The 56,581-nt window shown below is 61.4% G+C and carries 54 protein-coding genes (1 of these 54 cut by a window edge); 21 read left to right on the forward strand and 33 right to left on the reverse strand.

Features of this window, described 5'->3' with window-relative positions; all coding sequences use genetic code 11:
- Entirely contained in the window at positions 1-588 is a 588-nt protein-coding gene (locus H5P29_RS31825; RefSeq protein WP_154386592.1) for a hypothetical protein, read from the forward strand.
- Positions 589-665: 77 nt separating this feature from the next.
- Here H5P29_RS31825 and H5P29_RS31830 read toward each other — a convergent pair whose 3' ends face one another.
- On the reverse strand, positions 666-989 hold the full coding sequence (locus H5P29_RS31830) for a WGR domain-containing protein (RefSeq protein ID WP_154386591.1): 324 nt from the start codon (positions 987-989) through the stop codon (positions 666-668).
- Between the two features lie 387 nt (positions 990-1,376).
- Here H5P29_RS31830 and H5P29_RS31835 point away from each other — a divergent pair, with 387 nt between their 5' ends.
- From H5P29_RS31835 to H5P29_RS31860, 6 genes are all read left to right on the forward strand, one after another.
- Positions 1,377-2,300 carry an ArdC family protein gene (locus tag H5P29_RS31835; protein ID WP_154386610.1) on the forward strand — a complete coding sequence of 308 codons (924 nt, stop codon included), beginning with the start codon at positions 1,377-1,379 and terminating at the stop codon, positions 2,298-2,300.
- 419 nt (positions 2,301-2,719) lie between these two features.
- Complete coding sequence (locus tag H5P29_RS31840; RefSeq protein ID WP_154386590.1) at positions 2,720-3,031, forward strand: DUF736 domain-containing protein; 312 nt, start codon at positions 2,720-2,722, stop codon at positions 3,029-3,031.
- Positions 3,032-3,112: 81 nt separating this feature from the next.
- A complete protein-coding gene (locus H5P29_RS31845; protein WP_185910478.1) occupies positions 3,113-3,307 on the forward strand; it encodes a hypothetical protein in 195 nt (64 codons plus the stop codon).
- 158 nt (positions 3,308-3,465) lie between these two features.
- On the forward strand, positions 3,466-3,756 hold the full coding sequence (locus tag H5P29_RS31850; protein ID WP_154386589.1) for a hypothetical protein: 291 nt from the start codon (positions 3,466-3,468) through the stop codon (positions 3,754-3,756).
- The gene (locus H5P29_RS31855) at positions 3,756-5,141 is read left to right on the forward strand and encodes a Fic family protein (RefSeq protein ID WP_154386588.1); all 1,386 of its coding nucleotides are present in this window, start codon (positions 3,756-3,758) and stop codon (positions 5,139-5,141) included. Before H5P29_RS31850 ends, H5P29_RS31855 begins: the two co-directional genes overlap by 1 nt.
- 277 nt (positions 5,142-5,418) lie before the next feature.
- On the forward strand, positions 5,419-6,282 hold the full coding sequence (locus tag H5P29_RS31860; RefSeq protein WP_154386587.1) for an exonuclease domain-containing protein: 864 nt from the start codon (positions 5,419-5,421) through the stop codon (positions 6,280-6,282).
- A gap of 571 nt (positions 6,283-6,853) precedes the next feature.
- On the opposite strand, the gene H5P29_RS31865 is transcribed toward H5P29_RS31860, so the two are convergent.
- The 4 genes from H5P29_RS31865 to H5P29_RS31880 form a co-directional block, all read right to left on the reverse strand.
- On the reverse strand, positions 6,854-8,884 hold the full coding sequence (locus H5P29_RS31865; RefSeq protein WP_154386586.1) for a DEAD/DEAH box helicase: 2,031 nt from the start codon (positions 8,882-8,884) through the stop codon (positions 6,854-6,856).
- A 493-nt stretch (positions 8,885-9,377) separates the two neighbouring features.
- Positions 9,378-11,309 (reverse strand): Ti-type conjugative transfer system protein TraG, encoded by a 1,932-nt coding sequence (traG, locus tag H5P29_RS31870; RefSeq protein WP_154386585.1) that lies wholly within the window; start codon positions 11,307-11,309, stop codon positions 9,378-9,380.
- Positions 11,230-11,520, reverse strand: coding sequence for a conjugal transfer protein TraD (traD, locus tag H5P29_RS31875; RefSeq protein ID WP_154386584.1), 291 nt, complete (start codon positions 11,518-11,520; stop codon positions 11,230-11,232). Before traD ends, traG begins: the two co-directional genes overlap by 80 nt.
- Positions 11,513-11,761: a TraC family protein gene (locus tag H5P29_RS31880; RefSeq protein WP_154386583.1), complete on the reverse strand. Its 249-nt coding sequence runs from the start codon at positions 11,759-11,761 to the stop codon at positions 11,513-11,515. The genes traD and H5P29_RS31880 overlap by 8 nt, the downstream gene beginning before the upstream one ends.
- Before the next feature lie 247 nt (positions 11,762-12,008).
- On the opposite strand from H5P29_RS31880, the gene traA reads away from it, so the two are divergent.
- Genes traA through H5P29_RS31905 form a run of 5 tightly spaced genes read left to right on the forward strand, consistent with a single transcriptional unit; the run spans position 12,009 to position 17,982 of the window.
- A complete protein-coding gene (gene traA, locus H5P29_RS31885; RefSeq protein WP_185910479.1) occupies positions 12,009-15,311 on the forward strand; it encodes a Ti-type conjugative transfer relaxase TraA in 3,303 nt (1,100 codons plus the stop codon).
- Positions 15,308-15,841 carry a conjugative transfer signal peptidase TraF gene (gene traF, locus H5P29_RS31890; RefSeq protein WP_154386581.1) on the forward strand — a complete coding sequence of 178 codons (534 nt, stop codon included), beginning with the start codon at positions 15,308-15,310 and terminating at the stop codon, positions 15,839-15,841. Before traA ends, traF begins: the two co-directional genes overlap by 4 nt.
- Entirely contained in the window at positions 15,762-16,985 is a 1,224-nt protein-coding gene (locus tag H5P29_RS31895) for a conjugal transfer protein TraB (RefSeq protein WP_154386580.1), read from the forward strand. Before traF ends, H5P29_RS31895 begins: the two co-directional genes overlap by 80 nt.
- Before the next feature lie 11 nt (positions 16,986-16,996).
- Entirely contained in the window at positions 16,997-17,599 is a 603-nt protein-coding gene (locus tag H5P29_RS31900) for a TraH family protein (RefSeq protein ID WP_154386579.1), read from the forward strand.
- Positions 17,596-17,982, forward strand: a complete 387-nt coding sequence (locus H5P29_RS31905; RefSeq protein WP_154386578.1) for a thermonuclease family protein — start codon at positions 17,596-17,598, stop codon at positions 17,980-17,982. Before H5P29_RS31900 ends, H5P29_RS31905 begins: the two co-directional genes overlap by 4 nt.
- Before the next feature lie 84 nt (positions 17,983-18,066).
- Here H5P29_RS31905 and H5P29_RS31910 read toward each other — a convergent pair whose 3' ends face one another.
- From H5P29_RS31910 to H5P29_RS32020, 23 genes are all read right to left on the reverse strand, one after another.
- On the reverse strand, positions 18,067-21,225 hold the full coding sequence (locus H5P29_RS31910) for a DEAD/DEAH box helicase (protein ID WP_154386577.1): 3,159 nt from the start codon (positions 21,223-21,225) through the stop codon (positions 18,067-18,069).
- A complete protein-coding gene (locus H5P29_RS31915) occupies positions 21,222-24,167 on the reverse strand; it encodes a DUF1156 domain-containing protein (protein ID WP_246670855.1) in 2,946 nt (981 codons plus the stop codon). Before H5P29_RS31915 ends, H5P29_RS31910 begins: the two co-directional genes overlap by 4 nt.
- On the reverse strand, positions 24,164-24,643 hold the full coding sequence (locus H5P29_RS31920) for a hypothetical protein (protein ID WP_154386576.1): 480 nt from the start codon (positions 24,641-24,643) through the stop codon (positions 24,164-24,166). The genes H5P29_RS31915 and H5P29_RS31920 overlap by 4 nt, the downstream gene beginning before the upstream one ends.
- Positions 24,640-27,708, reverse strand: a complete 3,069-nt coding sequence (locus H5P29_RS31925; protein WP_154386575.1) for an ATP-binding protein — start codon at positions 27,706-27,708, stop codon at positions 24,640-24,642. Before H5P29_RS31925 ends, H5P29_RS31920 begins: the two co-directional genes overlap by 4 nt.
- Positions 27,709-27,751: 43 nt before the next feature.
- Positions 27,752-27,886, reverse strand: a complete 135-nt coding sequence (locus H5P29_RS32860; RefSeq protein ID WP_256438744.1) for a hypothetical protein — start codon at positions 27,884-27,886, stop codon at positions 27,752-27,754.
- Between the two features lie 205 nt (positions 27,887-28,091).
- Positions 28,092-28,916: a hypothetical protein gene (locus H5P29_RS31935; RefSeq protein WP_154386573.1), complete on the reverse strand. Its 825-nt coding sequence runs from the start codon at positions 28,914-28,916 to the stop codon at positions 28,092-28,094.
- Positions 28,913-30,085, reverse strand: coding sequence for a DUF4417 domain-containing protein (locus H5P29_RS31940; RefSeq protein ID WP_154386572.1), 1,173 nt, complete (start codon positions 30,083-30,085; stop codon positions 28,913-28,915). Before H5P29_RS31940 ends, H5P29_RS31935 begins: the two co-directional genes overlap by 4 nt.
- The gene (locus tag H5P29_RS31945) at positions 30,079-30,426 is read right to left on the reverse strand and encodes a hypothetical protein (RefSeq protein WP_154386571.1); all 348 of its coding nucleotides are present in this window, start codon (positions 30,424-30,426) and stop codon (positions 30,079-30,081) included. Before H5P29_RS31945 ends, H5P29_RS31940 begins: the two co-directional genes overlap by 7 nt.
- Positions 30,427-30,431: 5 nt before the next feature.
- On the reverse strand, positions 30,432-31,001 hold the full coding sequence (locus tag H5P29_RS31950; RefSeq protein WP_246670854.1) for an STAS-like domain-containing protein: 570 nt from the start codon (positions 30,999-31,001) through the stop codon (positions 30,432-30,434).
- 310 nt (positions 31,002-31,311) lie between these two features.
- Entirely contained in the window at positions 31,312-31,524 is a 213-nt protein-coding gene (locus H5P29_RS31955; protein WP_154386570.1) for a hypothetical protein, read from the reverse strand.
- 181 nt (positions 31,525-31,705) lie between these two features.
- On the reverse strand, positions 31,706-32,332 hold the full coding sequence (locus H5P29_RS31960; protein WP_154386569.1) for a hypothetical protein: 627 nt from the start codon (positions 32,330-32,332) through the stop codon (positions 31,706-31,708).
- Positions 32,332-33,639 carry an IncP-type conjugal transfer protein TrbI gene (trbI, locus tag H5P29_RS31965; RefSeq protein ID WP_154386568.1) on the reverse strand — a complete coding sequence of 436 codons (1,308 nt, stop codon included), beginning with the start codon at positions 33,637-33,639 and terminating at the stop codon, positions 32,332-32,334. Before trbI ends, H5P29_RS31960 begins: the two co-directional genes overlap by 1 nt.
- 10 nt (positions 33,640-33,649) lie before the next feature.
- Entirely contained in the window at positions 33,650-34,111 is a 462-nt protein-coding gene (gene trbH / locus H5P29_RS31970) for a conjugal transfer protein TrbH (protein ID WP_154386567.1), read from the reverse strand.
- A gap of 2 nt (positions 34,112-34,113) precedes the next feature.
- Complete coding sequence (gene trbG, locus H5P29_RS31975) at positions 34,114-34,935, reverse strand: P-type conjugative transfer protein TrbG (RefSeq protein ID WP_246188832.1); 822 nt, start codon at positions 34,933-34,935, stop codon at positions 34,114-34,116.
- A gap of 41 nt (positions 34,936-34,976) precedes the next feature.
- The gene (trbF, locus tag H5P29_RS31980) at positions 34,977-35,639 is read right to left on the reverse strand and encodes a conjugal transfer protein TrbF (protein WP_154386565.1); all 663 of its coding nucleotides are present in this window, start codon (positions 35,637-35,639) and stop codon (positions 34,977-34,979) included.
- A gap of 29 nt (positions 35,640-35,668) precedes the next feature.
- Complete coding sequence (gene trbL / locus H5P29_RS31985) at positions 35,669-36,844, reverse strand: P-type conjugative transfer protein TrbL (protein WP_154386564.1); 1,176 nt, start codon at positions 36,842-36,844, stop codon at positions 35,669-35,671.
- A gap of 3 nt (positions 36,845-36,847) precedes the next feature.
- Complete coding sequence (locus H5P29_RS31990; protein ID WP_154386563.1) at positions 36,848-37,108, reverse strand: DUF2749 domain-containing protein; 261 nt, start codon at positions 37,106-37,108, stop codon at positions 36,848-36,850.
- A gap of 4 nt (positions 37,109-37,112) precedes the next feature.
- Positions 37,113-37,901: a P-type conjugative transfer protein TrbJ gene (gene trbJ, locus H5P29_RS31995; protein ID WP_154386562.1), complete on the reverse strand. Its 789-nt coding sequence runs from the start codon at positions 37,899-37,901 to the stop codon at positions 37,113-37,115.
- The gene (locus H5P29_RS32000; protein ID WP_154386561.1) at positions 37,879-40,314 is read right to left on the reverse strand and encodes a conjugal transfer protein TrbE; all 2,436 of its coding nucleotides are present in this window, start codon (positions 40,312-40,314) and stop codon (positions 37,879-37,881) included. The genes trbJ and H5P29_RS32000 overlap by 23 nt, the downstream gene beginning before the upstream one ends.
- Positions 40,315-40,317: 3 nt before the next feature.
- Positions 40,318-40,617, reverse strand: a complete 300-nt coding sequence (locus H5P29_RS32005) for a conjugal transfer protein TrbD (protein ID WP_154386560.1) — start codon at positions 40,615-40,617, stop codon at positions 40,318-40,320.
- On the reverse strand, positions 40,610-40,981 hold the full coding sequence (locus H5P29_RS32010) for a TrbC/VirB2 family protein (RefSeq protein ID WP_154386559.1): 372 nt from the start codon (positions 40,979-40,981) through the stop codon (positions 40,610-40,612). Before H5P29_RS32010 ends, H5P29_RS32005 begins: the two co-directional genes overlap by 8 nt.
- Complete coding sequence (gene trbB, locus H5P29_RS32015; protein WP_154386558.1) at positions 40,971-41,954, reverse strand: P-type conjugative transfer ATPase TrbB; 984 nt, start codon at positions 41,952-41,954, stop codon at positions 40,971-40,973. The genes H5P29_RS32010 and trbB overlap by 11 nt, the downstream gene beginning before the upstream one ends.
- 28 nt (positions 41,955-41,982) lie before the next feature.
- Positions 41,983-42,612, reverse strand: a complete 630-nt coding sequence (locus H5P29_RS32020) for an acyl-homoserine-lactone synthase (protein ID WP_154386557.1) — start codon at positions 42,610-42,612, stop codon at positions 41,983-41,985.
- Positions 42,613-42,822: 210 nt separating this feature from the next.
- Here H5P29_RS32020 and H5P29_RS32025 point away from each other — a divergent pair, with 210 nt between their 5' ends.
- Together H5P29_RS32025 and H5P29_RS32030 are read left to right on the forward strand one after the other, a co-directional pair.
- A complete protein-coding gene (locus tag H5P29_RS32025; protein ID WP_185910480.1) occupies positions 42,823-43,527 on the forward strand; it encodes an autoinducer binding domain-containing protein in 705 nt (234 codons plus the stop codon).
- Positions 43,528-43,779: 252 nt separating this feature from the next.
- A complete protein-coding gene (locus tag H5P29_RS32030; protein ID WP_154386555.1) occupies positions 43,780-45,009 on the forward strand; it encodes a Fic family protein in 1,230 nt (409 codons plus the stop codon).
- Between the two features lie 160 nt (positions 45,010-45,169).
- Here the strand turns inward: H5P29_RS32030 and H5P29_RS32035 are convergent, their stop codons facing one another.
- Positions 45,170-45,430, reverse strand: coding sequence for a WGR domain-containing protein (locus H5P29_RS32035; RefSeq protein ID WP_154386554.1), 261 nt, complete (start codon positions 45,428-45,430; stop codon positions 45,170-45,172).
- Between the two features lie 615 nt (positions 45,431-46,045).
- Here H5P29_RS32035 and repA point away from each other — a divergent pair.
- The 3 genes from repA (at position 46,046) to repC (ending at position 49,802) form a co-directional block, all read left to right on the forward strand.
- Positions 46,046-47,233: a plasmid partitioning protein RepA gene (gene repA / locus H5P29_RS32040; protein ID WP_154386553.1), complete on the forward strand. Its 1,188-nt coding sequence runs from the start codon at positions 46,046-46,048 to the stop codon at positions 47,231-47,233.
- A gap of 75 nt (positions 47,234-47,308) precedes the next feature.
- Positions 47,309-48,319: a plasmid partitioning protein RepB gene (gene repB / locus H5P29_RS32045; RefSeq protein ID WP_154386552.1), complete on the forward strand. Its 1,011-nt coding sequence runs from the start codon at positions 47,309-47,311 to the stop codon at positions 48,317-48,319.
- A 166-nt stretch (positions 48,320-48,485) separates the two neighbouring features.
- Positions 48,486-49,802 (forward strand): plasmid replication protein RepC, encoded by a 1,317-nt coding sequence (gene repC, locus H5P29_RS32050; protein WP_154386551.1) that lies wholly within the window; start codon positions 48,486-48,488, stop codon positions 49,800-49,802.
- Between the two features lie 37 nt (positions 49,803-49,839).
- Here the strand turns inward: repC and H5P29_RS32055 are convergent, their stop codons facing one another.
- Positions 49,840-50,046, reverse strand: a complete 207-nt coding sequence (locus tag H5P29_RS32055) for a hypothetical protein (RefSeq protein WP_154386550.1) — start codon at positions 50,044-50,046, stop codon at positions 49,840-49,842.
- A gap of 115 nt (positions 50,047-50,161) precedes the next feature.
- Positions 50,162-51,085, reverse strand: a complete 924-nt coding sequence (locus H5P29_RS32060; RefSeq protein WP_154386549.1) for a recombinase family protein — start codon at positions 51,083-51,085, stop codon at positions 50,162-50,164.
- Positions 51,086-51,247: 162 nt separating this feature from the next.
- On the opposite strand from H5P29_RS32060, the gene H5P29_RS32065 reads away from it, so the two are divergent.
- Together H5P29_RS32065 and H5P29_RS32070 are read left to right on the forward strand one after the other, a co-directional pair.
- The gene (locus H5P29_RS32065) at positions 51,248-51,637 is read left to right on the forward strand and encodes an MbcA/ParS/Xre antitoxin family protein (RefSeq protein ID WP_154386548.1); all 390 of its coding nucleotides are present in this window, start codon (positions 51,248-51,250) and stop codon (positions 51,635-51,637) included.
- Positions 51,634-52,152, forward strand: coding sequence for an RES family NAD+ phosphorylase (locus H5P29_RS32070; protein WP_185910482.1), 519 nt, complete (start codon positions 51,634-51,636; stop codon positions 52,150-52,152). Before H5P29_RS32065 ends, H5P29_RS32070 begins: the two co-directional genes overlap by 4 nt.
- Positions 52,153-52,193: 41 nt before the next feature.
- On the opposite strand, the gene H5P29_RS32075 is transcribed toward H5P29_RS32070, so the two are convergent.
- Positions 52,194-53,213: an LLM class flavin-dependent oxidoreductase gene (locus H5P29_RS32075; protein WP_154386547.1), complete on the reverse strand. Its 1,020-nt coding sequence runs from the start codon at positions 53,211-53,213 to the stop codon at positions 52,194-52,196.
- Between the two features lie 118 nt (positions 53,214-53,331).
- On the reverse strand, positions 53,332-54,396 hold the full coding sequence (locus tag H5P29_RS32080; RefSeq protein WP_154386606.1) for a site-specific integrase: 1,065 nt from the start codon (positions 54,394-54,396) through the stop codon (positions 53,332-53,334).
- 362 nt (positions 54,397-54,758) lie between these two features.
- Here H5P29_RS32080 and H5P29_RS32085 point away from each other — a divergent pair, with 362 nt between their 5' ends.
- Complete coding sequence (locus H5P29_RS32085; RefSeq protein ID WP_246765472.1) at positions 54,759-56,342, forward strand: Mu transposase C-terminal domain-containing protein; 1,584 nt, start codon at positions 54,759-54,761, stop codon at positions 56,340-56,342.
- A protein-coding gene (locus tag H5P29_RS32090) for a TniB family NTP-binding protein (RefSeq protein WP_154386546.1) crosses the window boundary here: on the forward strand, positions 56,333-56,581 show its start. It continues 681 nt past the right edge of the window; 249 of the gene's 930 nt are visible here — the first part of the coding sequence; the start codon lies at positions 56,333-56,335; its stop codon lies off the right edge, out of view. The genes H5P29_RS32085 and H5P29_RS32090 overlap by 10 nt, the downstream gene beginning before the upstream one ends.

Here is a 56,581-nt window from a genome sequence, read left to right on the forward strand (position 1 = left end):
ATGTCCAGTTCAACCCGCTCCACCAAGACCAAGGCTCGCGTCGTCCAACTCCGCAAGGGCACCACCCTCGAAATGGTGCGCCTGTGCTGCCCGGATGCCAACCAGGCCGCACTCATCTCCGAGAGCTTCGGGCTCGCTGTCCTCGACAGCGACGGTATCCGGGACTTCCACGAGCGCACCCTGATCGAAAGCGCCGACACCCTCTCCGACGGCCTTTCCGAGAAGGCCATGCAGATCCATCTCCAGCGGATCGTCGGTTCCCATGTCGGGTCTGCCTACGGGGCGGGGCAGTTCTATTCCAAGGCTGTCACCGAGGCCAAGGACGCGACCGCCCGGCTCGCCAACGACATGCGCGATGAGGATCGCGACGGCCCGGTCGGGTTCGACAGCGCCGCCCAGCGCAAGCGTGAGTTCGCCGCCGACATGGGTATCCAGGCCCACGCTCTGCGCATGGCCGCCGAGGGCGTGGTCGCAGCCTACGAGCACATCGTCGGCGAGAGCTGGAAGCCCTACGAGCGTCAGGCCGAAAATCCCGGCCAGGCCGTCAGCCGGCAGGCCGCCGACCTGCAGATGGCCGCTCTCGGATAGGGGCCGCGGGCGGAGCTTCGGCTCCGCCCATCCTCGGGGGCTCCCACCCTTGGGATCGCCCGCCGTTCGAACGCCATCTATCCCGAGGAGTATCGTCTCGAGGTTGAGGGACTTATCGAGGCATGGCGGCCGGAAGTGTGGGCCCGTTCGACAGAATCCCGCCTCGGCTGATAGCCTCGCATCCTCTTAGCTCGCAACAGGTCGAGGAATAGGCTGACCGCATCTAGCTCGTTGTCGAACGAATGCTGGACCGTTCGGCCTCGTGTTCCGATCCGGCCCCACCGGCGAACGAGGCGGGTCTGGCCGAACAGGGTCTCCTCGATCGACAGCGCGTAGAACCGCGCCATCCTCCGGTCCGGGTCTGTGCGTTCGACATAGAGATGGTATGGCTGCGCGATCATGCTGAGCAGAATCGCGCAGCCGGAATCCGTCGTCCAATGACAGGTTTGAATCACTGGGAAGGGATCGATTTATTCCCGTGATAGGTGGCGGGAACTTCAGCAGGTATAGGGCGGCCTTACCCGCGTCCGGCTTGCGCGGGACCGGGAGACGGAGGGAAGCAGGAAGACGCATGGCGCGGCCGGCGCAATCGCGGCCGTCACGATTGGTGGTCCTGCTCCGGTCCTCGTTCCGCGAAACGGCGAAGCCGTCCTCCACTGCCGTTCCGGCCCGGCTGCGACCTCTCTCATTCTTCCGATTCATCCTCCGGGTTCGCGGACCTGCGGTCCTCTCGCGGGCGGACCTCGTGACGGCCGCGATCGGCGCGGCCTCGAATGGAGGTTCGAATGATGAACAGGAAAGACAGCAAACCCCGCGTCGACATCTACGCGAAGATCACCGACCGCATCGTCGCGGATCTCGAGAAAGGCGTCCGCCCATGGGTAAGACCCTGGAGCGAAGCCAACACCGCCGGCCGCATCACGCGACCGCTGCGGCATAATGGAACGCCCTACCAGGGCATCAACATCATCCTGCTCTGGTCGGAGGCGGTCGCACGCGGCTTCGCTTCGCCCATCTGGATGACGTTCAAGCAAGCGATCGAGCTTGGCGGGCATGTCCGCAAGGGCGAGAGCGGCTCGACCGTCGTCTATGCCAGCCAATTCACCAAGACCGAAACCGACGAGCGCGGCGATGAGGTCGAGCGCGGTATCCCGTTCCTTAAGGCCTATTCGGTCTTCAACGTCGACCAGATCGAGGGATTGCCGGACCACTATTACGGTGCGCCGCCGCCGGTGACCGATCCCGTCACGCGCATCGCCCACGCTGATGCGTTTTTTGACGCGACCGGCGCCAGGGTCGTCTATGGCGGCGCCAAGGCATTCTACGCGCCCTCGTCCGACCACATCCAGCTCCCAGTCTTCGAGAGCTTCCGCGACGCGGAATCCTTCGTTGCCGTCAGGGCGCACGAGACCATCCACTGGACAGCTCCGGCCCACCGGGTCAACCGCGATCTCAGCCGCTACCACAAGGATCGTAGCGAACGCAGTCGCGAGGAGCTGATCGCCGAACTGGGGGCGGTTTTCCTCTGCGCCGATCTCGGCATCGTACCGGAGCTCGAGCCGCGGCCTGACCACGCCAGTTACCTCGCGTCCTGGCTCGAGGTGCTCTCCAACGAGAAGCGCTTCATTTTCTCGGCCGCCGCGCACGCTCAACGCGCAGCGACCTACCTGCACGATCTTCAGCCGGCGGCCAGGATTGCGGAGGCGGCCTGATGCCAGGGCCCGACCGTTGCCGTGCGGGAACTCTGCCGCTGGCCGGTCAATGACGGGAGGTCGGGATGGGGATGGCACCTCTCGCCGCGCGGGGATCCGCAAGGTGATGCCGATGTAGGGACGTCCGTCTTCATTCCGGTTGTTTCTGCTACGGGCACGCCCAACTGCGTCCTCGATGTGGCTGGTCTGACCGAAGGCCGATCTCGCTGCGCTCGGTCTCGCTCTCATCCCCGCAACGGCTGGTCTCGACTTTCTTCCCCTGACGGCTTCGCCGCCATTCCGCGCGGATCAAGAAAGTCTCATCCTGCCGCCCTCCACTGACGTTCCGGCCCGTTGGGTGCCGGTCGATCGCCTCCGGTCTGTCGACCGCCATCGAGGTCGCGGCGGTCGCGGCCCGAGAAATCAAAGGAATGAGACAAATGGCTACCATCGGCACCTTCACCTCCACCGGCACCGGCTTCAACGGCGTCATCAAGACCCTCAACCTCAACGTCAAGGCCAAGCTGGTCCGCGTCGAGAACCCTTCCGACAAAGGTCCGCACTTTCGCATCTTCGCGGCAGCCAACGTCGAACTGGGCGCCGCCTGGCAGAAGACCTCCAACGAGGGCCGCGACTACCTTTCGGTCAAGCTGGACGATCCGAGCTTCCCCGCTCCGATCTATGCCACCCTGGTTGAGGTGGAAAGCGAGGAAGGCCTTCAGCTGATCTGGTCCCGACCGAACCGGGACTGAGGCTCCCGCCAGAGGGCTCCGCCGCAAGGCGGGGCCTTCAGCCTTCCACCGACGAGCAGCCACAACCGAAAGGAACCATACATGACGACTACCAACCGCGCCGAAGCGAAGGCCCTTCATCCTCAGGACATCGCCGTCTGGCCGGACGGAACATGGGCCGAACTCGGCGACGTCTGGAACGGCGAATACGGCTTCATGTCCGACGACTACGAGGTCGTGCCGCTCGAGGACCATGCCCGTCTGAAGGCCCTCGGCATCGACGGAGAGGTGCTGTGACCGGCGCCACTGCACGCCCTCGCCGCCCCGGAGCGGGGCCTTCTGCTTGACGCCACGGTCAAATGGAATGGCCAGCCTTAGCGGCGAAAGGACTGCCGAGACTGGCTTTCGAGCCGAATTTCGGCTATACAAAAGAGCAAGTTACAGGAGCCTGAAACATGACCGCAACGCTAATGGAAAGCCCCGTTGTCGCGGATCGAGCACACGCGTTGCGGCTTGCCAAACAGGTCATCAAGACCCTCGACCCGAAGCCGCTTGAGCCCATCGTCGCAGCGATGCTGACCGACGGCCACAAGGCCGCGCTTTCGGCAATGGCCGTGTCGCGAGATGAGCCGAACCTGTTCGAACAGTTCCTCGTCCTGTGTGAAGAGGCCGGGCGGTTGAGCGAAGCGGATTGCGATCAGCTGGGCGAAGCCTATGTCGAAGCGAGGCGTGCCCGTGCCGCTTGATGAGTGACCCCTATCTTTACCCGGGCACAACAGTCCTCATCAATCATTTCAACATCAGGGATCAGGCCAAACTCGACAGCAAGGAGCGTCGGGAGACCCTGAAGACGTTGAAGGGTCTCTACGACAATCCGGTCAAGGGCGAATTCGACCTCGCGCACCTGCTGGAAATACACCGGCGCGTCTTCGCGCCGGTGTATCCGTTCGCCGGCGAAATCCGCCGCATCGATATGGTCAAGGCCGAGGAGAAACTGGGCGGCGGCAGTGTCGAGTACGCGCCGTTCCATCTGGCGCGTCTCCAGGCCGAACACTGCCTGAAGCAACTCAATGCCCGCGACTGGTCGGGTCTCATGGACCTGTCGCGGCCGGAGGACATGGCCTCATTTGCAGGCATGGTTGTCGACCTCTGGAAGGTCCATCCGTTCCGGGAAGGCAATACGCGCACGACCATGACCTTCATGCACCAGTTTGCGGCGGCCAAGGGGTTCGCGCTCGACCGTGAGTTGATCCGTACCAATGCTGAATATGTCCGCCATGCGCTGGTGGTCGGCACCCATGGCGAAACTCATTATCTGACACGCATCCTGACCGACGCGCGCCAACGCGAACATGCGCGCGAGCAGAGCCAGGCGCGCATGGGGAACCAAAGCCGCACTGACATTGGACAGTCGGAGCGGGCTGTACTGCTTCCCGGCCGTACCCTTGCCCCGGAAGTTCTCAAGGCCGAGCTGCAAGAACGGATTGCCGCTTCCGAAAGCGCCACCGAGGCTATGAAACGCCTTATCACCACGGCAAAGGCGGTATTTGCCGACCACGGGCCGGTGGTGGAAATTATCCGGAATGCCGCTCTTGAGGGCGAGATCGGCAATCGGCAGGTGATTTCGGAGTTGCGGGATGCTCCGGAGCGTTTCGGGCCGCTTGCCGGAAGGGACGCTATTCTTGCGAGCCGGCAGGAGCGGGAGGCACACCGGCAAGCGATCGCTGCAAAGCGCACGCTTCGCGGGATCGCCGAGAGTTACCTCAAGATCGTGTACGGAATCCGGCAGACGATGCAGCAGCAGCGTCATGATGAGGTGCGGCGGGCCAGCGTGGAGGTCCGGCGGCCAAGCGGCGAGCTCCTGAGCGCGATTGATAGGGGTGATGCGCTGTCGCCCGAGCTCAAGGTCGAGCTGCGGCAGACCACGAGCGCATTCGAGCGCCGTTTCGGCGATGATCTGGCCGCATTGCGCTCGGGCAAGAATCTCGGTCCACTTGCCACCAGGCACGGCGTCGACGAGAAACGGCTCGAGGAAGCGACAGGCGTACTGAAGGCGCTCGACCGAGCCCAGGCTCAGGAGTGCACCAGGGCACAATTACGGTCTCTCGATAGGCACGGCCCCACCCGATAATCCCATGCCGTCTGGAACGTGGCATTCAGCTGTGCCGGCCGGCCCGCCGAGCGCGGTCGTTCAGCCCTCTTTGGACCTCCCCTTGTGGGGGACATCTGTCGTACGTTTTCTCGATCTGAACGAGCAGGCAGCGCCATGCGCCGTTTCTCCACAACCCAACCTTTGCGCTGCAGCTGAAGTCGACCGTTTGCGGACCAAGACAGCGGAGGATTACCGGAATTCCGTTCCATGACGCCGGACTCTAAGCTAAACCTCACCAGAGGGCGGGAGGACGAAGATGATGGTGGGGTTAGATTTTGTCGCACTAGACGTAGAAACAGCGGATAGCAGCTTTCCAGAAAGTATCTGCCAAATGGGCTTCGTGATTGTTCGCGAAGGGCGCATCGTCGAGACTTTTACGCAGACCGTAAATACACATCATCGGTTCGGGTGGTGGCAACAAGCCAATTTGTCGATCACCGAAGAGGACATTGATCGAGCTCCGCCGTTTTCTGAGATCGCTCGATCGATTGCGCATCTGATGTGTGGGGCGGTCTTTAGTCATACACCCTATGACCGTTTCGCGGTCGGTCGCGCTTGCGACGCGTGCGGGCACAGCTTCGCAGAGACTACTTGGCTTGATAGTGCGCAAGTCGTGCGACGAGCATGGCCGGAAAAGTACGGGAAGACGGGGTACGGATTGAAGAATGTCGCGGCCGATCTAGGCATTGAATTTCTGCACCATGACGCTGGCGAAGATGCGCGGGCTGTGGCGGAAATTGTCATTCGAGCGAGCCTAGAGTGCTCACTAGATGTAGCCGGATGGGCAGAACGGGTCCGAAGACCAATCTTAGGCAATTCAAGCGCAAAAACCGACCTACGTCGGGACGGCAACATTGATGGACCGCTGTATGGCGAGGTTGTCGTCCTCACAGGGGGCTTCGATTTGCGGCAGGAAGAACAGGCCAATTTGGCCGCCTATGCAGGCTGCGAGGTGGAAAATAGCGTTACCAAGAAAACGACGTTGGTCGTCGTGGGTGATGATCGTTTCGCGCGTGGGGAACGTTCCGGCAAGTGGAGAAGGGCCGAGGAATTGGCGGGCCAAGGCATTCCTATTCGGGCCATGTCTGAATCCGATTTCCGCGCGCTCATTGCAGATTGAACGGCACACGCCTTCCGCAAGTCTTGAATCGGCGTGGGCGAGGAAGAGGACGACGGGGTTCAATGACCGCACGCCACCCCGAGCGGCCGTGCAGCGTCACGCTGGTGCTAAAATTTAGCGTACGAGCTCGGCGGTTTAATGGCCCAGAAGCTGACCTTTGACCGGTTCGGTGTTGACCTTCAGGTTCCGACTGATATCCGCCCCCTTTGGTCGGCGCTTAGAATCTGCCGGCCTGTGCCTGCTTCACACGATTGATCATACGCAGCGTGTCAGTATGACCGGCGTCGGCGGGAATACCGCGGCAACGGTTGACTCCATTTAGCCCGAAGCGTCTACGGATGAGAGTTTCCTGATCTCGGCAAGGTCATCGTCTGTCTTGCGCAGAATGAGTTGGAAGCACGCATCGCACACACGCCGTTCAGTCGAATAGGCCTGCCCAAGCTTTGGAATCTCGATGCAGGTTGTTCCCATGACGAGGTCGTCGTGGCAGCGATAGCATTTGCTGAGGCGTTTGACGGGAGTCCGCTTGGGGCGGCCGTTCGTGCCTCCAATCAGCGAAGGCGTTGGCCCTCTAGGATTCGATTTTGTCATACTCCGCCTTCGCTTTGCGAACGCGCCTGACAAGCACTTGCAGCAGGTCGTCCAGGTTATCGAGGACAGAACGGAATTCTTCTGTTGTCGCCTGCTGCCTCTCTTTGCCCAGGCGTTTTTGCATTTCCTTGTTCACCATCATCAGCGCACAGATGTAGTTGTTCCTGCCGGTGAGCTTCAAGGATTTGTATTTGTAGACCATCTCATTGCCGGTCTGTTTAAGCTCAACATGATTCAGCAACACGTTTGCGAGGCGTTTAGCCTGCTCCTGCATGCGCTTCCTGGCCTCTTCCCACTCACGCTGTGGCTGGACCATGAAAGGTGCCGTGGCCGACCTCTTTCGCATTGGAGACTGCTGCGCGAGCCGAACCATTTCCTCAGCCTTGCTGTCGTCGAGGCCGAGGAGCTTCAAACGTTCCCGTAGGTCCGCGACGATCTGCGTGTCCTCGACCGACGTGAAATCTTCTTCCCACAAGGAATCGACGACCTCACCGTGGACGACGACCTGGTCGCCCGCACGAAGCCGCGCGCTACCGTCGAGCACCCCTTGCGGTACCTCCGGTTCGTCGCCGCCAATGACCTTGTCCCAGAACGCCTGGTCGTCGTTCTCGAACTCCTTGAATTCCTTCAGGCGTGCGTCGAGGTTCATGCCCAGATGGGTGACGATATGGCCGACATTGTCTGGATGACCCGGATCGTTCTGCACAACGACCCGCATTATGCGCCCGACAAACTGGATGTAGGGCGCCAATGACCGGAACGGGCGGAAGATCGCTGCAACGCTCAATTTGGGATGGTCGAACCCCTCGCCAAGCATCTGCACCTGGATGATACAATCGAGTGAGCCGTTGCGCAGTGCCGCAAGAATGGCCGCCTGCTCATCCTCCGTCTGCTTGCTATGGATAACGTCGGCGTTGAAGCCGCGCTCCTGATACAGCGAACGGATTTCCCGCGCATGATTGATGGAGCACGCGACTGCGATGAGCTGGTGCTGCGTCCCGCTTTGTCTAAGCTCATCGAGCTTCTGCAAACTGCTATCGACGATGTGCTTGTTGCACAGCCTAGCAAGCGCCACGCCGCGGCTGAACCATTCTTCCTCCTTGAGCTTCAGCACCTCGTCCAAGGTGTACGTTCGCCCGCCGGCGTCGGAAAATCCGAGCTCAATGGTCGACGGAGCGACGTAACTTGCCTTGAGGCGCTTGATATAGCCTTTCAGGGTGGCGTTGCGGAATGGATACCGGAACACCAATTCGCCATCGAGTTCCTGGCGATCGCCCCGGAATGGGGTCGCCGTAAGCAGGATGACCTTGGCGTTTGGAAAACGCTCGATGACTTTCTGCCAGCTAGCGGCCGCGCTGTGGTGCGCCTCATCAACTATGATCATGTCGAAAAAGTCATCGGGAAACTGGGTCAGCCACTTATCGACGTTGGTCGCGAGCTGATGGACGTTCGTGATGACGATATGGGACTTTGTTGCTATCGAGATGTTGCCGCTATCCAGCGTACATGCCAACGGACCAGACAACATCTGGTCAGCGCTGAGCACACCCGCTTTCCGCCAGAAGCATTTCTGCCGGTTTGTGATGTCCATCGCTTCGTAAAGCCCGTCCTTGATGGTGAGGTTGGGCGCGATAACAATGACCCTGCCCTCGGAGAGTCCAAACGGCAGGAGAGAAGCCAGGCCGGTCTTGCCGCATCCGACCGGAACCTGGAGGATCGCCTTATTCTTTCCCGCCCGGAAGAATTCATAAGTGCGCAGATAGCCTTCGCGCTGTGGGTCGCGGAGGTGGTCGTTCCCGTCGATGACGAATTCAGCGTCCAGGAAGAACGACTGCAGGGGGCGGGCGGTGCGTACCCACTGGTCGAGCCCGCTCTTTTCGAAGATCCATTTCTTGCCGATCTTCCGCGCCGGGATGCGGTTCTCGCGCGCCATCGCATACAGCGCGGTCTTGCCCATTCCTAAGTAGATCGCGGTCTCTTCAAGAGAGAGCCAACCGTCAGTATCCGTCATACATCCTCACAATCTGATATCTAGCGATAGCAAACGACAGATAGAATTGCAAAGGAAATCGGCGGTGGTAGTTGTCGCCCGCATTTGAAGGCGCCACAGTGGGTTTTAGCCTGGGCAGGAGCGCCACTTGTGCCCAACGCCTGGTTTCGAGCCCCCGGATGAGTGGCATTGGATCATGGGTCACGTTGCTGGCCGTTCGACAAAGGTCAGCAACTGTCCGAATGCCGAAATCCGAGTCCTTGCCGGGACCCAGCCACGTCGGTTTTTGTCGTGATGCTTGAATGATGATCCCCCTTCGTCAGCGAGAATAGTTGCGTGAACAGCCGCCCGTCATGCGGCCAAGGCACAGAGTCCCGTGCCGTCCCTGTTTTCCACCCCGCCCAAGGCGGGGCGAAGCGAAGCGGAGCAGGCGAGGGGGCTGAACGCGCTTCCCACATTGCGCCGAAGAGAAGCCCCCGAGCTTGTGGTAAACGGGGGCGGGACGGCTGCCGTTTCAGGATCCAGCTGCTCCCGTCTTCGGTTGGAAATTGCTCTTGCCGACGAGCGCCGCCATTTCCGGACGGCGGAAGTAGATGGCGCGACCGCAACGTAGCGGCGGATTACCGCCGGTGAGGATGATCTGCTCATCGGCGCGCATCTGGGTGACTTCATGCGGCAGGATCAGCGGGCGTTGCGAGAGCTGTTGGGAGCGGGTGCGGGACGAACCCATGTCGCGCGAGGTGCGGCTGACGTGGTTCACCTCTACCGTGGTCATCCCGCAGCGCTCGGAAATGTACTTCGCCGTTTCCGGATCATTGATCGCCGAGAACGACACCCAGGAAGCGGACTCGAACCATTTGCTGGTCGCGTCGCGCCCACCAAAGGCCTCCCGCATCTGCCCGAGCGACTGGAACAGCATCAGGAGTGTGATGCCATATTTGCGGCCGGCGTCGCGGGCGGTTTCGACGATGCGCATGTAGCCGAGGCGGGCGGCCTCATCGAGCAGGAACAGGGCGCGCTCTTCGAGATCGCCATTGCGATTGTAGATCGCCTTGAGGAACGCTCCGATGACGACGCGAGCCATACCGGGGTGATTTTCCAAGGTAGACAGATCGACATTGATGAACACCGTCGTGCGCCCATTGGCGATGTCGTCCGTCCTGAAAGTGTTGCCCGACACGATGGCCGCGTAGCTGTCGTAGGAGAGCCAGTGCGTCTCCTTGGCGGCGGTCGCATAGACGCCGGAGAAGGTTTGCGGCGTCATGTTGATGAAGGGGGCGATGACCTCTTTGACGAACCGGGAGGTCGAGCTTTGATAAAGATCGGCGAGCTTTTCCTTGAGCGTTTCTTCCGGCTCGGCCAGTCGCGCGCGGACGATGCGCAGCGATCGTTCGCGCTTGGTATCGTCCGGATCGGACAGCATCACGTCGGCGATGACGCCGGTGATGAGCTGTTCGGCCGAGACGCGGAAGAAATCGTCGGCGCCGGAGGTGACGCGTGGTTTTTCCGACATCAGCCACGCCGCCACGGAGGCAATGTCTTCCTCCGGCGCATTGCCGAAGCGGCCGATCCAGTCGAGCACGTTGAACCCGATGTCGGGTCGTTTCGGATCGAGAATGAGCACGTCCTGACCATGCGCTTCGCGATGGGCGGCGACCATCGGCGCAATCTCGGTCGAGGGATCGAGGATGATCATCGAGCCCTTGAACTTGAGCGCCGTCGGCACGACCACGGAGGTGGTCTTGTAACCGCCGGAACCAGCAAAGACGATGCCGTGCGTCGAGCCAAATCCGCAGTCGAAGCAGACGAGCGGTGATTTTCCGCCCTTGCCCCACGTCTCCTTGCGGCGCGGATCGAAGTTGACGCCGGCGACGGAATCCTCGTCGACGCGATAGCGCTCACCGATGACGATGCCACCGCTTTCGGGAAAGAGTCCTGCGATTGTGGCGCTGTCCATCCAATGGCTATCGCCATGGATGGCGCGACGGCCGGAGAGCCGTTTCGGACCCGTCGCGCCAAAGACGGCATTGCCGCGCAGCGCAACCCGCAATCCGAACATGCCGGCGACGAAGGCCGTCGCCGCGCCGCCGATAGTGTAAAGGTCAAGTAAGGAAAACAGCGTTCCTTGCGGCACCTGGCTGGCGAAATCGGACAGGCGTAGCGTCTCCGAAATGGCGGCGAACGCGGCGGCGGCAACCCCGCCGATCAGGACGCCGAGGCCGGCCGACTGAATGGCAAGTGAGCCCTTGGCGGCAAAGAGGAAAATGACGCCGATCGCGGCCGCGGCGGCGTAGGGGACGACAAGGCCGCCGCGCCCGAGGGTCTGGTAGCTTTCCGGCGAAGTGCCGAAAGCGGCGAGCCAGGACTCAATCCCCTGGAGCCCCAGAACGGCTCCCAACATCATCATCGCCGGTGCGGTCAGCAGCATCAGTTTCTTCGCTGTCATTATCGAATATCGCCTTTCCGATTGCGGCCAATCGAGCGCGCTCGGTTGCGTCGCTGAGCCGCGCAGCCGCATCGATGAGGGCGCCGAGAATGACGGCGCGATCCGCACTGCGAAGTCCCGCCTTCACGACGAGACCGCCGAGCTGGATCTTCTCGCGCGCATCCTTCTTCCGGGCTTCCGTTTGTGACGCCCGGTAGCGGCGCTCATGCATCAGGAGCGCCCGTTTGAGAGCGAGCAGCCGGCCCGGAGGTCTTCTGTTTCGTCCCCGCTTGAAATCGCTTTGCCATCTCTTCGAAGCCTGTGACCAGCTCTGTGTCGGATGCGTTCACTTCGCCTAATCCGGCCTTCAGCGCGAGCCGGCCGATGCGTTCGGCCTCCTTGGTTTCGGCAAGCTTCAGCTGCTCCTGTAGGCGTTCGATTTCCTCGCGGATACGGGAAGAGGGTCGTCTCATCGGCGGGGTTCTCCGGTTTCGTAGATGGTCATTGCGATGCGGAGAATCGCATTTGACGTGCGCGCAGCGCACCCTGCGAAAAACCACAGGTAGGCGAAGCCTATGCATTGCGGGAAGAATCCCGCCGTTCGGAAGAACGGTCCAAGGGCGCAGTAATACGTTGCTAGCAACGTTCCCGCGTCCGGCCCTGGATGGGCCGCGCTCGACCGAACAGCATTCGCGTTCGGATCGAGAGAGCACCTGCCCTGTGGCGATCACGCACTTCACACCCCAATTGATCAGCCGCGGCGAAGGCCGCAGTGCTGTTGCGGCGGCTGCGTATCGCCATTGCGCCCGCATGGAGAACGAGCGCGAGGGCAGGGTGGCAGACTTCTCGCGCAAGCCCGGAATGGTCCATGAAGAGTTTGTGTTGCCGGGCGATGCGCCGGACTGGGCAAGGGCGCTTATTGCCGATCGCTCGGTTGCCGGCGCGTCCGAAGCCTTCTGGAATAAGGTGGAGGCGTTCGAGACCCGCAAGGACGCTCAGCTCGCCAAGGAGTTCATACTGGCGCTGCCGCGCGAGCTGACCGCCGAGCAGAATATCGCAATGATGTGCGAGTTCGTCGCGGAACATGTGAGCACGCGAGGGCTGGTTGCGGACTGGGTTTACCATGACGCGCCGGGCAATCCGCATGTGCATCTGATGACGACATTGCGCCCGCTGACGGAAGACGGTTTCGGCGGCAAGAAGGTGCTTGTCATCGCAGAGGACGGACGGCCGGTCAGGTCGAAATCCGGCCAGATCGTTTACAAGCTCTGGGCCGGTGACAAGGCGGACTTCCTCGCTATGCGCGAGGCCTGGTACGCCGCGCAGAACAAGCATCTGGAATTGAACGGCCATGACATTCGCGTCGATGGCCGCTCCTATGCCGAGCGTGGCATCGACCTTGAACCGACTTCGCATATCGGTGTTGCCAGCAAAAACATTCAGCGGCAAGCGGAGGCTGAAGGGCGCGCGGCCAGGCTTGAACGGCTCGCATTGCACGAGGAAACGCGGCGCGAGAATGCGCGCCGGATAGAGCGCCGGCCGGAGATCGTGCTGGAGGCGATCGCGCGCGAGAAGAGCGTCTTCGACGAGCGCGATGTCGCCAAATATCTGCACCGCTATGTCGATGATCCCGGCCAGTTCGCCAACTTGCTGGCGCGCGTCATGGGAAGTCCGGAGGCCGTGAGGATTGAAGTCGAGGGCGTCGATCCCGAGACCGGCGAGCGATTGCCGGAGCGTTTTGCGACGCGCGACATGATCCGCATTGAGGCCGAGATGGGGAACCAGGCCGAGCATCTTGCGACGAACGGCCGGTTCGGCGTCTCAATCAGCGCGCGCGCCGAAGTCGTTGCCGGCCATGCGCAGATTTCCGACGAGCAGAGCTTCGGCCTGGAACGCATCACTGGTAACGAGCGCCTCGCCATCATCGTCGGCCGCGCCGGCGCCGGCAAGACGACGATGATGAAGGCCGCGCGCGAAGCATGGGAGGCTTCCGGCTATCGTGTTGTCGGCGGTGCGCTCGCGGGCAAGGCCGCCGAGGGGCTGGAGAAGGAGGCGGGCATTGCGTCGCGAACGCTCGCGTCCTGGCAGCTCCAATGGGAGGGGGGCCGCCTTCACCTGGACAACAGATGCGTGTTCGTCATGGACGAGGCGGGCATGGTGTCGTCGCGCCAGATGGCCGACTTCGTTTCTGCTGTTGCCCATGCAGGCGCCAAGCTCGTTCTTGTCGGCGATGCCGACCAATTACAGCCGATCGAGGCGGGCGCTGCGTTCCGCTCGCTTGCCGATCGCGTCGGTTATGCCGAGCTCGGCACGATCTACCGCCAGCGTGAGCAGTGGATGCGCGATGCCTCGATGGATCTTGCCCGAGGCAAGATCGGGGCGGCGATCTCCGCCTATAAGGGGAAGGGACGCCTGGTCGGAATGGAGTTGAAGGACCAGGCGGTCAGCGCGCTCATTCGCGACTGGATTGCCGACTACGACCCGAACCGGTCGAGCCTGATCCTTGCGCATCTTCGCCACGATGTGCGGACACTGAACGAGCTGGCGCGTGGCGCGCTCCTCGAGCGCGGATTGATCGAAGACGGCCATGCCTTCCGCACGGAAGACGGCATGCGGAACTTCGCGGTCGGCGACCAGATCGTGTTCCTGAAGAACGAGGGTTCGCTTGGCGTCAAGAACGGCATGATCGGCCGCATTGTCGAGGCCGAGACGGGCCGTATCGTGACCGAGATCGGAGACGACAGACGGCGCGTCGAGATCGACCAGCGGTTCTATCGCAATGTGGATCATGGCTATGCGACCACCATCCATAAGTCCCAAGGCGCCACCATCGATCGGGTGAAGGTGCTGGCGACCCTCTCGCTCGACAGGCATCTGACCTATGTGGCGATGACCCGGCACCGGCATGACGCAAAACTCTATTTCGGACGACGCTCGTTCGAGAAGGCGGGCGGGCTCATTCAGAACCTGTCGAAGCGCGGGGCCAAGGACACGACGCTCGATTTCACCGGATCGAAGCTCTACGAGCAGGCGCTTTCCTACGCCAACAGCCGCGGCCTCCACGGCGCGCGCGTGGCGAAAGCCCTTGTCGAAAACCAGCTCCGTTGGATCAGGGAGCAGCGCGATCGGCTCGAGACGGCCGCCGCCAGGCTCGCAAGCTTCATCGGGCGGTTCGGCCGTGCCGCCGATCGTCAGGCAGCGGCTGCCGCGACTGCCTCTCCCGTTTCCCAGCCCTGGGTTCGCGGCCTCGCGACCTGGGCGCAATCCATCCCGCAGCTCGTGGAGGCCAAATTGCAATCAGACGCCACACTCACCCATGCCTGGACCCAGCTTCGAGACCGCGTCACTCAAGTCTATGAGAAGCCCGATGGCGCGATCGATGCGATGAACCTTTCCACAATCATGAGCGCCAATGTAGCGGAAAGGCAGGCAGCGCAAAGCCGCATCGTCGACCAGCTCGGTCGCGATCCGGAAGCCTTCGGCGCGATGCGCGGCAAGACCGGCATGTTTGCCTCATCGGACGCGAAGGCCGAGCGGCAGCGGGCCTTGAACAACGTTCCGGCACTCAAGGACAATATTGCCCGATATGTGCGGCTGCGCGCCGAGATCGGAGATCTTCGCACCGTCGAATTGTCACGCGAGCGCGATCGCAGCCGGGTCGACATTCCTGCATTGTCCGGATCGGCGCAGGGCGTGCTTGACCGCATCCGCGATGCGATCGATCGCAACGACCTTTCGGCCGCGCTCGGTTTTGCCCTTGCTGACAAAATGGCGAAAGCAGAGATCGACCAGCTCAACAAGGCGCTCGACCAGCGGTTTGGGGAACGGGCATTCCTTGGCTCGAAAGAGGCCAAAGGGCCGGCCTATGATGCAGCCGCGGCACAAGTCGCCGAGGGCGACCGCTCGAAACTGGTGGCAGCCTGGCCGAGCTTCAGTGCCGCCCAGCGCGTTGCGGCCTATGAGCGGGCGCAGAAGGAGACGCGGGCTCAGAGCCAGGTCCGCGATCAGGGCATGAGCCGATGACGAGACATTGCAGGGCGCTTGCGATCATCGGCGCCGGCGCCGTGCTTCTCGGTTCGATGGCGGCAGCCTTTGCATGGGGCGGCTATCGCGTGAACTTCACGCCCTCCTATCCGCTTGGCCTTTGGCAGATAGAAACGCTGGACCGCCCGGTTGCGGTCGGCGACAGAGTGTTCATCTGCCCGCCTTCCGGTCCTGCCGTCGATCTCGCCCGCGAGCGCTTTTATCTGCCCAGAGGTCGTTGCCCGGCCGGAACAGCGCCGCTCATCAAGACCGTGGTCGCATTGGCCGGACAGTCCATCCGCGTCGAGGGCCAGGTCATCATAGATGATGTGCCCTTGGCAGCTTCGACCGTTCACGCACAGGACACCGAGGGGCGGCCGATGAAGCCCTGGATGGGCGGCATCGTGCCCAAGGGCGAAGTGTTTCTTCATTCCGATTTCGGTGGTTCCTATGATTCAAGATATTTTGGGCCGCTTCCTGCCGACGGCATCCTCGGCCTCGCACGGGAAATCCTCACCTTCACGCCGTAGCCTTCTGCAGGCCATTCTATTCGCCGCCGGCGGCGCTGCCACCGGAGCGATAGGGTGGAGTGGGCATCCGCTCACCTTCGCCCTCGGCATAGCCTTCCCTGCGCTTTGGGCCCTCGCTCCGTCGCGCACGGTCGCGGCCCTGGTCGCGCTGGCGCATTTTCTCGGCGCATCGCGCGGCCTGCCGGAGGGCGCTTCGATCTTTTTCGGGGCGCAGCTCACCATCGGCCTTGGCCTCTGGCTTGCCGCCTCGCTCATGTTCGTTGCCGTCCACACTGCACTCTGGACGTCGCGTGGCGGCTGGCGCCAGCCACTTCGCTACGCGATAGCGGCCGTCCTTATGAGCGTGCCGCCGTTCGGGACCGTCGGTTGGGCACATCCGATCACCGCAGCTGGAATTCTCTTCCCGGGCTGGGCCTGGTTCGGCCTTGCCGCAACCGCCGCCCTGTTGATCACGATGACGACCCGCCTATGGCCGATTGCGGCCGGCGTTGCAGCCCTCGCCTTCGCCTGGTCCGCCTTTAATTGGACGCTTCCGGCCGAGCCGGAAGGCTGGCGGGGCATCGACACCAGGTTCAGGTTCGAAGCTTCGGGCCAGTATGCCGACTACCGTCAGCAGGTCTCGACGATACAGCTGGTCGAGGCCGCCGCCAGCGACGGCGCGCGTGTCGTGATCCTGCCGGAAAGCGCCATGGGCTTGTGGAGCGCCACCACAGAGCGGCTTTGGACCCGCGAGCTTTCCAGCCTCGACATCCTGGTCAATGGCGGTGCGGCGATCGTCGATCCCGTCGGCTACGACAATGTGATGATCGGGGTTTCGGGGAAGGGCGCGGATATCCTTTACCGCGAGCGCATGCCGGTCCCGGTCTCCATGTGGCAACCCTGGACGACCGGCGGGGCGCACGCGCGGTTGTTCGCCAATCCGGTCTTCGAGTTCGCCGGGCTGAGGGTTGCGCCGCTGATCTGCTACGAACAGCTCATCATCTGGCCCGTCATCCAGTCGATGCTTTTCGCGCCGGACGCGCTTGTCGCAACCGGCAACGCCTGGTGGACCGGCGACACCAATATCGTCGCCATCCAGCGGTCGAGCGCGCAGGCGTGGGCTTCGCTGTTCGGCCTGCCGCTGGTGATGGCGTTCAACGAATAGGATAGGGAACCATGATCGATGCCGAACTGATCCAGCAATGTGCCGATCCCAGCCTCAAGGTCGAGATCGTGCAAAAATTCATCGAGGAGGCCGGCGGTGCCGACCATCTGACCGTCACCGTTAGGGCAGGGGAGCGCATCATCCTTGTACCGAAACCATCGACCGAGTACGAGGCGATGCAACTCATCCAGCAGAATTTGGGTCAGTCGATTGTCAGGGTAGGAGTGACTCAGTACCCGGCCGGCCTCGGCATTCAGGACATCTCCGAGCTCAGCCCGGACCTACTCGATTCCTGCAAGAACATTGGCATGGGCACCGCGCTCTTTGCCAAGGTCTATCGCATCGTCGCCAAATGGTATGGAGCACCCGCCCAGGAGGTCCTTGAGGAGGCGATATTCGCCTACAAGACCGGGTGGTTCGACGGAAAGCAGGTGTTCTATGAGTCCGACCCCGGCGAAACCGAGCTTGCCGAGCCGCAGCCAGCGGAGCAGGGCGCTCGGGTTGCGGCAGAGAGCACCGGCCCATCGGAGCCGCCTTTTTCGGAGGAAGATCCGAACAAGGCCGGTATCCGCATCGATCTCTCCGGAATTAGCAGCAACAATAAAGAGCAATGAGTATCCACGTCGTCGTCACCATCATGCTTTGCGTACTGTCGTGCGAACCGGCCGAAATCCGTGTCTGGGACGGGGACTCCCTGCGGCTCGGGATGACGCAGGAGTCCGAGGCGATCCGCATCTTCAACATCGATGCGCCGGAGATTGAGGGGCAGTGTGCCTATGAAAGCGATCTGGCGCAGCGTTCAAAACATCGACTGGCGGAGTTGTTGCAGGGTCAGCGCGTCGAGGTCCTGCGCCAAGGCACGGACCGCTATGGCCGCACGCTTGCGAGCGTGAGCGTCAACGGCAGGGACGTCGGCGACATTCTCGTCAGTGAAGGCCTCGCCAGAATCTGGAGCGGCCGGCGCGAGCCGTGGTGTTTAGGCGATGCTGGCGGGTAGCCAGCCGAGCTCTCGCGGATTTCGCAGTCAGTCAAGATGCGCCGCTAATGTAGGACCATCCGTAGATGACCGCATTTAGGTGAGTCAGCGCCGATAGATATCCAAATCCGGAAATGTTGGACTGCCAGGGGTCCAGAACTCCACGCTATCGGCGTGCATCTCGTAGAATTCGCGGTCTACGGTGATACGCACCGCATGCGGTAAAAATCCATCGACGAGGCGGTAATCCTTCTCGTCGAGATGAACAGCTTCTGTCCCGAGCGGCAGCAATATCGGCCTGTCCAAAACGGCACGGAGATTGGAAAGCGTTATGGCCGGATCAAGACGGACCGGCACCTCGAGGTCTTCATCCGCGAACTCATCGAGGTTGAGGGCAGAATCGTCCCCTGCAGATATCGCATTTTCGAGCGCCTGAAGAGCATCATTGCGCTTGGCGTCAGGGGCGTTCGAGGTGGACAAGACCGATTCTTCGATGAGCCGTGGCAAGCGCGTGAGGATTGGTTGAAGCCCGCCTACAACCTTTTCGAAGATCGAAATGCGACTGCGCAGCGCGCGATAGACGTCGGCCTCGACCGTATCTTCGTAGTGCAGGTTGATGATCCGAATATCAGAAAACCGCTGACCGAGGCGATCAATGCGCCCGATCCGCTGTTCAACGCGCATCGGATTCCAAGGCATATCGTAATTCACCAAAGCACCACAGAACTGGAAATTCAGACCTTCGGCAGCTGCGTCGGTGCACACCAGGACTTCGGAACGGCCTTCCTTGAAGCGCCGTTTGACATCGTCGCGCGTGATCAACCTCCAAGTGCCATCGGTGTTGCGCACTTCACCGCCGCGACCGGAAAAGCACATCACCGAGTTTCCGGCGCCGACAAGCAGGTCCCGAAGATAATCCATCGTGTCCGTGAACTGGGTGAACACCATCACCTGCGGATAGCCGCTGCCCTTGAGCTCGGCCAGAACCTTCGAAAGCTCGATGGCCTTAGTGTCGGTCGGCAGCAGTGTGATATCAGCCACGATAGTTTCGATGGTCGCGATCTCTTCGAACGCGAGGGCGCGTCGCTCGTCCTCTGACACAGTTTCGATATCTATTTCTTCGCCGGCCTCGACTTGGTCGGCGACGTCCTCATCGATCCTGGCTTCATCGGCTGCGGTGAGAAACCCTCCTACACCACCTTTTCGCTTCTCCATCGTCTGCCGAAGGGCATGGAAACTTGACGCAAGGCGCCGGCGATAGATCGTCATCACGAATCCCACGGCGTTGCGGGCATCAGGCGCCGCGGCATTGTATGTCTCGGAAATGTAGGTTTCGACCTGCTGGTAGAGGTCGCCTTCCTCTACCGACAGCGGAATGAAGCGGTCTTCGACTTGCCGCGTTGCGATGGCAGCCGACATCTTGCCGGCCTTGAAGTATTTGCGCAGCAATTCGCGTGTGTGGCGCGAAACGAGCGCGCCGACCGGTGTCGATCGCTTGATGATCGCAATCGCCGTGCGGCGTTCTTCCGGCGAAAGCTGCCGGCGCGGTATCGAAACCAGATCGCGCAGCGCTTGGAGGACTTTCCGGGTCTTCAGTCCGCTCAGCCGGGTCTGCCGTTCCGCATCCGCCCGCGAGACTTCTCCAAAATGGGCCTCGTTCGCCCGGAAGAGCGCCGAAAGCCAATCGAGGCTTTCGTTGGTTACAGGTTCCTTCGCGACTTCTGAGAAGAAGCGGACGAAGGCATCCGGTGTCCATTCAGGCGGCAGGCCTAACAGGTCGAGCAAATCCCAGAGTTCCGTGGCGTGGACCTGCAAGGGTGTTGCGGTAAGGAGGATTAGCCCGTCCGTTCGACGCCGCAACGACCGCATCAATTGGAGAAGCCGGTTCGGGCCTTTGGCTTGCGGCGTTCCAGCGCCCTTCGTTCGGGCGTGATGCGCTTCATCAAGGACAACGAGATCCCACGGATCGGCCGCTTCCAGAATTTCGCGTTGTCGATCCTGGCGCCTCGCGAGATGGCTCGACATGATCACGAATGGCTCACGATGCCACGCCTCGCGAGACACCGGCTTTTCGAAATCATGATCCCGCGCCGGCGACCGATACCACGTCAATTTCTGGCCATCGTAGATCGGCCAATTCAGGTTGAACTTTTCGCGTAGTTCGATCTGCCATTGCTTGCAGACGTTCTTGGGCGCGAGGACCAGCGCGCGCTTGATCCTGCCCGCCAACCAAGCTTGGCGAAGCAGCAGCCCGGCCTGAACCGTCTTCCCGAGACCAACTTCATCGGCAATCAGAAGCTTCGGCGGCCAGTTGTCATAGAGGCGATGATAGGCGCGGATTTGATGCGGCCAAGGCACGACCGCGGAAGTCGCTTCGCCCACGCGATCGCCGCCGATGGCTTGAACGGCAGCGTTGGCGATCTTTTCCCAAACGGCCTGGCGTTCTTCATCGATCGAAACACTTGGCCCCGGCCCAATAGTGATTGGCTCATCATCATGGGCCGGTCCTTGAGTCGGTCTGGGTGCCGATGGTCCCGTCGATTGGTCGTCGTGTTCAGCGAGGCGCTTAGGCAATTTTTCGGGGTCGGGCAGGAAGGTCAGCAGTTGCTCGCGCAGCGCCGTTGGCACATCAAGCGTGATCGCCCGGCGGGCGCGGTCAGCCCAGAGCTTCGCGAAGCTTGCTTCTTCTTCGTCAACGCGCGGGCCGTCATTCCACGACGTGAAGGCGTTGAAGCTTTCCCAGTTCCGCGTCCAACCGAATTCGGTTTCGTTGATGCTACCGTTGAAGGCCATCCGATCGCCGGTCTTGTCCTCGATGATGCCGGTCTTTTCGTGAAAGATGCTGTCGTCGCGGATCGGCCGGCGGTCGAGGTCGCAGGGCACGGCAAGCTTCACATCGAGAAAGCTGTTGGCCACCATCCAGGCGACAAGTTCGAGGGCATCGATCGTCCGCGGATCGGCCGTCAAGATCGGCATCTTGATTAGCGTCCGTTCAACGGCGTCGCGGAGAGATTCGCCGCGCTCGATGGCCGCAACCTCTTCTTCGCCGAGAGTGCAGCCGACGATCAGGCGCATCCGCCCATTATTGACGATTAGCCCTTCGACGCCCCGGGCAGCAAGCGCCAAGGCGCGTGCCGAGAAATAGCCTGTAAGGCGATCGTATCGAGTGGCCGAGCGCAACGCAGGCACATAGAATAGCCGGACGAGGTCACCATCGTCCGGTGTATATTTGAGGCGCCATGCGGTGTCGCGCAGAAGCGTCAAGCAGCCTCCTCTGTGAAGAGCGATAGCTGTTGGGGCTCATCAACCTTGTCGGAGAAGGCGAGACGACGCAGCTTCTCAAGGGCGTCGAAATCATCGGCCGCCGATTTTGCATCGCCGGTGGCAACATCGAAGCCGACAAAGTTACGCGAGGGTGGCAGAACTTCCAGCACGGCTTCGAGAGCGGCCAGAAATTGGGAATCGCCATCGATCCCCGCATCCTTGAGAAGATCGAAAGCCGCTTCTAGGGTTCGCGTCCTGCCACGATGGGCGGCATGGTGGATCGCGTCGATCATGGCGCGCGATCCGTCGGCGGGGCCGAGTGCATTTTTGGCAGCGCGCGTGGCGCTATCCCAGAGCTTGATATCCGAGCCCTTCTTTTCGCAGACCTTGCCAATCAGTTGGCCATCGAGATCGGCGCCCACTGCACGGGCGAGCCGCAGGCCTTCATCGTAGCTAAACACCGGCGCCTTAAACGCGTCCCAGGCCAGCACAAACCACGAGGTGGTCGCATCGAGATCGCCACGTCCCTTGGTATGGGTGAGCTGGTTCAACCGCCACGTCTTGACCTCGCGACGTGCGGCATCGAGCGCGTCTTCCGGCGTCACCGCGTAGGGATCGAACTCTTCCTCGAATAGTTCGGCCTGCTTGCGGCGTCTCTTCGCCAGCGGTTCGGGTCGCGGTGTCCCGCGCTTCAGCGGCCAATGGCGCGAGAATTCTTCCAGCGCGGGCCCGAAGGACGCGAGATAGAGATCGACGCCGGTAATCCCGGCCTTCTGGAATTCTTCAACCCGGGTGCGGACGGCCTTGGCCACCAGCGGCTCGACATCTTCCCAATAGGTCGTCTCGTCGCCCTGATCTGCCGGGCGCGGGCGGCAGACGAGGAAGATTGTGGAGTTGGCGGCGGCCTTGTCCTTGATATGGAGAGAGCCTTCGGCCTCGGTATTCACCGGCCAGGAGGCGGTGATAATGAAGCCCGCTTCGATCAATCCCTTCGTCAACGCATCCCACGCACTTGTGTCCTTGTGCGTGAACATCACGGTCATGATGCCGTTCGGTTTCAGCACTCGCCGGCTTTCCGCGAAGATCGCGGCCATCTTTTCCTGATAGTCGCGGTTCGCGAGCGCGTCGGCGCCCTTCTGGCCTTTGAAATGGGCCTTGTTGGCGACTGCTTCGGATTGCTTGTCGGTAAGGCGTCTTGTGAAAAGCTCGGGCGCAACTAGCCCCGCGGTGCGCTTCAGCCACACATAGAAGAAGTCGGACAGCTCCGCATACATAACGTTCGCGCCATAGGGTGGGTCCATCACGACAGCATCGACTGAGCCGTCGGCAATGTGATCAAGAGAAGAGCCGGACTTTGACGAGATTACAACTTCGGCCGGCGCTACCTTTTCTCCTCCAAAGAGTGGTCCATCTTTGGACCCTGTAGGTGTCGATAGCTCTACAAGCTCCTTGATACATTTCGCGGTCTGTTCGATAGCCCAATCATAACCAACACTATCCGTGGTAATGACCATTTCGGCATACGACCATTTGAACGCAAAATCATGGCGATCAAAGGTGTTGACCATGATTTCGCGATTGCCGTGCCACCGTGTCATTCGAGAGTTGTAGTCGCGGAGTTTATCGAGGCTGAAGCTGAGATAGATGTAGGCGGCCCGGCGAACATCAGTCAGACGACCGGCGAGTCTGTCTTCCTCAACCATGTCACGAAAAATCTCGGATGCCAGTCCATGACCAAGAAGCTGGCGTGGCGAGAACATATCCCGCCAAAGCGGCATACCATACTGACGTGGTCGATCGTCATTTGTGTCCGAAGGGAATGCTTCGCTTGGGATGACATCAAGCGCCTCCCATTCTGGAAGCTTCCTATCTATTTGGGCGGCAATATCCGCCTCGATGCTGTCTTCCGTGCGAGGAGCTCGATAACCCCTTTCCCATCTCGGCTTGCCAAGCTTCCCAGACTTGAGCCTAGTTTCGATGCGCCGCTTGAATACGACGGTGAACAGTTGATCGCCCATTCCTTCGGCTTGTGCCTGGCGCTTGACCTCGTCGCCATCGATAACGCGGGCGCAATCTGGAAAGGGACAAGTGGCGTCGCCATCGGAAACGGTTCCAGCCGAATGCTCTGAAATGTTAGTCACGATCTCGAATGAGCAGAAGCGACCAGTGGTCCCTGGTCCAATGCCCAAATGGGGCTTCAATCGAACCCCAAGGCCGGCCCCATTCAAGCGCCAGTTCGGAGAGAGCGGTATCGTTCCCGCGCAGTACGGGCAGGAGATCGTGCGTGCCCAAATATAATTGGTCGCAACGCAGTTCTTCTCCGGCTCAGGCGGGTATGCCGAACGAAGGAGGACCTCGCGTCGCGCGACGAATTTCTTTGAGATTTCATCAAACTCGTCCAGAAGTTTCACGCCGAAACGCTGCGGAGTTTCTACTGTCGCCTTCAGAATCGTAGCTGCTACTGGGTTGAGATCGTTGGCATACGACTTAAAGCCCATCCGACTGCTCTCGAACGGAATACTTCCGCCGCCCGCCGTCGGATCGAGGACAGATATGTTGCTTCCAATCTGCCTTCGGATTGCAGCCATTTCCGATGGAGAAGGTGAATATGAGAAAGCGCGCTTGTAAGTGTAGGCCTCGCCTTCAAATCGTTCGCCAATCCGCTTTGCCCGGTCGATCCGTCGGCGCGACGCCATTGGATCACCGTGAATGCCCAGAACATGGAGAAAGGCATCGTGGTCGGCATTGGCTGGCAACAACGAAGCCAACACGGCAGCCCGGGACGCAACCAAAGGGCGCCTCGCCCACCAGACGTGCAAGCGGTTGGGAGCAGGGAACGGCGTCATTGGCGTGCGTTCCCGAAGACTCTCAATGCCTATTTCAGCGATCGGCAACCAACGTTCAATCAGCCGCACATCCGACATACGCTCATCTTCCATCATTTCGCTGGGTCAGTGAGCAGGATGCGGAGCGCAGTCAGCACGCGGCGCGGATTCTTGCGGTGAACCGACATGCCGAGCCAATAGCCAGCTTCTTCCTTGCCCATTACCTCGATGCCCTCGGCGACGAGGCGCATGTTGTCGCGGTTACGCATTGGGGCGAGCGTCCGGAACAGCAGCGCGAGGCGCAGCGCGGTTTCTTCCGACAAAGCCGATCCCATGCCCTCGATCGGCAGGAGATCAAGGCGGATGCCGCTTTCCTTCAGGCGCTTGAGTACCCGGTGTTCAGCCAGTTCGAGATTACGTCCGCGAAGGCCCGCAAGGCGGATCGGAGCGGTGATCTGTGGAGTCACAATCGATGGCAGTTGCCAGACTTCAACCTCGGTATCGCCAGGGCCATGGCGACGGGCGCGCAGTTCGTAAACGGGCTGGGTTTTCGACACCATTATGAATTCGTCCTTGCGGCGCGGCACATTCATGACTTCACCTCCGCCGTTGCTTCGACATACGCAGCCGCGCTCGCAAAGCGCGTCAGCTTTTCGATGAATTTGTCCGCGGCATCCCCATCCAGCGCGAGCCCGTTTTCGAAATCAAACGAAATACTGGTTTGCAGATCGGTCTCCTTCGCCGCCCTGAACTGAGGTTCGAGGTAGTCCTTCATCGTCGACGCATCTTGCGCCACGCCGCTGAATTCGAACTGCATCTCGCTGTCTTGCGTTGTGATGAAGCTGCCCGTGAGCTTCACCGACCGTTTTGTTCCAGCGACGGTGTTTGCGATCGGGATCAGCTTGAAGGCGTCACCATATTCGAACAGGCGGATCACCACGCGATCTACCTTTTCGAGCTTCGCGGTCTTGGCTTGTTCGATCACCTTCCGTAGTGCTTCCTTCAAGACGCCCTCGGCGGTGAACACTTTGGCATTTGCGACGGCAGCTCCATCCGGGCCACCTTGTGGTCGTTCGCCGAAGCCGACCGCCGAGCCTTCGCCCGGTGCTCCGCCGATCGGCGGGAGCGGCTCGCCCGAAATCGAAGCGCCAGTTCCGGCCGATGCGGGTTGGGCCGCCGACGCGGGCGCCGGCCGAGGCCACACGCCCTTGGTCTTGGCGAAGTCCATCGTGAAGATCGTCGTTTCTTCATCGATGTTGATCGACGGCATCGGATCGCCTTGCCCGGCCAGGAGATCGCCGCGCTTGTAGACATAGACGCCTTCCTCGATGCCCTTTCGGACCGCCTTGCGGAACACGTCATCCGACAGGAGGATCGAGAGTGAGGGGTCGCGGCGGAATTCGTCGCGAAGATCGCGCGTCGTCATCTGCCCTTTCTTCAAGGGTGTGCGGTCGCGGATGTAGGAGGGGGAATCGGGCGAGTCGGAAGCGTCTCGAACCTTGTTCTGACTTTGCAACTGGCGAACGACCTGAAGCTGGCCTGATCCTGGGCGCTCGGAGGCATTCTGAATATCGATGACCGAATGCGCTAGCTGCACCGAGCCCGTGCCGCTCAGCGCATTGCGCGAGGGGTAGAGGATGTGGCGATAGCACTGCTGGATCGCTATAGCCGCCTCTGTCTCGGACTTCTTCTCGAGTTCGAAGACCTTAGCTTGCTGGTGCTCGGCAAGTTCCTTGACGCGCTCGGGCCGCTTAAGCTCCTGAAGGGCCAGGCGGCGCACGATCGCGCGCTTCATCTCGTTCACTTTGGTTTCGTCCGCGACGACAAAAACCAGATTGTTCCGCAGGGACCGCAGGCCGTTGCCGTCGGCGCCCTTGCGCTCAAACATGCGTCCCACGATCTCGGGCATCTCGCGAAGATCGGCGCCGATTTCCAGCGCGTCGTGAGAAAGCAGCACAAGCCGCGGCTTGCCGTCCGATACGTCGTCCGGGACATCCCATGGCCCGCCGGGGAAAGGCACGAGGTCGAAGGATTGGCCGCCGAAGATCGCCTTTGCCCTGTCCACAAGCTGGGTGCGCGCCTCACCGGGATCGATGTTCTTCTCCTCCCGACCGATGACCTGCGTTAGGTTGGCTTCGGCGTTGAAGCGCAGCGGTGCGTTCGGCCGATCATCGAGATAGGCGGATTCCGCGCGAAATTTCGTCCTCGCATCGTCGATGAAGGAAAGGTCCGCTGCAGGGCTGAGGATCGAATAGCGCAAGTGGTCGGCTGCGACGCCCTTAAGGTCGTTGTTGAACGCGAGGGTGTGGATGAAGATTGTGCGGGCGACGTAGGTGCCATAAGGCAGCAGGCCCTTGAAGTTTTTCGCGTCCAGCTCTTGGGCCAAAGCCAGTTTCTCGGGCGGCCCAGCAATGTCATTGAGAATCGCCGGCACAAAGGCGCCTTGCTGCAGCCGCGTCGTGAATTCCCGGCGAATGACATCCGATCCCAGATCGACGTGATGCAGGTGGATCGCGGACGCATCGGAAGGACGGCTTGCCCAGACGGTCGCAACGGTCTTTGCCAGAATGCGCAGCATTCCACGCACGCGTTGAAAGCCGCCGAGCGTGGCCGTTTTCCCGGTGAGCGTATCCAGAACGTCCGGGTGAAAGGGATAGGTCTGCGCGAATTCTGCGCTGGTGGTCGAGCGCCTGGCTTCTTCCGATAAAATGTCGCGATGGATGCTCCAAAGTTCGCGATAACCGTTGATCACTTCCGTCGCGCGGGAATCGTCAATCGACGCAAACAAGCGGCGTCGGATGACCTTTGCGGTTTCATCATCCCGTGTCGGATTGAGGTTGGTCGCCTTCCGGCCGGAGACGCTTTCGAGTTCCGACATGGCGCTGGCGAGGAATTCGTTCTCGTCGGCGAAGGCGTCCACGCCCTTGCCGTCGGATCGAACCGCAAGGGTATACACGATTGCCGCGTGCGGGGTGCTCTCGATCGCGGTCAGCAGCGCCTTGAGGAAGGCGGTCAGTTGATCGCGCCCACCCATGCCTTGAACTCGCCGAAGGTACTCGCCCAGCTCATCGAGAACGACGAGCACTGGATCGGAACCGAATAGTTCCTTTATGGTGTCGGCACCCGGAGCAATTCGCTGCTCGTCTGATCGGCGCACGATCTCGTATCCAGCCTTCCCAGCCAGCTGGTAGGCGATCTCGCCCCAAGGCGTGTGGGCGCGGATTCCCTCGCCCATCGGCCGACCGTTCGCCGGATCGGCATTCTCGCCATCGAAGGCTGCAACGCGGACGGCCTGGGTTGGCACGAGGGTTGGATCGAGGAATTCCGCGGTATTCGAGACACCCTGCATCCCTGCTGCTGCGTGTACAAGGGCAATCAGGCCGTGCGTCTTACCGCCGCCGAACGAGGTATCGAGGCGGAAAACAGCTGACACGCTTTCCCCGCGGCCAGACAGTCGGCCACAGACGTTGACAAGAAGCTCTTTCAGCCCCTCGGTGGGATAAGTGTTCGTGAAGAACGTTGGAGCGTCGGTGTAGTCGCGCGAGGCGCGACCGGTCAGGACATTCGCGAGATTGGCCGCATAGTCGCTGTCAGCAATTGTTCCCTTTTCCACGTCCTCGCGAGGCCTGCAAAGCTCAAATACATTTGGAATTGTCATGCCTACCCCAACCCCGATTTGACCGCCGGCTTAGACCGATCGGTCACCCTCCGCGAAGCTCGTTCTTCTTGAGCCAAGTCTCGATCGCTTCATTTGCGATCGCCGATGCCGTCGATTCGCGATCAACAGCAGCTTTTTTCAGATCCTTGATCACGTCGCTGTCCAGATGAAGCAGCATTTGTCGCTTCTCTTTGATGATGGGCTTGCTAGTACGTGCCTTTATGCGACCCGTCATCCCGTTCACCGCGCTATGATAGGAACCTATCACCTCAGTCTAGAGTGACGGCCTATCTAAAACAATTGTCGAATTGCTCGGGACAGCCTTGCCAATCCGTTTTCACGCTGTGTTCCACCGAAATTCCCAGCAGCATGCCTGGTGATGATCAGGCGCCGTGTCGAGGATGGCCGTTCACCGCGCAACTTACCGACACAAAGAATCCTCTCAATTGGGGCTTCTGTGCCGGGCGAGCCGTCATAAGTGTGGGCTGTTTGCCGTCGATCAGTAGGGCATGGTCGCCGGAGCGGAAGCGCAGCGCGCCGTTCAGGTTGGCAAGGCCGATGAATAGCGGCCGAAAACCGTGGCCGCGTTCCGCCTGGTGTTCGTACCGCGAGATGCCGTCGGTGAGCGTCAAGCGCAGCGCTTCGCCGTGATCATTGAGCCTAGCATAGGCCGCGTTGCTGCGCAGGCTATTCAGAACTCCGATGCCGCGATCGGATGATATGAACTCAAATTTTCCCTTTGAGGCGCGGAACGCGACGATGCCGCTCTGCGGCTCTTGCGCATGCTCGTAGATGTTGCTGTGAAGCTCGCCCATGGCGGCAGTGAGCTGGGCGGCAATGGCCTTGGGAAATCCTTCCGCCGTTGCAGCTTGCTGGGCGGCTAGACCGAAGGTCGTCCATGCGTTGATGTCGTGCGGCGTGGCGGTGCTTAGGAAGCCCGCGCGCCGCGTTTGCGGGCAGACCCACTCTCGCGTGCCGTGCCTGATGGCGTCCAGCATCGGACCAAAAAGATTTGTGGTCAGCCAGAGGGCAACGTGCGGTGCGGGAAGTAAGCCGTCGTCGGCAAGGTTCGAGAGTTCGAAGAGCGGGCCGATCTCGGACGCGGTGAGCGCGGGAATGGCGGCCTCGTTCAAGCGGCCCCGCGCGGCCGCGAAGGCCAGCCCGTCGAGCATCCTGAAATCCAATATCGCGGGCTCGGTTTCCGTCATCCGGCCATCGGCGCCGATTCAGCCGAACGTGAGGAGGCGATCAGATCGCCAATCCACGCGTCGGTCGCCTGCCAGTTCGCTTCAAGCAGATGGTCGACATGGGCCCCCTGTGCTGTCGGCGCGCCTCGCCAGCCAAGGGCAGCGTTGCCCTTGGGATAGGCCTGCTGGCGCATCATCGTCTTCATGAACACTGACGTGTCGAGAACGGTGATCCCCGAAAATGCGCGGGCAATCACCGGCAGGACGTCGGTGCCTCCGCGTACGATGATGTGCAGCGGGCGGCCGACGGCCCGGGCCAATCCTGCCAGCCAAGCCGCGTGCTGCTCGCGCCGCCCGGACCAGCCGGTGCCCGTGGTGAACTCATAGGCGATATGGGTGACCTCAGGCCGGGCGGCGAGGAAGGCGATCCAGTGGGCAAAGTCTGCTTCAGTGCGCCCGTTGACATGGAGCGCGGCCGGCAGGCCCTCGCGCAAGAACTCTTCATGGACGATCGCGATGCGCTTCATCGCGTGCAAGTCGTCCCACCGCGGCCGGTCGATGAACAGGCTGTAGTTCGGCGTCGTCACCATGCCGACGCCGGCGGCGATGAGGGCTTGGATGATCGGCCGGCGGCCGGCTTCGCCGAGCCCCCACCAGCGCTCGAGCGGGCGGTCGATGTCAGTACCGGTCAGCATCACCGACGCCTGATGGCCAATGCCGAATGCCTCGCCGAGCGCGTCGCGGCTCACAAAGCGCGGTAGGCCGGTACGCCGGTCGAACATACGGTAAAGCGGAAGCGCTACGGTCGCGGCAGTGGGCGGCATGCTGCGCGCGGTGGGGTGATAGATGACTGGGACAAGGCGGGGCAGGCCAACCGCATTGAGCAAAGGGGCGCGTGGCACGCTATAGAGGTTGAAGCCGCCGATTTCACGGTAGCGATCGGCGAAGTCAGGATGGTTGCGGCAGACGCGGTCGCAACCTTCCGGATTGCCGCAGCAGAACTGCAGGCAGTCCATGAAGGGCGTGTTCAGCCGCAGCCCGCCGCAAATCTCCTTCTCCGGGCAGGTGGCGCAGCCGAGGGCTGCGCTCGCCACTTCGGGATCGTGCCAGAGGCGGCGCTCGCGACGCGGATTGCGCCGATGGCGGGGTGCCTGCGGCTTGACTTTAGCGGGATCGGAACGGGTCAGCATAGTGAGATCTCCGCGACCCCTGCGATGGGATGAACATCCAGCACCGTGCCCTTGGCTATGCCGCAGGAGGCGGCCACGGCCAGTACGAGTTCCGGCGCGGGATTGGTGAAGCGCGCGACATCGCTCATGCCTCGTCGGGCGATCAGCGTCCCGTTCTTGTTTTCGACGGTAAGCTGGTCCCCGGTGCTGAGCCTGGCGTTGCCGATGATGTCGGCTTCCGCCGTCCTTGCGGCGCTATCGGGGACGCGTGTGAACAGGTCGGCCGTCGCGAGCTTTACCCGTGCGCGGTCCCACGCCTTCTTGAAGCTCGGCGCCGCCTTTTCGATGAATTCAGCCCCCATGGTCTCTACACTCCTTCAAACAGCGGCCGATAGCGCTTGGCGCGGCCCTGGCTCGTTTCGATGACGAGGCCAAGAGATGCGAGGGAAGCCAGCCGGTTATTCCAAGCCGTCGTGTGTTTTACCCCCTCGCTCTTGCCGTACTCGCGCATCAATGCGCCGGCGTCAGTCTCGCCGTGCTCGTGAACAAGGTCGAAAGTGAGCCTTTGCTTCGGATCAAGTTCACCGAGCGGGGCGGCCATTGTTACTGCGTCCGCCTCATCCAGCGCGCACAACATCAATACATCTCCGCGGGGCATCAGCAACTCCAGCAGCTCTTCACGCACTGTATCATTGGCATTGGCGACCACCGGATAGAATTTCGAGCGTCGCCCCCTGACAATATCGCGGAAGGCAAGAACGCTCTCGCGCAGAAAGCTAGCCGTCGCGACCTCGATGCCGGTGAAATCGAGAAAGACCGGCTCCGGGTTTGCTGGTTCGGCGGCCGACGTATTCAAAAGCTCGTTCAGCGCCGACCTGCCGTTCAGCGCCCCGGCGAGGACGTCGCTGCCACCAATGGCCAGCATGTCGATCTTCATAGAATCACGTTCCTCACGTTGTTCACGTGAGATAGATAGTGAGTGCTGCATTCGGAGTCAATGGTCCGGTGGAATGCTGCCTACCCGCGTGTTTTTGGGGGCAAGGTGTGAGCAGAAATTGCTATGGTCGCATCACTCGAGGATCGTCCGCCGCGACGACGAAGGCAATTTCAGGCGGCGACAGAGAAACCAAGTCAGGAACGGTTATTCGGCGAAGCAATCGCGGTGGACGTCGAGATTTATGACCGGAACGGGCGGCGAAAGGTTCATAGGTCGACGCCTAAAGGCACTTTGACAACTTGCTGCGTCGCTATTTTAGGCCCTTTATATCGACCGTTGCGACCGCCCGTCCATTTCGGCCAACCACTTTTACCTCGATCTCGCGATGCTCCGGTTCTTCGGCGATTTCTGACACGATCTGGCGTGCCATGGCGATCGCTCGAGCGTCGTCATCGTGGGGCTCACCTTTTCGGTCGGGATATTCCACGTCGTCGCTAAAGATGTGGAAATAGTAGCGGGGCATTCATCCTCCTTCGCGGCACGCGGGGTCATCGAGCCATGCGCTCGCGTCGTTGAAATATTCGCTCGCGATGACGGTGCGCAGAAATTTTAACCGGTCACGGTAGCGGCCCGCCTTCGCGGGCCCAAGCACGCTCTCCATGGATGTTAGAGCATCGGGATGTTGAAAGGACTTTCCTCCCGTGTCAGTCAACAGCGGGGTTGAACTTGAGAAACACGCGGTCATCCCATGACGAGATGTTCCAGCGATACGCTCCACCGAAGAGCCCGGGCGTTTCGTCGGCATTGGTCTCAATGACCGTGCCGGACACGGTCACATTCAGCGTTCCGTTGGGCACAATGGCGATCTGATCGAGCTCGGCGCGGGCCCGGTCCGGGATCTCCGGGGTACTGACTTCAATGGTTGCGTCGTCCATGCGCCGAATGCTCAAGAAATTGTCGGCTTGCGACTTCGCCCGCGTGTTGGGGACGCCGATTGCGGACCCGTTTGCATCCAACTCACCGGTGAGATTGACGATGAGATCGAAGCGCCCTTCCCCGGCGTAGGTGAAGCTCTCAAAGCCGGGCATTCGAGCCGCCTTGCGCTCTTCCGCCCGCATCCGGTCCTCTTCCTGTTCTGTGAGCACGTGGCCGTCGGCAAGCGCCTTAACGACACGGGGATCAGCGAGGCGGGTTTCGACACGCATGTCGTACTCGTACCCCTCGAGCACGATGGTGGCGTCGATGGTTTCCAGCACGAGGCAACCGGTCAGAAACACTCCAACCGCGATAGCCGCGGCGGCATTGCGGGCGAGCGAAAACAGCTTCGCCATCAGCGATAGGCTCCCGGGAAAATGATGTCCTGCTCCACAATTATGTTGAACCCATAGCCCGGGCGGATGGTGAGGGTCGGCTGGACATTGAGATTCCGGGAAATGGTTTGATCCGCTACCCGCCCGAAGCTTTCCGCGAAATTCCTTCGTGCCGCATCCGAGGCGGTGTCCTGCGTCGCAAGGGTCGAGCTTTCCGGCACGGCCATGTCGATGCCCGTCCCGATCAATGCGATGAGGATCGCCGAGCCAAAGGTCTGCAGGTATTTGTTGTCGACCTGGTCGCGGAAGCCGCCATAGCCTTGCGCGTCGACGCCGGCCATGCCACCGATCTGCAGTGTCGATCCATTCGGGAAAATGAGATCGGTCCAGATCACCAGCACGCGACTTTGCCCGAACGAGACATTGGAGTCGTACCGGCCGAAGAGCTTGGCCCCTTGTGGCACCAACAGCCGGTGGCCGGTCGCACTGTCATAGACGTTCTGGCTGACCTGGGCGGTGATACGGCCGGGAAGGTCGGAGTTGATGCCGGTCACGAGCGTTGCCGGGATCACCGAGCCGCGTTTGAGCTCAAAGGGCGACTGCTGCGGTACGACGCGGTTCGGCAGGTAGCCGAGATCGGCAATGTTCTGATTGAAGAAGTCTGCCTTTCCGGCCTGATTGTTCGGATCGGCCTGTTGCCCGGCGCCGCCAGCGCGCAGCGCAGCCGCATAGAGATCGGCCATGCCGGCGCGATCGCCAAGCGCCCCCTGCCCCGTTGTCGATTGTGGCGTTCCCGTTTGTGCGGCTTGCCCTACGTTACCGATATCGATCGCGATTGGGCTGTCATAGGCGGCATCGTCGGCCTGGAGCCGGGCCATACGCTGCTGATGCAGCAAGCGAAACATCTGCTCGTCCTGTTCCCTTTGCAGCCGCTCTCGCCAGTCGGCTTCACTTTCGACCGGCGTCGCCTGTTGCTGTTGCGGTGTTGTCGGCTGGCGCTGGAAAGGATTGGTGGATTGCGGCTCGTCTTCCGCCAGTTCGACCGGCTGCACCACCTGGATCTGCTGCGCGGGGCGCGGCTCCTCGATCACGCCATCCGAAACGCCGCGCTTGAGCTGGTCGGCGAAATCGGTCGCCGGCGCGCCGGTCGAGGTATCGAGCGGGCCCCCACTCCGGTTGAGGCCGCGGATCGAGAGGCCCCAAATGATAACGCCGAAGAAAAGGACGACCAGGCCGATGAAGAGAAAGACCGGCAGCTTGTTCAAGCGCCGGATTTTGGGCTTCTCGTCGCCGCCTTCGGCGCCGGGAGAGAGATCGAGCGAACTCATGGCTCCCCCCTCAGGTCGTACGCTGCATGACAGACAGCGGGCTTGTCGGTGTCGCGCCGGTCGCCGACATCGCATAGGAGCGGGTCAGCTCCACCGAAGGCGTCGAAATCCGGGTCATGACGGCGCCCTCGAACGTGTCGATGACATAGGCGAGCGGGATCATCGTGTCGCCGGAGGCCTCCTGGTTCGAAGCAACGGCATAGCCCCAGCCGCGCAGCGACTCTTCGAGCGCGAGGCCGAATGCGGAATCGTCGGGCTTGATGACGATCGTCCCGGTGCCCGGGCCAACATGCTCGGCGAGCTTGGAGACCATGTCGCCGGCGACGGCCGCAGCCGCGGCCGGCGATAGATCGGCGGCATCGGCACTGACGGTCGGCGTGAAGTATCCTCCCCCCGTGGTGGTGCATCCGGTTGTTGCGCCGGTGAGAAGAACGAGTGCCAGAACACGGGAAAGTCGGTGGATGGCGCGCATGATCAGCCCCTCCTCGAAATGGTGATCTTCTGCTGGCGGGAGCCGACGCCGGAAAGCAGCACGGCGCGATCGAACACATAGTCCACGATCATCATCGTGCCGTTGAGCCGGTAATTGACGATACGGTTTTCGCCGCCCGAGACGACGAACAGCACCGGCGCATCGCCGCTCATCATCTGGCCGGGGAACTGAATGTAGGTCTTGGCGCCATCGGTGTAGACGCGGGTCGGGCGCCAGCGGGCCTGTCCGCTGATAGTGAAATTGAAGCTCAGGTTTTCGGCCGGGACGCCGGCGCCGGGAATGATGCTCGCCTCGACGCGCGCGTTGAGGGCATCGAACTTGGCCTGCACGTCCTCGGGATATTCGAAGGCAACGCGGGCCATGTAGTCGCGATGATGCGACCTGAGCCGGATGTGGTAGGTGCGCCGCGATGTCGTCACCACCATGGACGTCTCGAGCCCGGGTTCCGAAGGCTTGACGATCAGGTGGATTTTCTGGCCTTCGGCCGAGCCGGAGGTTGCCGGCTCGACCTTCCAGCGAACCGTGTCGCCCACCAGCACGTCACGCACGGCTTCTCCGGCCTGCAGCTCGATTTCGCAGAGCTGGAGGGGCGAGCAAACGACGGACGGCTGCGTTTGGCCGTAGAGGTAAATGACCTTGCCGTCCGGCCCCCGCGTCATCACCGCGGCCGTGCCCTGCCACTGAGTGGAAAGTCCGGTTCCCCGCGCTTCGTTGCCGCTGAGGCCCTGCTGATCGGCCGCAACGGCGACATTGAGGGCGAACGTGCCCAGCAACAGGGTTGCCGCACACACGCCCGCGTGCATTTTCTTGAGGTTCAACATTACTCTTACTCCGCGAGCGTTTCTCAAAGCTGGGCTGTCCAATCGAAATCCTCGAGGTAGAGGCCGATCGGGTTCAGACGAATGACCGCCTCGTCCTGGGGCGGCGAAAGAGTCACGGTGGCGATGCCGCGAAAGCGGCGGGTGCGTAGTTCCTTGCCCGCGCGGTCGCGCTCGATCTCGCTCCAGTCGACCTGGTAGCTCTGGTTCGAGAGGGCGACGACGTTGTTGACCTCGATCGAGACCGTCATGGTGCGGGCGCGATCGAAAGGCGAATTGTTGCGGAACCAGTTGTTGACCTTCTCGGTCGCCGGGTCCTGCTGCTTCAGCATCGCGTAGGTGCGGTCGATATATCCCTTCTGCACGGTCGCATCCGGGGTGATCGACCGGAAGTTCGACACCCAGGCGCCGAGCATCGAGCGCACAACGCGCTCGTCGGCATATTCGATCTGCGCGGGGAAGCCGGCCAGGACAGCCGCGCCGAGCTTGTCGACCTCGACCACATAGGGAACGAGCTTGACTTGTGTCGACTGATAGAGGGCATAGCCGAACCCGATCACCGCCATGCTCATCGAAAGCAGGCCGACGGTGCGCCAGGCCGAGGCCGCGCGCATGTAGCTGCCGTAGCGCTCGTTCCACTCATAGCGGGCGGCCAGATACGGATTGTCGGGGTATTTTCGCTTCGCCATCTAGCCTCGCCTGATACGGCCGGCCGACCTCACGAGTCGGCGTCCATCTTTTTGTTTGAACTTCTGGAACTGGTGCCCGGATTGGTGCCTTGGCGCAGCTTGTCGTTGGCAAGGCCGAGGGTCGAACCCATCTTGGCGCCGGGGATGCCCATCAACTTGTCGGTCGCCGCGGAGCCGACCGCGCCACCCGCGGCTTTCAACCCGGCCATTGCAGCCGCGCCACGCGATGCGCCGGCTTGCGATGCCGCCGAGGCGGCAGCCATCCCACCTTTGACGACGCCGGCGCCGCCGGCCGCCATGCCAGCACCGACCGCCGCGAACCCGGCAACCTGGACACCGCTGCGGATGGCTTCCATGCCGTTGCCGACGGAAACGCCCTGGACGACGCCCTGAATGATGTTCGGCACGTACATGGAGATCATGAAGACGACGACCGAAATGCCCGCGATCGTCAGGGTAGTGAGGAATTGATCGTCGGAAGCCGTATCGTTCGAAAGGCCGATTAGCACCTCGGAGCCGATGCGCGCGATCATCACGAGGCCCATCAGCTTCATGCCGACTGAGAAGGCGTAAACGAGGTAGCGGACTGCGAAATCCTTGGTAAAGGACGAGCCACCAAGGCCAAGCATGATCATGCCGGCGAGCAGACCGACATACATTTCGACCAGCACGGCCACGAAGATCGCCGCTACGAGGGCAAAGCTGATGACAACGACGATCATCGCGAAGACCGAGGCCATGGCGAGGGCATTGTCCTCCCAAAGGCCGAACCGGGCGTTTTCCGAGAGTTCGGATGCCACTTTGACGCCGGCATTGAAGACGTCGGCCGGCGAAGCCGAACCGCCATCCGCGCCGATCTGGAACAGGCTATCGACAACCGACTTGGCCAAGGCCGGACCCTGCTGCAGAACAAAGAGGAAGAAGCCGATGAAGAGAATTCTCCGCACAAGCTCTGCAAACCATGTGTCGAGCGATGGCGCCTGGATCGCGAGCCAGATCGCCGCGATACCCACTTCTATGCCGGCCAGTATCCAGAACAGCGAGGTTGCCGCATCGATGACGGTGTCCTGCCAGCCCTGCGATGCGCTGGCGACCTGGTTTTCGAGATCGGTCAGGATCGAACCGTCCTGCGCAAAGGCCGGATCGACCATGGCAAGCCCGGCGATCATCAGCCCAGCCAATCTCAAAAGCATCGAAGCGCGCATGACTCAGTTGTCGCCCCAGCGGGGCGCCATCTGCTGGCCTCCCGACGTGGGGTAGTCGTCGGGATTTGCGTTGAAAAAGTCCTTTGCCCGCTCGGCGGCTTCCTCGCGTGCCGCCGCTTCCTGCTCGGCAAGTTCGACCTGGCGCTCGAGGAGCGCCTTCATTTCCGGATCGGCGTTCGGGATGAACACATAGGATGCCGCGCCGCCCGCAAGGGCGGCAACGATCGCGATCGCGACGACGACGGGGAGTTTGAGCGTTGCCATGGGGTCACCACCGAGGCTGCATTTGTTGGCCGCCGGAGGTGGACGGAGCGGTAGAGCCGAAAAATGCGTCGCGGCGAGCCTGAGCGAGATCCTTTTCAGCCTGCTCCGACTGATACCAGGTGCCCATCATGGTCATCTGCTGGGAGACGAGGCCGCGAAGCTTCTGCATCTGCTCGACCTGCTGCGTCGCGATCTGATGCCCGACCTGCAACGCCTTCATCTGGCCATCGGCGGACTCCGATTGGGAGCGCAGTTGCGCCATGGTGGATTCTTCGGTCGCAAACTGATCGGCCGTGAGGCCAGCCGCCGCCAGTGTTCCACCGATGGTGTCACGGTTGGTGTCCGACCAGGACTGATAGCTCGACGAGAAATCCTGCCCGTTCGGAAGACCGTTCTGGAAATCGGTATAGCTCTGGAAGCGCTGCTTGAGCACATCGTCAAGGTTGCCCATCGAGAACGCCATGCCCTGCCCCTGCTGCACGATGCCTTGCAGGTTGGCGAGGTCCTGTTGAGCCTGCCCCCACACATGATCGGGAAGCTGCATGGTGTTCTGCAGCATGTTCTCGTAGATGCGAATCTGGTTTGCGATCTGCTCCACCTGGTTGGAGATCTGCGTCACCTGATTTGCGATCTGCTCGGCGTTCTGTCCGCCGAGCGCGATCAGTTCCCCATTGTTGAGGATCTGCGTAAACTCGGTCGCGCCGGTGAGCGCCCCGCTGGCTTGGGCTGGCGCGGCAAGGCTGACAGCGATCAGGACGCTTGCGAGAGAACTAGGCAAGAAGAGCTTCGGCATTTTCGATACCTCTTTGCTTGAGCCAGTGGACGGGCCATTCGTCGCCGTGGTGGACGCGCAGCTCATCGATGCGCTTGATGTCGTCCTTTCCGGACGCGCCGACGAAAGACAGGGTGATTGGCCCGAGGGCCATGTCGAACAGACGCCGCCCGTCAGGCGAAGCGACGTAGTATTCGCGCTTCGGAAGAGCGGTTGCGACGATCTCGATTTGCCGCTCATTGAAGCCAATACGCTCATAGAACTCGCGTGTGCCGCTTTCGCGTGCCGCGCCATTGGGCAGGCAAATCTTGGTCGGGCAGCTTTCCTTGAGCACGTCGATGATGCCGGACTTTTCCGCGTCAGAAATCGACTGCGTTGCCAGAACGACGGCGCAATTGGCCTTGCGCAGCACCTTCAGCCATTCGCGGATCTTCTCGCGGAACGCTGGATGGCCGAGCATCAGCCAGGCCTCATCGAGGATGATGAGGCTGGGGGCGCCGGTCAGGCGCTTTTCGATGCGACGGAACAGGTAGAGCAGGACCGGCACGAGATTGCGGTCGCCGAGGTTCATCAATTCCTCGATCTCGAACGTCTGGAAATCCGAGAGGGTCAGGCCATCCTCCTCGGCATCGAGCAGATGCCCCATGGGACCGTCGACTGTGTAATGACGCAGCGCGTCCTTGATCTCCCGCATCTGCACACCCGACACGAAATCGGAGAGCGACCGGCGCGTCGAGGCGGCCATGAGCGCGATCTGTCTGGCGATCGCGTTGCGATGATCGGGGGTGACTTTCACACCCTGCAGCTCGACAAGGGTTTCCAGCCATCCGGCCGCCCAGGCCTTGTCGCCATCGTCGTCCAGTTGGGAAAGCGGGCAGAAGGTCAGCGCCTCCCCTGCTCCAACATCGTAGTGATCGCCGCCAACAGCCACCGTCAGCGGGTACATCGACTTGCCCTTGTCGAAAGCGAAGAGCTGTGCTTGCCGGTAACGGCGAAACTGTGCCGCGATCAGCGCCAGAAGGGTCGACTTGCCCGATCCGGTCGGACCGAAGATCAGGGTATGACCCACGTCGCCGGAATGGAGGTTCAGGCGGAACGGCGATGATCCGCTTGCGACCTGCATCAGCGGCGGCGAGCCGTCGGGATAGAACGGGCACGGCGCAACCGGTGAGCCCGACCAGACCGAGTTGAGCGGCACCAGATCGGCAAGGTTGCGGGTATTGATCAGCGGTTCGCGGATGTTGGCGTACCAGTTGCCGGGCAGACTCCCAAGGAACGCCTCGGTGACGTTCAGCGTTTCGATGCGAGCGGCAAAGCCTTCGGCCTGGATCAGCCGGCGCACGCCTTCGGTCTTTTCGCGAAGGCGCGCCTCGTCGTCGTCGAACATGATAATGACCGGCGTATAGTAGCCATAGGCGACAAGCTGCGAATTTGCCTCGGCAATGGCGTCTTCCGTCTCCGCCACCATCAGCGCAGCGTCCTGATCGATCGCCCCCGAATTGGTCTGGAAAAGCTGGTCCATGAATGGCCGGACCTTCTGCAGCCACTTCTTGCGCGTGCGCTCGAGCCTTTGGCGGGCCTCGATCGGATCGAGAAAGACGAAGCGGCTCGACCAGCGATAGGTGAGCGGCATCAGGTCCAGAGAATTGAGAATCCCTGGCCAGCTCTCGGCCGGAAAGCCGTCTATCGCCACGACCGCCAGATAGCGGTTGTCGACCAGCGGCGAGAGACCGTGATGGAATTCGGCCGTGACGACGAAATCGAGATACATCGGAATGTCGGGCAGGCGGACCGGATGGTTTTCGCCGACAATGCAGAAGCGGGCGAACTGCAGCAGATCGTCATATTTGGCGGTACGGGTTCCGCCGCGTTCCTCGGTCTCCTGTGTAACCATGCGGCGGATCGAGACGACGTTTCCCATATATTGCTCGAACTCGCGGATCGAACGCCGGAAGTGATCGAGCGCGCGATCGGCAAAGGTGGTCGCGCGGGACTCATCGTCGGAATAGACATATTTGACGAGGCCGGACTTGCGCTTCTCCGGTTCGCGATAGGTCAGGATGATGGCGTGCTGGCTCTCATAGTGCCCGTCCGCCGCCTCAAAACGCTTGCGCCGTTCCTCATCGATCAGCGCACTTACCTTGTCGGGGAAATGGCAGTTGTCCCGGGCCGGATAGGCCGTCGCCGGCACGCGCACGGCCTCGACCTGGATCATCCAGCCCGATCCGAGCCGGGCGAGAATGGCATTGATCTGGCGGCTGACCTCGTTGCGCTCGAAATCGGTCGAGCTTTCGTTATCCGGACCGGCGAAATACCAGCCGGCCATCAGGCTCCCGTCCTTGAGCAAGAGCGTGCCGTTATCGATCAGGGCCGCATAGGGCAGCAGGTCGGAGAAGGACGGGCCGGAATGACGAAATCGCTTGAGTGCAACCATAAGTCAGAACGTCCGCCAGGGCGTGGAGGTCGGCCGGTAGTAGGGGCGGTATCTGATGTGGCGCAGGTAGACGCGGCGCATCAGGGGATCGGCTTTCGCCATCATGCGCAGTAGCCCGACAACCACGATCCAGATGACCGTGCCGAGCAGCGCCGATACGGTCGTCAGGATGACGAAGACGAGAATGACCGCGGCGAGCCCGGTCAGAAGCACGAGCTCACGGTCAGCCCCAAAGAGCAGCGTCGGACGCGAAAGGGCACGGTGTATCCGCGCCGTCGCCAGCCGGCTTTCCCTTTCAGCCATGCGGGGCAACCACCGGCTCTTGTTCGTGCGCCTCCAGCGGGACGCCGATGGACGAACCGCTGGAGCCGAACAGGCCGACGATTTGCGTTGCACCGAGCAGGATGCCGGCGACGAGTACGATGTAGCAGAGCCTCCGCGCAAAATCGTTCAACTCGCCGCCGAAGATCAACATGCCGCCGGCAATGGCGACCGCGGCGAGCGCGATAGCGCCAGCGACCGGGCCGGTGATGGATTCCTGAATCTGTTCCAGAGGCCCTTCCCAGGGCAGGCCCCCTCCCCCGCCGCTGGCGAGCGCCGGTTCGATCATGACGAGCGATGCGGCCGCGAGGCCGAGCAGGAGCGTGAAAGCCTTCTTAGACGACATGAAGATTTCTTCCCTGGATGGATTCGGATTTCGACGCGCCGACCGGCGAGGTGAGGTATCGCCCGTCGCGAAAGCCTTCGACCTTCAGGATCTCGCGAACGGTTCGCCCGCCGGGCGCGCGCTCGATCGAGACGATCAGGTCGACCGCCTCTCCGATGACTTCCGGCATAGGCTGGGAGCTGACTTCGGCAACGAGCTGTTCAAGACGGGTAAGAGCGGCGCCGGCCGAGTTCGAGTGAACCGTCGCGATGCCGCCCGGATGGCCGGTGTTCCATGCCTTCAAGAGAGTGAGGGCAGCGCCGTCGCGAACCTCGCCCACGATGATGCGATCCGGACGCAGCCGCATCGTCGACTTCAATAGACGGCCCATATCGACCGTGTCTGTGGTGTGCAGGATCACATGATTTTCCGCCGCGCACTGGATCTCGGCAGTGTCTTCCAGGATCACCAGCCGGTGCTCCGGCGTCGTCTCGACCAGCTCCGCCAGGATTGCATTGGTGAGCGTGGTCTTGCCCGTTCCAGTGCCTCCCGACACTACGATATTGAGCCGGTTCACGATCGAATCGCGGATCACATCAACCTGCTCGGGCGTCATGATGCCGTCGGCGACATACTGATCGAGGCGGATCAGCATCGACGCGCGCTTGCGGATCGTGAACATCGGCGCAGGCGCGGCCGGTGGCAAAATCCCCTCAAAGCGATGTCCGCCAAGGGGCAATTCCCCGGAAATAATCGGTCGGTCCTGGTCGACTTCGGTCTTGAGGGCGTGGGCGACTTTGCCGATGACGGTCTCGGCGTCATGGGAGGCCATCCGCCCCGCCGCCGCTATCCCCTGCCCTACCCGCTCGATAAATAGATTGCCGTCGGGGTTGAGCATGACCTCCACAACGTCGGGGTCATGGAGCGCTGTCGTGACCGTGGCGCCAAGTGCGTCCTGCAGACCGAGGATCAGCCGTCGTTTCGACTCGCTCATGAACCGCCCTCCTGCCCGGCTGCTTTGGTCAGGCCGCGGCTTCCACAGCGGCCGGGAAGAGGGAGACGTAGCTCGACGGCCGCACCAGCTCGAGACTGGGTTCGTCGGCAGATAAGAGGCCCGCGACAGCAATGGTATTGCCAATAGGATGTGGAGACCCGAGCCGCTCCAGTGGCCACTTCGCTCGGCTGAGAATGCGCTCAAACCGAACGTCCGTCACCGTGACGATCCGGTCGTACCCATTGGCCATCGACCATTCAATGATGCCGGCGAACAAGGTATGCGTGGCGTCGCGCAGTCCGCTCGCGGAGACGATTTCGCTGCGTTCGGTGTCGATGCAAAAGCGCGAGCTCTCGACGACGCGGCTCGATTGGGGCATGCGAGCAGCGCCCGCCAGAAACGGAAATATCTGACCGAGCATCGTCGGTCCGGTGGACGAAAGGAGGCGGGCGCAACCGATCACGTGACCATCGTTGCCGACGAGCACGAGATAGGTCGGATCGAGCCGGTCGTACTCGTCCTTTTCCTGGTTGTGCTCTACGTGGACGTCCCAGTCTAACCTGTGTTTGAAGACCCTTGCGCGCAGTTCGTGCATGCGCTCGAGCAGACGTTGCTCACTACTTGTAGCCCTCGTACGGCAAATGGCGACGACGCGCATGACCCAATCCTTAACCCATTGAATTGCGGTCTCTTGAATCCCGTACGGCCGCGCACCACCAGCTGTGAAAAGTCACAGGGGATCGACAGTCGTCGCCGTGATAGACAGGGGGGAGTGCCGAGGGGCCGTTGCCGCATTTATGGCTGAATTGCGATGCAACGCGAAATTGCGACTACCCGAATTGAGGACAAAAACACCCGGAGAGGATCGTTGCCGAGCAAAGCCTTCGACCAGTTGCGAGACGCACTAGAAACGGCCCATGGGATGGCGCCTGTCAAAGCCGCGGTGAAGGAGTTCGCCGGCCAATTGGGGTTTGACTGGTTCGCCTATCTCTCGGTTTGTGGGCCGGAGATCGACACGTTTTCGACGTACCCGCGCGCATGGCAAGGCCACTATATCAACAAGAAATACGCGAGCATCGATCCCGTCGTGCAGGAAGCCCGCCGTTCTGAACGCTGCTTTGCGTGGTCCGAACGCGACATTGCACGGGCATTATCGCCGGATCAGGTGCGCTTCCTCGGAGAAGCCGGGGATCATGGTATCGCATCGGGGATATCTGTGCCCGTGTCGGCCGGGTTCGGCCGGACTGTGTTATTCACGCTTGCGTCGTCGAACCGGTGTGACAATTGCCTGGTAGAATGCCCCTTCCTTGCCGCTTCGATTGCATCGCACGTGGATGTCTATGCGCGGCGCTGGATGCTCGAGCCAATGCCTGCTGTCACCGTCAAGTTAAGCCCTAGAGAGAGGCTCTGCCTGAGCTGGATGGCAAAAGGCAAGCGCATGTCCGAAATCGCGCAAATCGTCGGGACGAAAGTCCGGACGGTCGAGTATCACCTGCAAAATGCTCGGCGGAAGCTCGATGCCACCAACGTCACCCACGCCGTCGCGCTTGCAGTGCGTCAACAGTTGATCTGATCCAGGCCGGTCGCGGGAGGGCCTTTCCGCCTCTACTTCGTGTTGTGCTTGCCGGCGGCAAAAGAGTCATCCGCGATGGCGCCGTCGCCCCCTACCCTGCCCGGCTGTTTTGAGGCTTATTCGGCTTCGCGTCCTGATCGGCGGCCGATATCGGCAGGGAGATCGGCAACTAATATCGGCAATTGTGCTGACTTATTGCGTCCAATGCCTTACATTGCAATCCGTTGAGGCACCATTGAGATCGGCAAAAGAATGCTTGAAACCCCTGCCCGCATCGAGCCGCTGTTTTTTGACGACGCGGTGCCGACCGTTCTGGCCGATCTTGCGATCGAGCTGCAGAAGGCCGCCGATGAACTCGGCCGAGGCCTGCATCCGGAGTCGGCTGACGAATTGGCCGATCTCGTACGAGTCATGAATTCTTACTATTCGAATTTGATCGAAGGCCACAACACACGACCTCGAGATATCGAGAGCGCCCTGGCCGGCGCCGAGATAGATCCCGAACGTCGTCCCCTCGCCCTCGAGGCGAAGGCCCATGTCGAAGTTCAGAGGATGATTGACGGCTTCGGGTTGCGCGGCGAGCTGCCGAGCCCGACTTCGATCGATTTCATTCGGTGGGTTCATCGCGCCTTCTACGACGAGATGCCCGAGGAATTCCGGTTCATCGACAAACCTGATGGCGCCAAGGCCGAGATCCTACCCGGCGAGTTCCGGACGTCCGCGGAACATGATGTCGCTGTCGGGCGCCATCAGCCGCCATCTTCTGACAGGGTGATAGCTTTCATGGAGTATTTCCAGAAGCGGTTCGCCATGGCCGAAAAGCAGGCCAGCCTGCGGATCATCGCGATTGCGTCAGCTCATCACCGCCTCAACTACATTCACCCGTTTCCAGACGGCAACGGCCGCGTCAGTCGCTTGATGTCTCACGCCATGGCGCTCAAGGCCGGTATTGGAGGCAACGGCCTGTGGTCGATATCTCGTGGCCTCGCTCGTGGCCTGAAAGATCGTGGCGAATACAAGCGCATGATGGATCACGCCGACAGTCCCAGACAAGGCGATCGTGATGGACGAGGAAATCTTTCGGAATCGGCACTCAAGGATTTCGTCGAATGGTTCCTTACAGTCGCGCTCGACCAGGTGCGGTTCTCGACCGCAATGTTCGACCTCGGGCGGCTCGATGCTCGCTACCGCGCCCTAATAAAAGATGTCGTCGACGATAAACGAGCACCTGATCTGGTGGCGGCCGTGTTGCGGCACGGCAGGTTGCCCCGTGGTGAAGCCAATTTCGTGCTGAAAACATCCGAGCGCACGGCACGGAGCACGCTGTCGGATCTTGTCGAGCGCGGTTTTCTGAAATCTGAAACTCCGAAGGCACCGGTACGTATTGCCTTCCCCCTCGATTTCAGGGAACGGCTGTTTCCGAATCTCTTCACCGATGTCGAACCCAATGTCCCGGAACCGCCTTCACTGTCTTTCAGATGAGTGGAATTTCAGGAGTGACAACCGGAATGACTCCGGCCGTCCCCGCTCAGAGAGTAGAACACTGCCTTCGGTCAGCCGAATATCGACAATGCCGGTCCTATGCTGCTGTGCAAGCCCGTTGTAGCCGCGGCAACAATTGCCGTGATTATGGGCCCCTGGACTAGAATGTGACCTTGGCAGTGACGGGCGTGTAGCCCCGTCCGACCCTACGGGCGAGCCAGGCCTCGAGCGCTTCGCCGGCTTCAGCGGCCGACGCATAGAGGTCAAGGCGTTGTCGGCCGAGCGAGCCGATCCGCCCCCACGCGCGCATAAGCGCCGCATCACCGTACAGTGACGGTTCTATCGCGAGTACATAAAACCGCGCAACGTTGCGAGCGCAATCGCGGCGTTGAAGGACAACTTGAAGCTTCGGCTCGACCATGTCTGATTGTCATCGACTTCCGGTACCCACGTCCAATTCATTGGCTGAATCGTTTGGGCGTGAGGGATTCACGTCGGTGATAATTGCCTCTCTGACGGGAAAGACGATCGACCGGAGGGTTGTCTAGTTGCTTCCGTTTCCCGTCGGCCCATGGACTTGTGGCAGCCTGACAAACACGCGTTGGGCAATTTTGAGCCACCACGCTGGGCGCTGCATAGCCGGCTAAGAGTCATCTGTTCATGGGTGAAGGTGAGTCGCCCCAAAGGAGCGGCGGTCACGCCCACTCACTCGGTTTGACGCCATCCACCACTGTGAAACTTCTCAGGGTGCTGCATGGACCGAGCCAGCGGCATGTGGCATTGAAGGTTCTCGCGGATTGACCAACCGCGGAGAAACTAAGCGATTGAAAAATCGATGGAAAATGTACGCGCCGACGCCGCGATTCCGGACTGTGAGGCTCCGCTGAGTGATCTTGTTGGCGTGGACCTGGGCATGTCGTTAAGGTTTCGTTAACCTAAAATCCCTTGCCAGAGAACGGGAATCGCTCATACTGGCGCCAGATTGGCCGAAAGGTCGAATATGGCGCTATTTTCTCGTTTGGGGGACAAAGCGGAGATGGCATTTCTCCCAAGTTTTGAGTTTGACGACAAGATCCTTGCCCAGGGGGCCGAGATCTCGCGCAAGCTCGACCAATTGCGCGTCGAGAAGTTTCCGACCGAGGGGCAGAAGACCCTTCGGCGGTTCTCGATGGCCGAGGTCGCCCACTATCTTGGTATCAGTCCGAACAATCTGAAGCGCCTCCATCTTGAAAAGAAAGGTCCTGAGCCTTTCGTCGGTGCCGGCGGACGGCGCTTTTACGCGGCCGAGCAGATGACCGAGCTTCGGGACTATCTCGACAAGCACGGGCGATCGGATTCCAAGAAGTATGTGCCCTACCGCAAACCTGGCGAGAAGCTGCAGGTCATTGCGGTCGTCAACTTCAAGGGTGGATCGGGAAAGACCACCACCACGGCGCACCTCGCGCAGCATTTGGCGCTCACCGGTCACCGGGTCCTGACGGTGGATCTCGATCCGCAGGCTTCGCTTTCAGCCCTCCATGGCTTCCAGCCGGAGCTCGACAAGAACCCCTCGCTCTACGACGCGATCCGGTACGACAACCCCGCCCCGGCCGAAGATGTCATCCGCAAGACGAACTTCCCCTTGCTCGATATCATCCCGGCGAACCTGGAGCTGCAGGAATATGAGTACGAGACTCCGCTTGCCATGCAGTCTCCGTCTCAGGAAGGAAAGCGGTTCTTCACGAGGGTCGCCCGGGCGTTGGATTCGGTCAGTGAGCGCTACGACGTCGTGGTCGTCGATTGCCCTCCACAGCTCGGCTATCTGACGCTGTCGGCACTGTCGGCCGCCACCTCGGTTCTGATTACCGTCCACCCGCAGATGCTGGATCTGATGTCTATGAGTCAGTTTCTGCTGATGCTGGGCAATATCATGAAGTCCATCAAGAATGCTGGCGCGAAGGTCCAGCTGGACTGGCTGCGCTATCTCATCACCCGATACGAGCCCACGGACATTCCCCAGGCACAGATGGTCGGCTTCATGCAGTCGATGCTTGCCGAGGAAATTCTGAAAAGCCCAATGCTCAAATCCACGGCGATTTCTGACGCCGGCCTCACCAAGCAGACGCTCTATGAGGTCGAGCGATCGAACTTCAATCGCGATACCTATGATCGGGCGATCGACAGCATGGATGCCGTGAACTTCGAGATTCAGGGACTGATCCACCAGGCATGGGGGCGGTTGTGATGTTGACTGCCGTCAAAACCACCAAAAAAACCCACGGTTTCAAGCGCATAAGCCGCTTAAGGGGGTGCTAGTCAAATGGCGCGGAAAAATCCCTTTGCCAGCATCATGGACAACGGCGACGCTCCCGCCGAGCGCCCGGTCGCGCAAGACTACACCTTCAAGGGGGCATCACGCTCGCTCATAAGCTCGATCGACGAAATGGCGGCTCAGGCAGGCAAGCTGCTCGAGGGCGAGACGATAATCGAGGTTAACCCCGACCTGGTGGACCAATCTTTCGCCAACGACCGGCTCAACGTCGATCAGGAAGATTACGAGGCCGACTACGCTCAGGTGTTGGAGTCGATCCGTGGTTCCGGCCAGAACTCCCCGGCGCTCCTTCGCCCTCACCCGCAGCGGCCCGGCCGCTACATGCTGGTCTTCGGTCGCCTCCGCTGGCGCGCCGCAAAAGAGCTTGGTCTCAAGCTTCGCGCTGTCATCAAGGATATCTCCGAGCGCGATCATGTGATCGCCCAGGGACAGGAAAACAACGCGCGAGCGAACACGTCCTTCATCGAGAAAGCACTGTTTGCCGCCGACATCGTTGAGCGGAAATTCGACGAGGACAACGCCACAGCCCTCGCCGCAATCGGTGTCGATCGGCCGACGCTTTCAAAGATGCTCTCTGTCGCCTCGATGCCCAAGGAACTTCTCGAGGCGATCGGCCGCGCGAAGGCTGTCGGTCGTGATCGCTGGTATGAGCTCAAGCTCCTCCTCGACAAGCCGGGCAATCTCGACACTGCCCTGGCTCTGGCATTGAGTTCCGATTGGCATGGGATGCCAAGCGAAGCGCGGTTCGATGCGGTCGTCACGAAGCTGAAGGCATCCAAGCCGCGCCGCCGTGCCGCGCAGGCGCCATCCAAACGCAACTGGGCGCCGTCTGATGGGCGTATCGCCGCGGAGATGGTGGCCAGTGGCAAGAAATTCACCATCGCCCTCAAGGCGAAGGGAACCGACGCAGCAGCGTTCGGTGACTACCTCTCGGAAAATCTCAGCGAGTTGTATGAGGCTTTCCGTCGGGAAAAACGAGCAACCACGAACGGAGATTGAGCGCAAAAGAAAAAGGCCCCCGAAACGGCAATTCCGGAAGACCTTCTCTTTAAGTTTGGCGACTGAGAGAATCCCACTTCCGCGAATCATAGTCAAGACCATTCAGGTCGGTTTGAGCGCCGATTCGGCGAGCAGGTTTCTTTTGCCTAGCAATAGGTGAAGGACAATGCAGACGCATACCCCAACGACGCCCTTTGGGCGGCGAACGATGTCACTTGGCATGATGGCAAGCCAGGCTGTGGCAAAATCGGCACCGGCTGGCGCCCAGGTCCAGAAATGGAAAGTGTTCCAGACGATCCGGGAAGCGCGCGAGCTGATCGGCGCTACGGACCGCGCACTCGCCATTCTCAACGCGCTGCTCTCGTTTCATCCGGAAACGGAGCTCACAGGCGACGGCGAACTGATCGTCTGGCCGTCCAACGAGCAACTCATGGCCCGTGCGAACGGAATGCCGGCGACGACGCTACGGCGCCACCTGGCCGTCCTGGTCGACTGCGGGCTGATCATCCGCAGAGATAGTCCGAACGGCAAGCGCTTCGCCCGCAAGGGCAGGGGAGGTCAAGTCGAACAGGCCTACGGGTTCGACCTGGCGCCGATCGTTGCCCGGGCCGGGGAATTCAAGGAGCTGGCGGACACCGTCCGGGCCGAGAAGAACGCCCTTCGGATCGCCAAGGAGCGTCTCACGCTCCTGCGCCGCGATATCGTCAAGCTCATCGAGACTGGCATCGAGGAGAACGTTCCGGGCAATTGGGGCAGGGTCTACCAGACCTATCAGGCCATCGTCTGCCGCTTGCCGCGCTCAGCGCCGAGGCAACTCATCGAGGATATCTGCTGCGATCTTCACGGCCTCTACACGGAGATCCTCGAGGTATTGGAATCATTTGCAAAAACACAGAATCCGGACGCCAATGAGTCCCATTCTGGTCGCCACATACAGAATTCAAACCCAGACTCCATATTTGAATCTGAAGACCGCTCTCGAAATAAGAATGAAGCGGGCGGCAGCGCCGCGGAAACCGACAACGTACGGAGCTTGCCGAAGCGAGAATTGCCTTTGGGCATTGTGCTGGACGCCTGCCCCAACCTGCGAGAATTGACGCAAGGCGGGGAAATCCGTCACTGGCGCGACTTTCTGGCCGCGGCGGAACTGGCCCGGCCGATGCTGGCAATCAGTCCCAGCGCGTGGCGGGACGCCTGCGAGGTCATGGGCGAACAGCACGCGGCGATCACCCTTGCCGCGATCTACCAGCGATCAGACCAGATCAACAGCGCCGGCGGCTATCTGCGCAGCCTGACCGACAAGGCAAGGGACGGCAAATTCTCGACCTGGCCAATGATCATGGCACTGCTGCGCGCCAAGCTGGACGCCGACAAATCGGCGGAGAAAACCGGCCACGAACCGCGAAGCGGCGGTGAAAGCGGGGAAGGGCGGCTCGAAGTCTCGGAAGCCCTTCTGCGGTCGCTGAACAAGCCCAGATCGTGATGATTGATAGATTTGAATTCCGCGGGCGGCAACTCGGTCAGTCTCTGTCGTCGTCGATCAGACCGTCAAAAGTTTCGAGCAGTGCATCGATGATCGATTGGCCAAGGGCATTTGCAGCTTCGCCCATCCGGGCATCGTCTCCGCACCGCGCCGCAGAAGCGAGCTCCGAACCCTGCTCGGTCAGGATCGACTTGGTTCGCTCGATGGCCCATTGGGCGAAATCGTCGCGGCTGTTGACGGTCATGGCTTCCACTGCTGCGCGCTCCGGAGTTTGCGGACTGTTTGGGTTGTTCTGGCTACGAACGAGCTCCGCGAATTATACGGCGTAGGCGCCACAAAATCAGTCCTCGGTTGCGTATTCAGGCCGCCTCGAGCAAGCCGCTACGCTTTGCCCGGTCGATGAGGTTCTTGACGGACGAGGGCGCCCATTTCGTACCGCCACGGGGCGTACGCTCACGAAGTCGCTCGAGCTGGTTGGCGATTTCGCGCAAGGTCAGCTCCGGATTGGAGGAATGGATGCCCGCCACGAGGGTCATCAGACGATCCTCAGCTGGCCGAGGCGGCGACTTCCTCAGAAGCGACTTGTCGGCCATTCCCTCGCTGACAATCCATTTCACCGCGCGCCGTAAACGCTCAGGAGTCCAATCGAGACCACGTTGCCTGAGAACGCGGGAGATATCGTCCCATGTGTGGTCGGGTCGCATGCGCCGCACAATGGGAAGCCACTGGTTCGCGGATGACTGGAGACGCGCTCCATAGGCTGCCTTTTGCGCGGCCGTCATCTTGGCCAGCGCGTCCGGCCGACGTTCGCGGATCCCTGGATTGCCCGGCATCCGGCCTTTTGCTCTGGCGGCTTTGATGCCTGCCTTGGTCCGTTCGGAGTTGAGAGCCCGCTCCAGCTGGGCCACGGCGCCAAGAACCTGCAGGGAAAACATGCCTTGCGGCGTCGTGGTGTCGATCGGGTCGCTGAGCGACCGGAAATGCGCACCTTTTGCCGTCAGGTCCTCGATGACATCGAGCAGATGGCTTACCGAGCGCGCCAGGCGGTCGAGCCGAACGACGACAAGCGTGTCGCCAGCGTCGATCTCGCGGACAATCTTGGCAAGGGCAGGGCGGGCTCTTGAGGCCCCGGAGCCGTGCTCCCGGACGATTGTCTCACATCCGGCGGACCGCAACTCCATCTCCTGGGCTTCTGTAGCCTGCTCGTCTGTCGAGACGCGCGCATAGCCGATTTGCCGGCTCTGTGGTCGACGGGAGGAGTGGTTGTGCGGTGTTTTGGCCATTTGGAGCGCCTGAGAACCGTATCGGAGACGAAATTACAAACGTAGAAGATACAGATAACCGATCGGTTGGAGACGCATCGGCTTCCGAACTTGAAAATAGCCGAGGAGTGTCATATCTTTTGCACAGTAAATGCGACTATGTGTATGACAGGATGGAATCCTATGGGCCAGGCCCTCAAGATACCCGTGCAGAATGAACCTTTGGTTTTGTCCTATATGGACCGGGCCGGGAAAATTGCCATCAACCAAGTGGCGGACGGCTTTGGAATGTCCAAGGGCCAATTGGCCGAGACGGCCGGCCTTGCCCGCGAAACCCTCTATCGGTTGGAGCGCAGCCGCACGATAAAGACCCAGGGGCGTCTACGTGAAATGCTCGAGATCATCAGTCGCGTGACGGAATGGGCGGGCGGAAAGGAACAGGCGATGGCCTGGTACCGAGCCCAGCCGCTGCCGGCATTCGGTGGTCGCACCGCCGAAGCCCTCGTGAAGGAAGGCAAAGCCGCTGCCGTTCGCGATTATCTGGATCATATGGCCCTCGGCGGCTTTGCGTGAGGTTCGTCAGAACCTGCTATAGGGCACATGATCCGCGTTGGGCCTTCAAGCCGACTTCCGGTGAGGGAGCCGCGATCAGGGGTGCGCGCTTCAATCCCAAAGGTGTGCCAGCGCTATATCTGGGGCTCACCATCATGACGGCGGTCAAAGAAGCCAATCAAGGCTTTGCGCATCGGATCGACCCCTGTGTGCTGTGCTCCTATGAGGTCGATTGCGAGGGCATCGCAGACCTGACGACCGAGCAGGGGAGGGGAGAATTTTCCGTCGCGCTCGAGGACATGGCCTGCGCTTGGGCAACGGTCCTCAGCGACGGCGAGCGCCCTGCATCCTGGTCCATCTATGACCAACTGCGGCTTCAAGGCATTGCCGGTATTCTGGTTCCGAGTTTTGCTCCGGGTGCCGAGACAGAAGATCGCAACCTAGTGCTTTGGGACTGGGGTCCGGATCTTCCGCACAAGGTGACTGTATTCGACCCGAGCGGCCGGCTGCCGAAGGACCAGTTGTCCTGGCGATGAAGCAATTGCGGAAGGACAGAGGGAGCTTTCGGACGGAGGCGTCAGCGCCAACCCAAGGCCGGGGCGACGTGGGTCAGGATCGCCTCGATGACATGCGCATTGTAGTCGACACCGAGCTGGTTGGGGACGGTGAGCAGCAGCGTGTCAGCCTCGGCGATGGCCTCGTCGCCCTTCAACTGCTCGATAAGGACGTCCGGCTCGGCGGCATAGGAGCGGCCGAACACGGCGAGCTTTTCAGGCTCGATGTAACCGAAATGATCTTCGCTCTCGTTGCCGCCGAAATACGCCCGGTCGCGATCGTCCACCAACGCGAAGATGCTGCGGCTGACGGAGACCCGCGGCTCGCGCGTGTGACCGGCCGCCTTCCACGCCTCGCGGAAGGCGCGAATCTGATCGGCCTGCTGGAGATGAAAGGGTTTTCCGCTCTCGTCGAACTTGAGTGTGGAGCTCTGCAGGTTCATTCCCAGTTTTGCTGCCCATTCCGCAGTTGCGTTGGTGGCGGCGCCCCACCAGATGCGATCACGCAAGCCCTCCGAATGTGGTTCGACACGCAGCAGGCCAGGCGGGTTCGGAAACATCGGGCGCGGGTTGGGTTGTGCAAAGCCTTTGCCGCGCAGCACGTCGAGGAACACGTCGGTGTGCTGCCGGGCCATGTCGGCATCGCTCTCGCCCTCTTGCGGAACGTGGCCGAAGTAGCGCCAGCCATCGATCACCTGCTCTGGCGAGCCGCGGCTGATGCCCAGTTGCAAACGCCCTCCGGCGATCAGGTCGGCGGCGCCGGCGTCTTCGGCCATGTAGAGCGGGTTCTCGTAGCGCATGTCGATGACCGCCGTGCCGATCTCGATGCGGCTGGTCTTGGCGCCAATCGCCGCCAGCAGCGGGAACGGCGAGCCAAGCTGGCGGGCGAAGTGATGCACGCGGAAATATGCCCCATCCGCGCCCAGCTCTTCGGTAGCAACGGCCAGATCGATGGACTGCAGGAGTGCATCGGATGCAGACCGTGTCTGCGACTGGGGCGAGGGCGTCCAGTGTCCGAACGACAGAAAACCGATCTTTTTCATGAGAATGCCACGTCAGAGTGAAAGGCGCTCGCGTTATCTAGTTATTGAACCGCTGGCGCGCCACGCCGAATTCGCCCACCAGATGTGCGAGAAGGGCAGGGGAGGGGGTTTTTTGTCCCTACAGCCCGCTTGCCTTGGTGAGATTGACTCGAAACCGATCGCGGCGCCGCTGATATCTACGGGTCATCTCGGCGGAGGCGTGGCCGAGCTGCTTTTGCACGTAGCGCTCGTCGACCTCGGCCGACGAGGCAAGCCCGGCGCGCAGCGAATGCCCCGCGAACTTTTGTTCTCGTTCGCCCTCGGAAAGATCGCCGCGTACGCCGGCCGCCAGCGCTGCCCGCTTGACCAGGCGTGCCACCTCCTGGTCGTTGAGCCGCTCGCTGCCCACCTTTTTGCCTTGCCCCGTCACCCTTCGGAACAGCGGCCCGTGGGCAATGCGCGCGAGCTTGAGCCAGGTCTCCAGCGCCACGACCGGGCAGGTCGTGTCGGACGAGCCCCGGCCGATCTCGACCTCCCGCCAGCCGGTCTTGCCGCGCAACGTGACGAGCAGGCCTTTTTCGAAGACCTCGATCCAGCCGCGGCCGTCCTCGGTTTGGTCGCGGCCGACGTCCAGGCCGACGATTTCGGAACGACGCAGCCCGCCGGCAAAGCCGAGAAGCAGCATGGCACGGTCGCGCAAGCCGCGCAGGGTACCCCGATCGAGGGTTTCCAGCATGGCCATGAGATTCTCGGGCAGGATGGCTTCCTTCTGTACTGGCGGTTTTGCGTGGCTGTTGCGAATGCCGGCCATGACGGTGGCGATGTGCCGGTCTTTCCTGTCCAGCGGCTGGCCACGCTGTGCATAGTTCCACGTCAGCGAGGAGAGGCGCCGCTCGATCGTGGATACGGAGTTCGGCTTCTTGTCGCCGGTCGCCTTTCCTGAGGCGCAGGCGGTGATGTAGAGGCCGACCAACTGCGGATCGGGCGGGAACACGTCCAGACCTTGGCGGCGCGCCCAGGCGCAAAAATGCTTCCAGTCCGCAGCGTAGGCGCGGCGGGTGTTGGCCGAGCTCGCCGCCTCGACATAATCGCGCGCGCGATCGGCCAACGCGTCGAGATGCGCCGGCAGGCGCGGATTGGCGACGGCCGGAAGAGGGGAGGGGGCTTCGGCTGACAGTTCTTCCGGGGCGCGACCCATCTCCATGACGACATCGATGATGTCGGGCAAATCGTCCGCAGCTTTCGCCTCCAGCCCGGCCGACGACCGCAGACCTAAAGCATCGTCCTGCGCCCCCGTGCTGTGGGGCGGTGCGGAGGGTCGCGCGAGGCGATTTTCGGGCTTCTGCTCGACGATTCGGGCTGTCGCTCGCGTTTGGTCAACGGACGGCAAGTTACTGATCTGGCGCGAATCATCTTCGGAGTTCATTGGCGGATTCTAGCCGAATCAGCGGATTTTTCGTAACATTCGAGCGGACGAACTTTACAGCGAGGGTGGCTGTGGTTCATGGGCCCGACAAGGAGACGGTTGATGATGCCGCCTGGAATGAGGCGGTTGCAAGGGAGGCCGTGATCCGCAGACTGGTCTCGCTCGACTGCCCCGGCCGGTCCGATTTCTTCCGGGCTTGCCGTGAACTCGGCCTCAAGCGAACCCGGCTTTACGAACTGATCAGGGCTTATCGGGAGCATCCGGTCACGAGTTCGCTGCTGCCGCGCCCGGGCGGCACGAGACAGGGCAGCCGCCGGTTGCCGGATGAGACCGAAGCGGTAATCGCCGAAGCGCTCCGGGACTTTTACAAGACACGCCAGAAGCCGAGCATCAATCGACTGCACAAGGAGATCCGCGGGCTCTGCCGCTCGCGTGGCGTGCGCGTACCGTCCTGGCATGCGCTGAAGGCGCGGATCGAGGTCATAGACCCCGCCGAACTGACCAAGGCACGGGAAGGCTCGAAGGCAGCGCGTGATCGCTTCCACCCAGTTCCGGGAGAATATGCCGCCGAGTGCGCGTTCAACGTAGTCCAGATCGACCACACGCTGGTCGATGTCATTGTCGTCGATCGCCGATGTCGGCGGCCCCTGCAGCGGCCGTTGCTGACGCTCGCCATCGACATCGCAAGCCGCATGGTCGCGGGCTTCTACCTGACGCTCGAGGCGCCGTCGACGGTTTCGGTCGCACTCGTAATCCAGCATGTCGTGCAGCCGAAAGAGGTGTGGCTTGCCGGACTGGGCATCGATGCGAAGTGGCCGGCCTGCGGGTTCCCTGATGCCATCCACCTCGATAACGCCAAGGAATTCCGGTCGCGCGCCCTGCAGCGGGGCGCTGAGGAATATGGCATCGAGCTCATCCATCGTCCGATCGCCACTCCCCACTATGGCGGCCATATCGAGCGGCTGATCGGCACCATGATGGGCGCCGTCCATCTTCTGCCGGGCACGACGTTCAGCGACATCGACGAGCGTGGCAGCTATGATTCCGCCGCCCATGCGACGATGACTCTGGATGAACTGGAGCGGTGGATGGCGCTCGAAATCACGCGCTACCACGCCGATCGCCATGGAACGCTGGGGATTCCGCCGCTTGCGGCATGGCACGAGGCTGCGGCCCGCCGCGTTCGGCCTGTGCGTCAGCCCCACGATCTCGCCGGCTTCACGATCGATTTCCTGCCCAGCGCCGACCGGCTGGTGCGGCGTGACGGCATTCACCTGTTCGGTCTCCGCTACTGGGATGACGTGCTGAGCATATGGGCCGGTCGGCTCGATCGTGCGTTGCGCGTTTCCTACGATCCACGCGATCTTTCGAGGGTTTTCGTGCGCGCTCCGGATGGTACGCGCTGGCCGATCCGCTTTGCCGATCTGCGGCGCGCGCCGATCACACTTGGCGAACATCGCCGCGCTCGGACCGCCCTGCGGGAACGCGGTCTTTCGCTGGTCGACGAGCAGCTGATCTTCGAGACCATTGAGTCCCAGCGCGCACTAGTCGAGGACGCGACCAGGCGCACCAAGGCAGCGCGTCAGCTGGCGGAGAGGCGCGACCGAGCGCTGGAGGCTGCCGCGTCAAACGCGCTGGTTGCGGCCGAGCCGGCGCAAATCGAGGATGAGCGGCCGATCGACTGGAGCAAGGTCCCCGTCTTTCCCGTCGAGGAATGGTCGTGAGAGGGGAGGGGACTTTCGAGCACCTCGACGACCGCTACCGCCGCTATGCCGCTTTGCCCGACGAAGAGCGCATTGCCTGGATCAAGGCCGACCGCTGGATCGGCTTCGACCAGGCGCAAGCCGCACTTGTCCGCCTGAACGCGTTGCTTGCCTATCCCCCACGTGACCGTATGCCCTGCCTGCTGATCTATGGCGACACCGGCATGGGCAAGACCAAGATCGTCCGCAAATTCGAGCGG

The sequence above is a fragment of the Aminobacter sp. MDW-2 genome, assembly GCF_014250155.1.
Lineage (GTDB): Bacteria > Pseudomonadota > Alphaproteobacteria > Rhizobiales > Rhizobiaceae > Aminobacter > Aminobacter ciceronei.

Bases quoted from the DNA above. Each gene is read 5' to 3' on its own strand.
- H5P29_RS31880 (WP_154386583.1), bottom strand. From the start codon at position 11,761: ATGAGACGACCCTCTTCCCGTATCCGCGAGGAAATCGAACGCCTACAG.
- H5P29_RS31960 (WP_154386569.1), bottom strand. From the start codon at position 32,332: ATGGCGAAGCTGTTTTCGCTCGCCCGCAATGCCGCCGCGGCTATCGCG.
- trbG (WP_246188832.1), bottom strand. From the start codon at position 34,935: ATGCACGCGGGCGTGTGTGCGGCAACCCTGTTGCTGGGCACGTTCGCC.
- trbH (WP_154386567.1), bottom strand. From the start codon at position 34,111: ATGCGCGCCATCCACCGACTTTCCCGTGTTCTGGCACTCGTTCTTCTC.
- H5P29_RS31895 (WP_154386580.1), top strand. From the start codon at position 15,762: ATGATTCAAGATATTTTGGGCCGCTTCCTGCCGACGGCATCCTCGGCC.
- H5P29_RS32080 (WP_154386606.1), bottom strand. From the start codon at position 54,396: ATGGAGATGGGTCGCGCCCCGGAAGAACTGTCAGCCGAAGCCCCCTCC.
- H5P29_RS32000 (WP_154386561.1), bottom strand. From the start codon at position 40,314: ATGGTTGCACTCAAGCGATTTCGTCATTCCGGCCCGTCCTTCTCCGAC.
- H5P29_RS31905 (WP_154386578.1), top strand. From the start codon at position 17,596: ATGAGTATCCACGTCGTCGTCACCATCATGCTTTGCGTACTGTCGTGC.
- H5P29_RS31935 (WP_154386573.1), bottom strand. From the start codon at position 28,916: ATGACGGAAACCGAGCCCGCGATATTGGATTTCAGGATGCTCGACGGG.
- H5P29_RS32030 (WP_154386555.1), top strand. From the start codon at position 43,780: ATGCTTGAAACCCCTGCCCGCATCGAGCCGCTGTTTTTTGACGACGCG.
- traF (WP_154386581.1), top strand. From the start codon at position 15,308: ATGACGAGACATTGCAGGGCGCTTGCGATCATCGGCGCCGGCGCCGTG.
- H5P29_RS31860 (WP_154386587.1), top strand. From the start codon at position 5,419: ATGATGGTGGGGTTAGATTTTGTCGCACTAGACGTAGAAACAGCGGAT.
- trbF (WP_154386565.1), bottom strand. From the start codon at position 35,639: ATGGCGAAGCGAAAATACCCCGACAATCCGTATCTGGCCGCCCGCTAT.
- H5P29_RS31825 (WP_154386592.1), top strand. From the start codon at position 1: ATGTCCAGTTCAACCCGCTCCACCAAGACCAAGGCTCGCGTCGTCCAA.
- H5P29_RS31990 (WP_154386563.1), bottom strand. From the start codon at position 37,108: ATGGCAACGCTCAAACTCCCCGTCGTCGTCGCGATCGCGATCGTTGCC.
- H5P29_RS32060 (WP_154386549.1), bottom strand. From the start codon at position 51,085: ATGGCCAAAACACCGCACAACCACTCCTCCCGTCGACCACAGAGCCGG.
- H5P29_RS31950 (WP_246670854.1), bottom strand. From the start codon at position 31,001: ATGAAGATCGACATGCTGGCCATTGGTGGCAGCGACGTCCTCGCCGGG.
- trbL (WP_154386564.1), bottom strand. From the start codon at position 36,844: ATGCGCGCTTCGATGCTTTTGAGATTGGCTGGGCTGATGATCGCCGGG.
- H5P29_RS32010 (WP_154386559.1), bottom strand. From the start codon at position 40,981: ATGTCGTCTAAGAAGGCTTTCACGCTCCTGCTCGGCCTCGCGGCCGCA.
- trbB (WP_154386558.1), bottom strand. From the start codon at position 41,954: ATGAGCGAGTCGAAACGACGGCTGATCCTCGGTCTGCAGGACGCACTT.
- H5P29_RS31915 (WP_246670855.1), bottom strand. From the start codon at position 24,167: ATGATGGAAGATGAGCGTATGTCGGATGTGCGGCTGATTGAACGTTGG.
- trbJ (WP_154386562.1), bottom strand. From the start codon at position 37,901: ATGCCGAAGCTCTTCTTGCCTAGTTCTCTCGCAAGCGTCCTGATCGCT.
- H5P29_RS32020 (WP_154386557.1), bottom strand. From the start codon at position 42,612: ATGCGCGTCGTCGCCATTTGCCGTACGAGGGCTACAAGTAGTGAGCAA.
- H5P29_RS31925 (WP_154386575.1), bottom strand. From the start codon at position 27,708: ATGACAATTCCAAATGTATTTGAGCTTTGCAGGCCTCGCGAGGACGTG.
- H5P29_RS31830 (WP_154386591.1), bottom strand. From the start codon at position 989: ATGATCGCGCAGCCATACCATCTCTATGTCGAACGCACAGACCCGGAC.
- H5P29_RS31855 (WP_154386588.1), top strand. From the start codon at position 3,756: ATGAGTGACCCCTATCTTTACCCGGGCACAACAGTCCTCATCAATCAT.
- H5P29_RS32065 (WP_154386548.1), top strand. From the start codon at position 51,248: ATGGGCCAGGCCCTCAAGATACCCGTGCAGAATGAACCTTTGGTTTTG.
- H5P29_RS31865 (WP_154386586.1), bottom strand. From the start codon at position 8,884: ATGACGGATACTGACGGTTGGCTCTCTCTTGAAGAGACCGCGATCTAC.
- repB (WP_154386552.1), top strand. From the start codon at position 47,309: ATGGCGCGGAAAAATCCCTTTGCCAGCATCATGGACAACGGCGACGCT.
- repC (WP_154386551.1), top strand. From the start codon at position 48,486: ATGCAGACGCATACCCCAACGACGCCCTTTGGGCGGCGAACGATGTCA.
- H5P29_RS32035 (WP_154386554.1), bottom strand. From the start codon at position 45,430: ATGGTCGAGCCGAAGCTTCAAGTTGTCCTTCAACGCCGCGATTGCGCT.
- traG (WP_154386585.1), bottom strand. From the start codon at position 11,309: ATGACAGCGAAGAAACTGATGCTGCTGACCGCACCGGCGATGATGATG.
- H5P29_RS32075 (WP_154386547.1), bottom strand. From the start codon at position 53,213: ATGAAAAAGATCGGTTTTCTGTCGTTCGGACACTGGACGCCCTCGCCC.
- H5P29_RS31850 (WP_154386589.1), top strand. From the start codon at position 3,466: ATGACCGCAACGCTAATGGAAAGCCCCGTTGTCGCGGATCGAGCACAC.
- H5P29_RS31840 (WP_154386590.1), top strand. From the start codon at position 2,720: ATGGCTACCATCGGCACCTTCACCTCCACCGGCACCGGCTTCAACGGC.
- H5P29_RS31845 (WP_185910478.1), top strand. From the start codon at position 3,113: ATGACGACTACCAACCGCGCCGAAGCGAAGGCCCTTCATCCTCAGGAC.
- H5P29_RS31900 (WP_154386579.1), top strand. From the start codon at position 16,997: ATGATCGATGCCGAACTGATCCAGCAATGTGCCGATCCCAGCCTCAAG.
- traD (WP_154386584.1), bottom strand. From the start codon at position 11,520: ATGCATGAGCGCCGCTACCGGGCGTCACAAACGGAAGCCCGGAAGAAG.
- H5P29_RS31955 (WP_154386570.1), bottom strand. From the start codon at position 31,524: ATGCCCCGCTACTATTTCCACATCTTTAGCGACGACGTGGAATATCCC.
- repA (WP_154386553.1), top strand. From the start codon at position 46,046: ATGGCATTTCTCCCAAGTTTTGAGTTTGACGACAAGATCCTTGCCCAG.
- trbI (WP_154386568.1), bottom strand. From the start codon at position 33,639: ATGAGTTCGCTCGATCTCTCTCCCGGCGCCGAAGGCGGCGACGAGAAG.
- H5P29_RS31920 (WP_154386576.1), bottom strand. From the start codon at position 24,643: ATGAATGTGCCGCGCCGCAAGGACGAATTCATAATGGTGTCGAAAACC.
- H5P29_RS31835 (WP_154386610.1), top strand. From the start codon at position 1,377: ATGAACAGGAAAGACAGCAAACCCCGCGTCGACATCTACGCGAAGATC.
- H5P29_RS32005 (WP_154386560.1), bottom strand. From the start codon at position 40,617: ATGGCTGAAAGGGAAAGCCGGCTGGCGACGGCGCGGATACACCGTGCC.
- H5P29_RS31945 (WP_154386571.1), bottom strand. From the start codon at position 30,426: ATGGGGGCTGAATTCATCGAAAAGGCGGCGCCGAGCTTCAAGAAGGCG.
- H5P29_RS31940 (WP_154386572.1), bottom strand. From the start codon at position 30,085: ATGCTGACCCGTTCCGATCCCGCTAAAGTCAAGCCGCAGGCACCCCGC.
- H5P29_RS32860 (WP_256438744.1), bottom strand. From the start codon at position 27,886: ATGCTGCTTCATCTGGACAGCGACGTGATCAAGGATCTGAAAAAAGCT.
- H5P29_RS32055 (WP_154386550.1), bottom strand. From the start codon at position 50,046: ATGACCGTCAACAGCCGCGACGATTTCGCCCAATGGGCCATCGAGCGA.